At 58.5% G+C, this 57,671-nt stretch carries 47 protein-coding genes (2 of these 47 cut by a window edge); 28 read left to right on the top strand and 19 right to left on the bottom strand.

What is annotated here, in order from left to right:
- The 3 genes from serC to mtnA all read right to left on the bottom strand — a co-directional run.
- Positions 1–822: the 5' portion of a 3-phosphoserine/phosphohydroxythreonine transaminase gene (gene serC / locus GHO32_RS13060; protein WP_371924462.1), read on the bottom strand. 264 nt of this gene lie to the left of the window's left edge; 822 of the gene's 1,086 nt are visible here — the first part of the coding sequence; its start codon is at positions 820–822; its stop codon lies off the left edge, out of view.
- Positions 823–1,008: 186 nt separating this feature from the next.
- Complete coding sequence (gene gyrA / locus GHO32_RS13055; RefSeq protein ID WP_123750435.1) at positions 1,009–3,660, bottom strand: DNA gyrase subunit A; 2,652 nt, start codon at positions 3,658–3,660, stop codon at positions 1,009–1,011.
- 387 nt (positions 3,661–4,047) lie between these two features.
- Positions 4,048–5,124: an S-methyl-5-thioribose-1-phosphate isomerase gene (mtnA, locus tag GHO32_RS13050; RefSeq protein WP_153334755.1), complete on the bottom strand. Its 1,077-nt coding sequence runs from the start codon at positions 5,122–5,124 to the stop codon at positions 4,048–4,050.
- A 108-nt stretch (positions 5,125–5,232) separates the two neighbouring features.
- On the opposite strand from mtnA, the gene GHO32_RS13045 reads away from it, so the two are divergent.
- From GHO32_RS13045 to GHO32_RS13030, 4 genes are all read left to right on the top strand, one after another.
- Positions 5,233–6,564 carry a TRZ/ATZ family hydrolase gene (locus GHO32_RS13045; protein WP_153334754.1) on the top strand — a complete coding sequence of 444 codons (1,332 nt, stop codon included), beginning with the start codon at positions 5,233–5,235 and terminating at the stop codon, positions 6,562–6,564.
- A gap of 63 nt (positions 6,565–6,627) precedes the next feature.
- Complete coding sequence (ubiG, locus tag GHO32_RS13040) at positions 6,628–7,326, top strand: bifunctional 2-polyprenyl-6-hydroxyphenol methylase/3-demethylubiquinol 3-O-methyltransferase UbiG (RefSeq protein WP_048368514.1); 699 nt, start codon at positions 6,628–6,630, stop codon at positions 7,324–7,326.
- A 3-nt stretch (positions 7,327–7,329) separates the two neighbouring features.
- Positions 7,330–8,001: an N-acetylmuramic acid 6-phosphate phosphatase MupP gene (gene mupP, locus GHO32_RS13035; protein ID WP_153334753.1), complete on the top strand. Its 672-nt coding sequence runs from the start codon at positions 7,330–7,332 to the stop codon at positions 7,999–8,001.
- Between the two features lie 45 nt (positions 8,002–8,046).
- Positions 8,047–8,787 carry a YciK family oxidoreductase gene (locus GHO32_RS13030; RefSeq protein WP_123750431.1) on the top strand — a complete coding sequence of 247 codons (741 nt, stop codon included), beginning with the start codon at positions 8,047–8,049 and terminating at the stop codon, positions 8,785–8,787.
- Positions 8,788–8,863: 76 nt separating this feature from the next.
- Here GHO32_RS13030 and GHO32_RS13025 read toward each other — a convergent pair whose 3' ends face one another.
- From GHO32_RS13025 to GHO32_RS12995, 7 genes are all read right to left on the bottom strand, one after another.
- Positions 8,864–9,649, bottom strand: coding sequence for a TenA family transcriptional regulator (locus GHO32_RS13025; protein ID WP_371924461.1), 786 nt, complete (start codon positions 9,647–9,649; stop codon positions 8,864–8,866).
- Between the two features lie 45 nt (positions 9,650–9,694).
- The gene (locus GHO32_RS13020; protein ID WP_153334752.1) at positions 9,695–12,154 is read right to left on the bottom strand and encodes an EAL domain-containing protein; all 2,460 of its coding nucleotides are present in this window, start codon (positions 12,152–12,154) and stop codon (positions 9,695–9,697) included.
- Positions 12,155–12,298: 144 nt separating this feature from the next.
- Entirely contained in the window at positions 12,299–14,116 is a 1,818-nt protein-coding gene (locus GHO32_RS13015) for an ABC transporter ATP-binding protein (RefSeq protein ID WP_371924460.1), read from the bottom strand.
- The gene (locus GHO32_RS13010; protein WP_153334751.1) at positions 14,109–14,744 is read right to left on the bottom strand and encodes a DsbA family protein; all 636 of its coding nucleotides are present in this window, start codon (positions 14,742–14,744) and stop codon (positions 14,109–14,111) included. The genes GHO32_RS13015 and GHO32_RS13010 overlap by 8 nt, the downstream gene beginning before the upstream one ends.
- Before the next feature lies 1 nt (position 14,745).
- Entirely contained in the window at positions 14,746–15,684 is a 939-nt protein-coding gene (locus GHO32_RS13005; RefSeq protein WP_153334750.1) for a rhodanese-related sulfurtransferase, read from the bottom strand.
- A 100-nt stretch (positions 15,685–15,784) separates the two neighbouring features.
- Positions 15,785–16,081, bottom strand: coding sequence for a BolA family transcriptional regulator (locus GHO32_RS13000; protein ID WP_153334749.1), 297 nt, complete (start codon positions 16,079–16,081; stop codon positions 15,785–15,787).
- A gap of 11 nt (positions 16,082–16,092) precedes the next feature.
- The gene (locus GHO32_RS12995) at positions 16,093–16,611 is read right to left on the bottom strand and encodes a DUF2059 domain-containing protein (protein WP_153332993.1); all 519 of its coding nucleotides are present in this window, start codon (positions 16,609–16,611) and stop codon (positions 16,093–16,095) included.
- 194 nt (positions 16,612–16,805) lie between these two features.
- Here GHO32_RS12995 and GHO32_RS12990 point away from each other — a divergent pair, with 194 nt between their 5' ends.
- Positions 16,806–18,197 carry a class II fumarate hydratase gene (locus tag GHO32_RS12990; RefSeq protein ID WP_153334748.1) on the top strand — a complete coding sequence of 464 codons (1,392 nt, stop codon included), beginning with the start codon at positions 16,806–16,808 and terminating at the stop codon, positions 18,195–18,197.
- Between the two features lie 99 nt (positions 18,198–18,296).
- Here GHO32_RS12990 and pap read toward each other — a convergent pair whose 3' ends face one another.
- The gene (pap, locus tag GHO32_RS12985) at positions 18,297–19,823 is read right to left on the bottom strand and encodes a polyphosphate:AMP phosphotransferase (protein WP_123750424.1); all 1,527 of its coding nucleotides are present in this window, start codon (positions 19,821–19,823) and stop codon (positions 18,297–18,299) included.
- Positions 19,824–19,961: 138 nt separating this feature from the next.
- On the opposite strand from pap, the gene mnmC reads away from it, so the two are divergent.
- The 4 genes from mnmC (at position 19,962) to GHO32_RS12965 (ending at position 27,045) form a co-directional block, all read left to right on the top strand.
- Positions 19,962–21,941 carry a bifunctional tRNA (5-methylaminomethyl-2-thiouridine)(34)-methyltransferase MnmD/FAD-dependent 5-carboxymethylaminomethyl-2-thiouridine(34) oxidoreductase MnmC gene (gene mnmC, locus GHO32_RS12980; protein ID WP_153334747.1) on the top strand — a complete coding sequence of 660 codons (1,980 nt, stop codon included), beginning with the start codon at positions 19,962–19,964 and terminating at the stop codon, positions 21,939–21,941.
- Between the two features lie 308 nt (positions 21,942–22,249).
- Complete coding sequence (locus tag GHO32_RS12975) at positions 22,250–24,022, top strand: N-acetylglutaminylglutamine amidotransferase (protein ID WP_153334746.1); 1,773 nt, start codon at positions 22,250–22,252, stop codon at positions 24,020–24,022.
- A 3-nt stretch (positions 24,023–24,025) separates the two neighbouring features.
- Positions 24,026–25,771 (top strand): N-acetylglutaminylglutamine synthetase, encoded by a 1,746-nt coding sequence (gene ngg / locus GHO32_RS12970; RefSeq protein ID WP_153334745.1) that lies wholly within the window; start codon positions 24,026–24,028, stop codon positions 25,769–25,771.
- 86 nt (positions 25,772–25,857) lie between these two features.
- A complete protein-coding gene (locus GHO32_RS12965; RefSeq protein WP_048387757.1) occupies positions 25,858–27,045 on the top strand; it encodes an osmoprotectant NAGGN system M42 family peptidase in 1,188 nt (395 codons plus the stop codon).
- Between the two features lie 92 nt (positions 27,046–27,137).
- Here the strand turns inward: GHO32_RS12965 and cysG are convergent, their stop codons facing one another.
- Genes cysG through GHO32_RS12935 form a run of 6 tightly spaced genes read right to left on the bottom strand, consistent with a single transcriptional unit; the run spans position 27,138 to position 34,674 of the window.
- Complete coding sequence (cysG, locus tag GHO32_RS12960; RefSeq protein WP_153334744.1) at positions 27,138–28,532, bottom strand: siroheme synthase CysG; 1,395 nt, start codon at positions 28,530–28,532, stop codon at positions 27,138–27,140.
- Positions 28,533–29,813, bottom strand: coding sequence for a serine--tRNA ligase (gene serS / locus GHO32_RS12955; protein ID WP_123750419.1), 1,281 nt, complete (start codon positions 29,811–29,813; stop codon positions 28,533–28,535).
- Positions 29,814–29,829: 16 nt separating this feature from the next.
- Complete coding sequence (gene crcB / locus GHO32_RS12950; RefSeq protein WP_048368532.1) at positions 29,830–30,204, bottom strand: fluoride efflux transporter CrcB; 375 nt, start codon at positions 30,202–30,204, stop codon at positions 29,830–29,832.
- On the bottom strand, positions 30,201–31,526 hold the full coding sequence (locus GHO32_RS12945; protein ID WP_153334743.1) for a replication-associated recombination protein A: 1,326 nt from the start codon (positions 31,524–31,526) through the stop codon (positions 30,201–30,203). The genes crcB and GHO32_RS12945 overlap by 4 nt, the downstream gene beginning before the upstream one ends.
- Before the next feature lie 27 nt (positions 31,527–31,553).
- Entirely contained in the window at positions 31,554–32,177 is a 624-nt protein-coding gene (lolA, locus tag GHO32_RS12940) for an outer membrane lipoprotein chaperone LolA (RefSeq protein ID WP_153334742.1), read from the bottom strand.
- A gap of 52 nt (positions 32,178–32,229) precedes the next feature.
- Complete coding sequence (locus tag GHO32_RS12935) at positions 32,230–34,674, bottom strand: DNA translocase FtsK (RefSeq protein WP_371924449.1); 2,445 nt, start codon at positions 34,672–34,674, stop codon at positions 32,230–32,232.
- Between the two features lie 373 nt (positions 34,675–35,047).
- On the opposite strand from GHO32_RS12935, the gene aat reads away from it, so the two are divergent.
- From aat to infA, 3 genes are all read left to right on the top strand, one after another.
- Positions 35,048–35,725, top strand: a complete 678-nt coding sequence (aat, locus tag GHO32_RS12930) for a leucyl/phenylalanyl-tRNA--protein transferase (RefSeq protein WP_153334740.1) — start codon at positions 35,048–35,050, stop codon at positions 35,723–35,725.
- 58 nt (positions 35,726–35,783) lie between these two features.
- Entirely contained in the window at positions 35,784–36,491 is a 708-nt protein-coding gene (locus tag GHO32_RS12925; RefSeq protein WP_153334739.1) for an arginyltransferase, read from the top strand.
- Positions 36,492–36,590: 99 nt separating this feature from the next.
- Positions 36,591–36,809, top strand: coding sequence for a translation initiation factor IF-1 (gene infA / locus GHO32_RS12920; RefSeq protein ID WP_002553999.1), 219 nt, complete (start codon positions 36,591–36,593; stop codon positions 36,807–36,809).
- Positions 36,810–37,093: 284 nt separating this feature from the next.
- Here the strand turns inward: infA and clpA are convergent, their stop codons facing one another.
- Both clpA and clpS read right to left on the bottom strand, forming a co-directional pair.
- Positions 37,094–39,364 (bottom strand): ATP-dependent Clp protease ATP-binding subunit ClpA, encoded by a 2,271-nt coding sequence (gene clpA / locus GHO32_RS12915; RefSeq protein ID WP_153334738.1) that lies wholly within the window; start codon positions 39,362–39,364, stop codon positions 37,094–37,096.
- 29 nt (positions 39,365–39,393) lie between these two features.
- On the bottom strand, positions 39,394–39,756 hold the full coding sequence (clpS, locus tag GHO32_RS12910) for an ATP-dependent Clp protease adapter ClpS (RefSeq protein WP_048368539.1): 363 nt from the start codon (positions 39,754–39,756) through the stop codon (positions 39,394–39,396).
- A 225-nt stretch (positions 39,757–39,981) separates the two neighbouring features.
- Between clpS and GHO32_RS12905 the strand changes: the two genes are divergently transcribed.
- The 16 genes from GHO32_RS12905 to nuoG form a co-directional block, all read left to right on the top strand.
- The gene (locus GHO32_RS12905; RefSeq protein ID WP_123750414.1) at positions 39,982–40,260 is read left to right on the top strand and encodes a cold shock domain-containing protein; all 279 of its coding nucleotides are present in this window, start codon (positions 39,982–39,984) and stop codon (positions 40,258–40,260) included.
- A 462-nt stretch (positions 40,261–40,722) separates the two neighbouring features.
- Complete coding sequence (locus GHO32_RS12900) at positions 40,723–42,948, top strand: NADP-dependent isocitrate dehydrogenase (RefSeq protein WP_123750413.1); 2,226 nt, start codon at positions 40,723–40,725, stop codon at positions 42,946–42,948.
- A gap of 193 nt (positions 42,949–43,141) precedes the next feature.
- Positions 43,142–43,588 (top strand): NUDIX hydrolase, encoded by a 447-nt coding sequence (locus tag GHO32_RS12895; protein ID WP_153334737.1) that lies wholly within the window; start codon positions 43,142–43,144, stop codon positions 43,586–43,588.
- Between the two features lie 59 nt (positions 43,589–43,647).
- Positions 43,648–44,781: a tRNA 2-thiouridine(34) synthase MnmA gene (gene mnmA / locus GHO32_RS12890; RefSeq protein WP_048368543.1), complete on the top strand. Its 1,134-nt coding sequence runs from the start codon at positions 43,648–43,650 to the stop codon at positions 44,779–44,781.
- The gene (gene hflD / locus GHO32_RS12885; protein WP_048368544.1) at positions 44,778–45,401 is read left to right on the top strand and encodes a high frequency lysogenization protein HflD; all 624 of its coding nucleotides are present in this window, start codon (positions 44,778–44,780) and stop codon (positions 45,399–45,401) included. The genes mnmA and hflD overlap by 4 nt, the downstream gene beginning before the upstream one ends.
- Before the next feature lie 128 nt (positions 45,402–45,529).
- Positions 45,530–46,900, top strand: a complete 1,371-nt coding sequence (gene purB, locus GHO32_RS12880; protein ID WP_153334736.1) for an adenylosuccinate lyase — start codon at positions 45,530–45,532, stop codon at positions 46,898–46,900.
- 83 nt (positions 46,901–46,983) lie between these two features.
- Positions 46,984–48,150 carry a cupin domain-containing protein gene (locus GHO32_RS12875; protein ID WP_048368546.1) on the top strand — a complete coding sequence of 389 codons (1,167 nt, stop codon included), beginning with the start codon at positions 46,984–46,986 and terminating at the stop codon, positions 48,148–48,150.
- Positions 48,143–48,565, top strand: coding sequence for a GNAT family N-acetyltransferase (locus GHO32_RS12870; protein ID WP_153334735.1), 423 nt, complete (start codon positions 48,143–48,145; stop codon positions 48,563–48,565). The genes GHO32_RS12875 and GHO32_RS12870 overlap by 8 nt, the downstream gene beginning before the upstream one ends.
- A 201-nt stretch (positions 48,566–48,766) precedes the next feature.
- On the top strand, positions 48,767–49,510 hold the full coding sequence (locus GHO32_RS12865; protein WP_153334734.1) for a secretin N-terminal domain-containing protein: 744 nt from the start codon (positions 48,767–48,769) through the stop codon (positions 49,508–49,510).
- Between the two features lie 233 nt (positions 49,511–49,743).
- Positions 49,744–51,069, top strand: coding sequence for an isocitrate lyase (gene aceA, locus GHO32_RS12860; RefSeq protein WP_153334733.1), 1,326 nt, complete (start codon positions 49,744–49,746; stop codon positions 51,067–51,069).
- 597 nt (positions 51,070–51,666) lie between these two features.
- Positions 51,667–52,080 (top strand): NADH-quinone oxidoreductase subunit A, encoded by a 414-nt coding sequence (locus GHO32_RS12855; RefSeq protein ID WP_003446990.1) that lies wholly within the window; start codon positions 51,667–51,669, stop codon positions 52,078–52,080.
- A gap of 10 nt (positions 52,081–52,090) precedes the next feature.
- On the top strand, positions 52,091–52,765 hold the full coding sequence (locus tag GHO32_RS12850; protein WP_048368550.1) for an NADH-quinone oxidoreductase subunit B family protein: 675 nt from the start codon (positions 52,091–52,093) through the stop codon (positions 52,763–52,765).
- A gap of 73 nt (positions 52,766–52,838) precedes the next feature.
- Complete coding sequence (gene nuoC / locus GHO32_RS12845) at positions 52,839–54,623, top strand: NADH-quinone oxidoreductase subunit C/D (protein WP_048368795.1); 1,785 nt, start codon at positions 52,839–52,841, stop codon at positions 54,621–54,623.
- A 2-nt stretch (positions 54,624–54,625) separates the two neighbouring features.
- Positions 54,626–55,123, top strand: a complete 498-nt coding sequence (gene nuoE / locus GHO32_RS12840; protein ID WP_048368551.1) for an NADH-quinone oxidoreductase subunit NuoE — start codon at positions 54,626–54,628, stop codon at positions 55,121–55,123.
- The gene (gene nuoF, locus GHO32_RS12835) at positions 55,120–56,475 is read left to right on the top strand and encodes an NADH-quinone oxidoreductase subunit NuoF (protein WP_153334732.1); all 1,356 of its coding nucleotides are present in this window, start codon (positions 55,120–55,122) and stop codon (positions 56,473–56,475) included. The genes nuoE and nuoF overlap by 4 nt, the downstream gene beginning before the upstream one ends.
- A gap of 133 nt (positions 56,476–56,608) precedes the next feature.
- Positions 56,609–57,671, top strand: the beginning of a protein-coding gene (gene nuoG / locus GHO32_RS12830) for an NADH-quinone oxidoreductase subunit NuoG (RefSeq protein WP_048368553.1). It continues 1,652 nt past the right edge of the window; 1,063 of the gene's 2,715 nt are visible here — the first part of the coding sequence; it begins with the start codon at positions 56,609–56,611; its stop codon lies off the right edge, out of view.

Genomic DNA, 57,671 nt, shown 5'->3' with positions numbered 1-57,671 from the left:
AGTGCGCTTTTTAACTTCATTGAGCTTGCCGATGGCTTCAACGCCACCCTGCTCTTTCAGCCACTCAAACACCAGGCCAGACAAGTACCAGGCCAGCGTTGGCGGGGTGTTGTACATCGAGCCATTGTCGGCGGCGACCTTGTAATCGAGCATGGTCGGGCAGAACGAGCGTGCACGCCCCAGCAGGTCTTCGCGGATGATGTTCACCACGATACCGCTTGGGCCAATGTTCTTCTGTGCGCCAGCGTAGATCATGCCGAAACGGGAAACGTCGACTGGGCGCGACAGGATGTCCGAGGACATATCGGCAACCAGCGGAACGTCGCCGGTTTGCGGAATCCAGTCAAACTCCAGGCCGCCGATGGTTTCGTTCGGCGCATAGTGAACATAGGCCGCGTCTTTGGAGAGGTTCCACTCGTTCTGGCCAGGAATCGCAAAGTAATCGTAGTTCTTGGCGCTGGCAGCCACGTTGATGTGGCCATAGCGTGCAGCTTCTTCGATGGCTTTTTGCGACCAGATACCGGTGTCGATGTAATCCGCCGAGCCATTTTCAGGCAGCAGATTCAACGGGATCTGGGCAAATTGCTGGCTTGCGCCGCCTTGCAGAAACAGGACTTTATAGTTCGAGGGAATAGACAGCAGGTCGCGCAGATCCTGCTCAGCCTTGGTTGCAATGGACACGAACTCATCGCTGCGATGGCTCATTTCCATAACCGAGAGGCCCTTGCCATGCCAGTCGAGCAACTCAGACTGGGCACGCAACAGGACGGCTTCAGGAAGCGCAGCAGGACCTGCGCAGAAGTTATAGGCTCGTTTGCTCACATCCACTCTCGCTCTGATTTGGTGGGTCATGCAATAAATCAACAAGAGCTGCACCGCATGGCAAAGCGCCAATCTGTTCTGTGCACACCGGCCTGGCGGCTCAAAAAAATCAGTGCTTCGCTACACGTTGCAGCCCCAACACATACAACAAGGGGGCGAATCTTCATCCGCCCCCTGTGTGTCCGCTTATTCCTGCGGTTCTTCTTCGTCAGCGCCAGCCTCTAGCGGCTGCTCGTCGTCAACGCCATCCTGGATGGCCTCGCCCTCGAGTTCAACGTCATCGTCGAGTTCTTCGCCTTCCACTTCCGAAGGCTCCTGTACCCGCTCAAGCCCGACCAGCGTTTCATCGCTGGCCAGTTTGATCAAGGTCACGCCCTGAGTGTTACGACCCAGGCTCGACACTTCGTCAACACGCGTACGCACCAACGTACCCTGGTCAGAAATCAGCATGATTTCTTCGCCATCCTGAACCTGGACAGCGCCAACCAGACGACCGTTACGCTCGTTGCTGACCATGGCAATTACGCCCTGACCGCCACGCTTGTACTCAGGGAACTCGCTGATCGCCGTACGCTTGCCGTAGCCACGCTCGGACGCCGTAAGGATCTGGCTGCCTTCTTCCGGGATCAGCATCGAGATCAGCTTTTGACCTTCTGGCAGACGCATGCCGCGAACACCACGGGCCGTACGGCCCATCGCACGTACGTCGGACTCTTTAAAGCGAGTCACTTTGCCACCGTCGGAGAACAGCATGACTTCGCGCTCGCCATCAGTGATAGCAGCGCTGATCAGTACGTCGCCTTCGTCCAGCTCCAGGGCGATCAGCCCCACGCTGCGTTGACGGCTGAAAGATTCCAGCGGGGTCTTCTTCACGGTGCCGTTAGCGGTAGCCATGAAGATGAAATGACCTTCGGTGTATTCCTCGACCGGCAACATGGTGGTGATGTATTCACCCTCATCCAGCGGCAGCAGGTTGACCAGCGGACGACCGCGCGCGGCACGGGACGCTTCTGGAATTTCGTAAGTCTTGAGCCAGTACACCTTGCCCTTGCTGGAGAACAGCAACAGCGTGGTGTGGCTGTTGGCTACCAGCAGGTGAGCAATGTAGTCCTCATCTTTCACGCCAGTGGCCGACTTGCCTTTACCGCCACGACGCTGAGCCTGGTACGCAGCCAACGGCTGGGTCTTGGCATAGCCACCGTGGGAGATGGTCACAACGCGCTCTTCTTCCGGAATCATGTCGCCCAGTGTCAGGTCGAGACGATGATCCAGAATTTCGGTACGGCGCACGTCGCCGTATTCCGCACGAATGACTTCCAGCTCTTCGCGGATCACTTCCATCAAGCGCACAGCGCTGTTGAGAATGCGGATCAGCTCGCCGATCTGGTTCAGAATCTCTTGGTACTCAGCCAGCAGCTTCTCGTGCTCAAGACCGGTCAAGCGGTGCAGGCGCAATTCAAGAATAGCCTGAGCCTGTTCTGGCGACAGGAAGTACTTGCCGTCGCGCAGACCATATTGCGGGTCAAGGTTTTCAGGGCGGCATGAGTCGGCACCGGCACGTTCAACCATCGCCACTACCGCCGTCGACTCCCAAGGGGTGCTGATCAGCGCTTCCTTGGCTTCAGATGGCGTAGGCGACGCTTTGATCAGCGCAATCACCGGGTCGATGTTGGACAGTGCAACGGCCTGACCTTCAAGGATATGGCCACGCTCACGGGCTTTACGCAGCTCGAAGACGGTACGACGGGTCACCACTTCACGACGGTGACGCACGAACGCTTCAAGCAGGTCCTTGAGGTTCAGGATGCGCGGACGGCCGTCGATCAGGGCAACAATGTTGATCCCGAACACGCTTTGCAGCTGGGTCTGTGCATAGAGGTTATTGAGAATAACCTCAGGCACTTCACCACGACGCAGCTCGATCACAACACGCATGCCGTCTTTGTCGGACTCATCACGCAGCTCGGTGATGCCTTCGAGCTTCTTCTCTTTAACCAGTTCAGCGATCTTCTCGATCAGACGCGCCTTGTTCAACTGGTAAGGCAGCTCAGTGATCACGATCTGCTGACGGCCGCCAACCTTGTCGATGTCTTCGATAACCGAACGGGCGCGCATGTAAATGCGACCACGGCCAGTGCGATAGGCTTCGATGATGCCGGCACGGCCGTTGATGATGGCCGCTGTTGGAAAATCCGGGCCCGGGATGAACTGCATCAGTTCGTCGACGCTCAACTCCGGGTTGTCGATCAATGCCAGGCAGCCATCAATGACTTCACCCAGGTTGTGCGGCGGGATGTTGGTGGCCATGCCCACAGCAATACCGCTGGAGCCGTTGACCAACAAGTTGGGAATACGCGTTGGCATGACCGCCGGGATCAGTTCAGTGCCGTCATAGTTCGGCACCCAATCCACGGTTTCTTTATGCAAGTCGGCCAGCAGTTCGTGAGCCAACTTGGTCATGCGCACTTCGGTGTATCGCATGGCAGCGGCGTTGTCGCCGTCAACCGAACCGAAGTTACCCTGACCGTCTACCAGCAGGTAGCGCAGGGAGAATGGCTGAGCCATTCGAACGATGGTGTCGTAAACGGCCGTATCACCATGCGGGTGATACTTACCGATAACGTCACCGACCACACGGGCAGATTTCTTGTACGGCTTGTTCCAGTCGTTACTCAGTTCGCTCATCGCAAACAGCACACGCCGGTGCACGGGCTTCAAGCCATCGCGCGCATCAGGCAGTGCCCGGCCGACAATTACGCTCATTGCGTAGTCGAGGTAGGACTGTTTCAGCTCGTCTTCGATATTGACCGGGAGGATTTCTTTGGCCAGTTCGCCCATGAGAAGCCTGATTCCTTTTTCGGGTGAAACTTCGCCACATCCATTCGGGACGAACGAAGCTCGCCGCCGCTGGCCACGTGCCACGCAACGACTTACGACAAATCAACGAGTTAACCTACGGATTTGCGCAGTAAGGGCAACCCTTGCAGGGCACCCCGGAAACCGCCGGATGTTATCACAATCGCCGCCACGCACCTATCCCCCAGATGCGCATGGAGCATAGTAATTGGACCGATTGCAGGCTTGAGCGTGTCCAGAGGGACTCTGAGCCCACTTGAGGGGCCCTGCCACCCAGGTTTTTAGTGAGCACCGAAGGCTGCGATAGGCGCCGCAGGCCTTCGTTTGTATCATCTGGCAATAAGGGGGGGAGGAGCCTGCGTCAGCGCATCAATGCAACCGCTTGCGGCACATCAATTGCGCCATTTTGGCAGCGTCCGGGCGCTCAACAATGCCCTTCTCGGTCACGATCACGTCAATCAGGTCTGCCGGGGTCACGTCAAACACCGGATTGAACGCCTGAACGTCCGCGCCGACACGCTTGCCACCCACTTCCAGCAATTCACTGCCGTTACGCTCTTCAATCGGGATGTCTTCGCCGCTGGCCAGATCCATGTCGATGGTTGAACTCGGCGCAACCACCATAAAGCGCACACCGTGGTGCATGGCGTTGACCGCCAACTGATAGGTGCCGATCTTGTTTGCCACGTCACCGTTGGCGGTAATCCGGTCAGCGCCGACAATCACCCAGGTCACGCCCTTGGTTTTCATGATATGGGCTGCGGCCGAGTCCACGTTCAAAATCACCGGGATCCCTTCGTTGGCCAGTTCCCAGGCAGTCAGGCGCGAGCCTTGCAGCCACGGCCGGGTTTCATCGGCATACACCTGCTCGATCATGCCCTCGATCCATGCGCCGCGAATCACCCCCAGTGCCGTGCCAAAGCCGCCGGTTGCCAGCGCTCCGGTGTTGCAATGGGTCAATACGGTCTGAGCATTGCCCTGATGGCGACGAATCACATCGACACCCAACTGCGCCATTGTCAGATTGGCCTCGCGGTCGCTCTCATGGATCGCGACGGCTTCGTCTTCCAGCGCCTGCAGCGCATCGGGGTTGTCTTTGCAGCGCTCCAGACGGTCGCGCATGCGATTGAGCGCCCAAAACAGGTTCACTGCGGTCGGTCGCGAGTTCGCCAGCAGGGAAAAATCCTGTTCCAGCGCCGCTACCCAGTCACCGCCTGCCGCCTTGCGATCACGCGCCGCCAGCACCACGCCATAAGCCGCCGCAATACCTATCGCCGGGGCGCCACGCACCACCATGTCACGAATGGCCTGGGCAACCCCGTCAGCGTCGGTATAGGCCAGCCAGTTCTCTTCAAAAGGCAAAATGCGCTGATCCAGCAGATGCAGGGCTTCACCCTGCCAATCAATGGCCTTTACCTTTTCAGCGGCCAACAGTCGATCGCGCATGACTTCCCCTATCACCCTGATACAAAACCGCCGATTATAGCGAGCCCGCCCCCAAGACGCTCGGGTATACTTCGCGTCCTTTTTATAATGCACCGGAAGTCGTTTTTGATGCCAACCCAGCCCTTGACCTTCGACTTATTGCTGCTCCCCACCTGGCTCGTACCTGTTGAACCCGCCGGGGTCGTACTCAAGGACCACGCTGTGGGCATCCAGGACGGACGCATTATATTCATGGGGCCACGCCACCTCGCCGAAAAACACACCGCCATTGAAACCCGCGAACTCCCCGAAATGCTGCTCAGCCCGGGGTTGATCAACGCTCACGGTCATGCAGCAATGACGTTGTTCCGCGGCATGGCCGATGACCTGCCCCTGATGACCTGGCTGGAAAACCATATCTGGCCGGCCGAAGCCAAGTGGGTCGATGAGGCGTTCGTTCGCGACGGCACCGACCTGGCCATAGCCGAGCAGATCAAAGGCGGCATTACCTGCTTCAGTGACATGTATTTCTTCCCCAAGGTGGCCAGCGAGCGCGTGCACAACAGCGGTATCCGCGCACAAATTGCCTTCCCCATTCTGGACTTCCCGATTCCGGGCGCCAGCACCGCAGACGAATCCCTGCGCCAGGCGGTAGAACTGTTTGGCGACCTGAAATACCACCCGCGCATCAAAATCGCGTTCGGCCCGCACGCGCCGTATACCGTCGGTGACGAAAACCTCGAGAAAGTCCGGGTAATTGCCGACGAACTCGATGCTGCCGTACAGATGCACGTGCATGAGACCGCCTTCGAAGTGCAACAGGCCGTCGAGCACAATGCCGAACGCCCGATGGCCCGCCTTGCCCGCCTGGGCTTGCTGGGCCCGCGCTTTCAGGCCGTGCACATGACTCAAATCAACGATGAAGACCTCAGCCTTCTGGTAGAAAGCAACTCCAGCGTGATCCATTGCCCTGAATCCAACCTCAAATTGGCCAGCGGTTTCTGCCCGGTTGAGCGTTTGTGGCAAGCCGGCGTCAATGTCGCGGTTGGCACCGACGGGGCCGCCAGCAATAATGACCTCGATTTGCTCGGTGAAACCCGCACTGCTGCCCTGCTGGCCAAAGCCGTATCCGGCTCGGCCACGGCACTGGACGCTCACCGCGCACTGCGTATGGCAACGCTCAACGGCGCTCGCGCCCTGGGCCAGGAGAGCGAAATCGGCTCGATCGAAGTCGGCAAAGCGGCTGATATGGTGGCATTCGATCTGAGCGGTCTTGCCCAGCAGCCGGTCTACGACCCCGTCTCGCAGCTGATCTACGCCACTGGCCGCGATTGCGTGAAACATGTATGGGTCGCCGGCAAGCAACTGCTGGATAACGGCCAACTGACGTGCCTGGACGAGCAACAACTGTGCGCTACCGCCAAAGCCTGGGGCGAGCGTATAAACAGCCATACTCATTGATTCCAAGCCTCAGGGCCACGGCCCTGAGTTTTACCCGGTTTTTTAGCTTTAGAGGATTTACCCATGAGCAACGTCGACCACGCCGAGATCGCCAAATTCGAGGCGCTTGCCCATCGCTGGTGGGACCGCGAAAGCGAGTTCAAGCCGCTGCACGACATCAACCCGCTGCGGGTCAACTGGATTGACGAGCGCGTTCACCTGGCCGGCAAAAAGGTCCTCGATGTAGGCTGCGGCGGCGGCATCCTCAGCGAGTCCATGGCTCAGCGCGGGGCGACTGTCACCGGTATCGACATGGGCGAAGCCCCCCTCGCTGTCGCGCAACTGCACCAGCTCGAGTCCGGCGTCAACGTTGAGTACCGTCAAATCACTGCCGAAGAACTGGCGCTCGAAATGCCGGGCCAGTTCGACGTCGTCACCTGCCTAGAAATGCTCGAGCACGTGCCAGATCCAGCGTCAGTCATCCGCGCCTGCTACCAGATGGTCAAACCGGGCGGCCAAGTGTTCTTCTCGACCATCAACCGCAACCCCAAGTCCTACCTGTTCGCGATTATCGGCGCCGAATATGTGCTCAAGCTGATGCCACGCGGGACCCACGACTTCAAGAAGTTCATCCGCCCTTCCGAGCTGGGCGCCTGGAGCCGCCAGGCAGGTCTGAGCGTCAAGGACATCATCGGCCTGACCTACAACCCGCTGACCAAGCACTACAAACTGGCCAACGATGTAGACGTCAACTACATGATCCAGACCCTTCGCGAGGAGTAATACATGCGTTTAAGAGCAGTTCTTTTTGACATGGACGGCACCCTGCTCGACACCGCGCCGGACTTCATCGCCATCTGCCAGGCCATGCGCGCAGACCGTGACCTGCCGCCCGTGGCCGACAAACTGATTCGCGATGAAATTTCCGGCGGTGCCAAGGCGATGGTTGCCGCGACGTTCGGCATCAGCCCTGAAGCAGACAACTTCGAGGCCCTGCGCCTTGAGTTCCTTGAGCGCTATCAACGTGACTGTGCGGTCCACAGCAAGCTGTTTGACGGCATGGCCGAACTGTTGGCCGACATCGAAAAGGCTCATTTGGTATGGGGCGTTGTCACCAACAAGCCCGTACGCTTCGCCGAGCCAATCATGCAACAGCTTGGGCTGGCCGAGCGTTCCGCCCTGCTGATCTGCCCCGATCACGTCACCCGCAGTAAGCCCGACCCTGAGCCGCTTATCCTGGCCTGCAAGATGCTCGACCTGGACCCGGCCAGCGTACTGTTTGTCGGCGACGACCTGCGTGACATCGAGTCTGGCCGCGATGCCGGGACCAAAACAGCCGCCGTGCGTTATGGCTATATCCACCCCAACGACAACCCTGACCATTGGGGCGCTGACGTGGTGGTCGACCATCCGGCCGAATTGCGCAAAGTTCTGGATAACGCGATGTGCAGTTGCTAACACCCAGGCGCTGCACATGCTTCCTGCTTTTTGTTGAGGTGCTTTATGTTTGATTACACCGCCCGCCCCGACCTGCTTCAGGGCCGCATCATCCTGGTCACGGGGGCCGGTCGTGGTATTGGCGCAGCCGCCGCCAAAACCTATGCGGCCCACGGAGCGACCGTGTTGCTGCTCGGCAAGACAGAAGCCAACCTGAGCCAGGTCTACGACGACATTGAAGCCGCCGGGCACGCCAAACCGGCAGTTATCCCGTTCAACCTCGAAACCGCCCTGCCGCATCAGTACGACGAACTGGCGGCCATGATTGAAAGCGAGTTCGGGCGCCTGGACGGGCTCCTGCACAACGCCTCGATCATCGGCCCGCGCACGCCGCTGGAGCAACTGAGTGGCGAGAACTTCATGCGCGTGATGCACATCAACGTAAACGCCATGTTTATGCTGACCAGCACACTGCTTCCGTTGCTCAAACTGTCACAAGACGCCTCGGTGATCTTCACCTCCAGCAGCGTTGGCCGTAAAGGCCGCGCCTACTGGGGCGCTTATGGCGTGTCCAAGTTCGCCACCGAAGGCCTGATGCAAACCCTCGCCGACGAAGTTGAAAACGTCTCGACGGTGCGCTCCAACAGCATCAACCCGGGTGCAACCCGCACCAGCATGCGTGCGCAGGCCTACCCCGCAGAAAACCCGCAGAACAACCCTGAGCCGCAAGCCATCATGCCGGTTTACCTGTACCTGATGGGCCCGGACAGCACCGGGGTCAATGGGCAGGCGTTCAACGCACAGTAAAAACCCATAAAAAAACCGGAGCCTGCCCATGCAGCCTCCGGTTTTTTTAACCCTTCAGGTCGTCATCTCCCGACAATCAGGACTTGACCAGCTCGCGCCGCGCACGCACTACCGGCGCCCCCTCAAACTGCAAGCAGCTCTGCAAAAACAGATACTTGTAGTCATAGCTCTTGCAAATCGCTTTACGCAACTCGGTTTTCAGCTCTTCTGAAGGGTTCAACCCCGCCAGCGTGCAAATGATCTCCAGCGCTTCCCAAGGGTGCTCATCGTCATACTGCGCGTGCATCTTCAGCCATTTCATGGAGCGCTTGCGCCCCTCTTGTGGAAACGACTCTTCATAGATGCTTTTTGAGCACACCACAGCCGCCCATTCACCGACTGCGCCCTCGATGGCGTAGTTGGTGGCGGCCATCGCCACGGCCAACGAGTCGGTTGCACAGCTGTGCCAGCACCAGTCGTTGAGCGCCTGAAACTCTGCCGGTATGTCCTGCGCGTTCATGTCTTCAAGGCTTACACCGTGTGCACGCGCCCAATGCACCCAATAGTCGGCATGGTTAAGCTCGACACGAATGTTGCGGATAAGCCAGCGCCGCGCCATGTCCTCACCCGGATGGCGCCCATAACGGGTTTTGCCCAGGTTATGACCCATGTACAACGAAAACTGCTCGACAACCGGCCAGCCGCCGATCAGGAAAATACGCATGGTCTTTTCGCTGAGGGTGTTGTCGCGCATGCGTCGGTAAATTTCGTGTTCAACAACCCGGCGCTTGCTCTCGCTGCAGTCGCGGATCAATTGCTGAGCCCACTCGGGGTAGCTGGTCGCCTCCATCAGAGGGCCAGTTCGGTTATAGGTCTCGGTCACTATCAGGCTCCTTATGACACGCTGATTTTCCAAATCCGCAAATACTTAACGCAACGTGCCTGGCGACTTCAGGGCCAAAGGCGCGGGACGTTTGGGCCGGCACCACAAACTGTCACACGTCAGCACGTGAGGACGTTCAACTGCATATCCCTGCGCATAATCGACACCGATCTCGACCAAAGCCTGCTCAATGTGCGAAGACTCGACAAACTCTGCAATCGTACGCTTACCCATCACGTGCCCAATGTGATTAATCACTTCTACCATAGCCCGATTAATCGGATCATCCAGCATGTCTCTGACGAAACTGCCATCAATCTTCAAAAAATCCACCGGCAGGTGCTTTAGATAAGCGAACGAAGACATTCCCGCACAGAAGTCATCCAGCGAGAATCGACACCCCAGCGCCTTCAGGTCATTGATAAAACGAATGGCGCTGCCCAGGTTGGCGATGGCGCTGGTTTCGGTGATCTCAAAGCAGATTTGCCCGGGCGAAACCCCATAGCATTCAAACTGTTCGTGCAAGAACGCCAGAAACTCATCATCACCAATGGTCGTGCCCGACAAGTTAATCGCACACATTTCCATTGGGCGCCCAGGGTGCTGAGCCGTGCATTCGGAAATGATCTTGAACACATTCTCGACCACCCAACGGTCAATCAATGGCATCAAGCCATAGCGTTCGGCGGCCGGGATGAAATGGTCAGGCATGATCATGCGTTCATTTTCATCCTGCAGACGTAAAAGAATCTCAATGTGACCGCTGTGCTCCTCCACATGCCCCAATGGAACAATTGCCTGGGAGTAGAGGCAAAAGCGGTTTTCTTCCAGCGCCACGTGCAGGCGCTGCACCCAGTTCATTTCACCAAAGCGCAGGGACAGCTCAGAGTCGTCCTCGTGATACACCTGCACCCGGTTTCGGCCTTTCTCTTTGGCCATATAGCAGGCCATGTCGGCAGCCCGCATGCAGCCTTCCAGCGTGATCGGGACGTCGTGAATATGCACCAGGCCAATACTGATGGTGTTGAGGAACGGGCGGCCCTTCCAGGCAAAATGCAGACTCTGCACGGCATGCCGCAACCCTTCGGCAATTTTCTCGGCCACATCGGCCGGGCAGTTTTCCAGCAAGATGCCGAACTCATCTCCGCCCAGCCGCGCCAAGGTATCGCCTTCACGCAGACCGGATTGCAGCAGCGCACAAATATGGCGCAGAAGCTCGTCACCCGCCGCATGACCGCAGGTGTCGTTCACCAGTTTGAATTGGTCCAGATCCAAAAACATCAGCGCGTGCCGACCCTGTTGTCGCGCCAGGTTTTGCAGCACCAGTTCCAGGCGGTATTCGAACTCACGGCGGTTGGCCAGCCCAGTGAGCGCATCATGGGTGGCCTGCCAGGACAGATTGGCGATGTACTGCCGCTCCTGGGTCATGTCATGCAGTACCAACACCGCGCCGCTGAGTTTGCCCGCGTGCAAGATCGGCGCGCCGGTCAGGGTGACCGCCACGGTGCTGCCATCCATACGCTGGATAAACCTGGAGTTTTCACTGTTGCTGCCCAACTGACCGCTGAGCACATGATCAATCAGCTTGAAGCCTTCATCCGGCCTGTTGTCATCAAGAATTTTGAACAGCGCCCCCAGAGGCACACCCCGGGCCTGTTCGGATTGCCAGTGAGTCAAGTGCTCGGCAGCCGGGTTCATGTACGTGATGGCACCATCAACATCGGTACTGATCACGCCATCTCCAATGGATTCCAGGGTGATTTGCGCCCTCTCTTTTTCGAGTTGCAGCGCTTCGGCAAAGATGCGGCTCTGAACCAGAATCTTGTGGGTGCGCAACAACGCCAGGCAAATCAACCCCAAGGCCACGGCCAAGTTAACTGCCACCAACAGCTTCAAAATAAACCGTGAGGCTTCACCCAAGGCATCGCTAAACGCCTTGGCTGCGGGGGTGACCGCGTCGTTGATGGCATAAATCTGCGCGCGCCATTGTGCGACATCAGCCTCAGACACCTGATTCGTGCTGACCTGGCGGTGTATCTCTTGCGCCAGATTATCGAGTTTGACCAGATATTCGTCGCCCACGCTCCATTTCGCGATGGCTTTTTCCAGGTAGCTGAAATGTCGGAAATTCTGATAGAGCCAAATCAGCCCGTAGACGTCTTCGGGGCGATTGCCGCCTTGCAGAATGCCTTCGCGTGCCGCCTGCATATCCGGCTCAGGCTGGTCCAGAGCCACCCGCAGTTTATGACCGCCCTGGGGCACGAGAATGGCTTGCTGATATTGCGCATACGTCGCGGGGTCGCGATTGTCCGCGTACAAGCTCAAGAAATAGATGGCGTCTTTCTGGCCTTTGGACCACAAGCTCTCGCCTGCGACATAGCCCCTTACGGCCGAAAGCATGTAGAGACTCAAGCAGCCCAATAAAACCTGAAACAGTACAACCGCAATAAAGGGCCAGACAATCCCGAGCAGGTGGGGCGTCCCGAGCGTACGTTTTGGCTTCATGAGTTCCCTTTGCATCAAGCTGTCAGATGAAAACCAGAGGAAAAGCCTCAAAGAACTGAGACTAGGCCAACAACCGACATTAGGGATACCTCAGAGTGCTAACCAGCCCTCAAAAAATACATTAAGGGCAAATACGCTGCGTCCTCAACTTTGCTGCAAGTGGCCATACAACTGCGCGTAAAGGCCACCCTCGGCGATCAACTGATGATGCTCGCCGTCTTCGGCAATGCTGCCACCGTCAAACACCAGCACCCGGTCTGCCTGTTTTACCGCAGACAGCCTGTGCGCGATGATCAGCGTCGTGCGCCCGCTCAAGAAGGCGCCTAACGCGTGGTGCAAGTTGTATTCAGTGGCCGCATCCAGTGCGCTGGTGGCCTCGTCGAGTATCACCACACGAGGCTCAGCCAGAACCATACGCGCTATCGCCAGGCGCTGGCGCTGACCACCCGACAAACGCACCCCGGAACGCCCAACGATACTGTCCAGACCTTGCGGCAAGGTCATGATGGTGCCATCCAGCTGAGCGATTTCCAGTGCGCGCCAGCAGGCTTCATCCGTACGCTCACGGCCCATGGTCAGGTTGGCGCGCACCGTGTCGTTGAACAGCGCCGGATGCTGCAACACCACCGCCACATGCTCGCGAATAGCCTCCAGGCCAATATCCGACTGGCGCACACCGCCGAACGAAATACTCCCGGACTGTGGCGTGTACAACCCCAGCAGCAATTGCACCAAGGTGCTTTTACCGCCGCCGCTGGTGCCGACAATCGCCACTTTCTCGCCGGGGGCAATGCTCAGGTTAAGTGTGTTCAGTACCCGTTCTTCGCCGTAGCTGAAGCTCAGGTCACGGATATCGATGCCGACGGTTTCACGCCCGGCAAACGGATCAACCCCACCCGGATAGTGAGGTTCATCCTCACGCGCCAGCAACTGGTTGATGCGTGTCACCGCGCCGTCCGCCGCGTAAAAAGCGTATTGCAGGTTCAGCAACTGTTCGACCGGGCCGATCATGAACCAGAGGTAACTGAATACCGCCAGCATTTGCCCGATCGACAGGTCAGAGAACAGCACCGTCAACATGGCGGCCGCGCGGAAAATATCGATACCGAACTGGAACAACAGCCCGCTGGCGCGGTTCGAGGCGTCAGTTTTCCACTGCGAGTTGGCGGCAAAATCCCTGACTTCACGGGCACGCTGCTGTAAGCGACCGAGGAAAAAGCCCTGACGGTTGCCCGCTCGCACTTCCTGGATTGAATCCAGGGTTTCGGTCAGCGCCTGGGTGAAACGTCCGGTGCTGTCGTTTTCGAGCTTTTTCAAATGTTTGACGCGTTTGCCCAGTTGCACCGTGGCGTAGATCACCAACGGATTAAACAGCAGGATCAGCAGCGCCAACTGCCAATTCATCCACAGCAAAATCGCCGAGGTACCGACCAAGGTGAGCATGGCCACCAAAAACCGGCTGAGGGTTTCGCCGACAAACTTGTCGAGGGTATCGAGGTCGGTGACCAAGTGCGTGGTCACCGTGCCGCTGCCCAGACTCTCGTACTCCGCCAGCGAGATGCGCTTCAAGCGCTCAATCAAGCGCACCCGGATGCGGAACACGATGTCTTTGGCCAGCCTTGAAAACAGCCGCGATTGCAGGACGTTAAACAGCAATGCGCCCACGCGCAGCAGCAACGTCACTACCAGCATCAGGCCGATGTAGCCCACCGAACTCTGCCAGGCGACTGGCAGCCAGTGGTTCATGACTTTCAGGGCCGCGTCGCCATGCCCCAGCAGCACTTCGTCCACCAACAGCGGCAGCAGCAACGGAATCGGCACACTGCACAGCGTGGCAAGCACAGCCACACCGTTGGCAATCCATAGGGCTTTTTTATGCCGCAGGGCCAGACGGCGAATGTCAGCCCAGCCCAGCCGGTCTGGCGTGCGGGCAGTAGACGGCTTAGCCAGGGGATCAAGCACTCGCTGCACGACCCAGCCAACGGCCCAGCAAATCAGACAACGGTTCAAGCGGTTGATAGCCATTGGTCAACAAGGCCAATTGGCCATTACGCTCGGCCAGCAACGTCGGGAACCCGGCGATGCCCAAGTCCTGTACCCACGTAAAGTCCGCAGCCGTCGCGGCCTGTTGCTCGACGCTGTCGAAGGCCGCCGCAAACTCAGCCCTTGGCAACCCGGCCTGCTCGGCCAACTCAACCAAAACACTGCTTTGCGTGACATCCCGGCCTTCAGCGTAAAACGCGTGCTGGATAAGCTTGAGCAAGGCCCAGGCACACGCCGGTGCCAGGCCGCGTGCTGCCACTATCGCCCGGCAAGCGGGCTCGCAGTCGTAGACAAAACCGTCGGGCAAGGGGCCGTCAAAGTTGAACGGCTGCCCGGTGGCGTCAGCCACGGCCTGCCAATGCTCAAGGATGTAGCGCCGCGTCGAGGGCTCAAGCGCCGCACTGTTGCCGGTGCGCAAACCGCCTACCACCAGGTGCAATTCCACACCTGCGGCTTGCGCCTGCTCGATCAGGGCTTGCGCGACAGGCGCAAAACCCCAGCACCATGAACACATCGGGTCCATCACATAGAGCAGGCGCGCAGACATATCAGGCCTCGGCAGATTTACGGTAGTTGTGACCAATCGGGTGCGGCTGATTGCGGGCCTTGGCCAGTTCAATCTGCTTTTGACGATCAATCGCACTGCGACGGGTTTTCTCGCTCAGCTTGTCCCAGCAATGCGGGCAGCTGATACCCGGCTGGTAGTGCTCGGACTCACGATCGGCGGCGTCGATCGGCGTGCGGCAGGCGTGGCACTGATCGTACTCGCCTTCGCTCAGGTCGTGACGCACGGTCACGCGGTTATCAAATACAAAGCAGTCACCTTCCCACTTGGACTCTTCCTGCGGCACCTCTTCGAGGTACTTCAGAATGCCGCCCTTGAGGTGATACACCTCATCAAACCCTTGGCTGAGCATGTAGCTCGAAGCTTTTTCACAGCGAATGCCACCGGTGCAGAACATCGCGACTTTTTTGTGCACGGCCGGGTCGAAGTTGGCTTTGATGTAGTCAGGGAACTCACGAAAGCTCGTGGTTTTAGGGTCGATGGCGCCTTCAAAGGTGCCAATCGAGACTTCGTAATCGTTACGGGTGTCAATCAGCAACACCTCTGGATCGCTGATCAAGGCGTTCCAGTTCTCGGGGTCGACATAGGTACCGACTTTTTTGTTCGGGTCTACGCCTTCAACGCCGAGGGTGACGATCTCTTTTTTCAGCTTGACCTTGGTCCGGTAGAACGGCTGGTCATCGCAGTAGGATTCTTTGTGGTCAATATCGACCATGCGCGGGTCATTTTTGAGCCATGCCAGCAGGCCGTCGATGCCTTCACGGCTACCGGAAACGGTGCCATTGATGCCTTCTTCGGCAATCAGCAAAGTGCCTTTGATGCCGTTTTCCACCATTGCCCTGAGCAACGGCTCACGCAGTTCAACGTAGTCTTGCAGGGTGACGAATTTATACAGTGCAGCAACAACAATTGGCGCGGTCATCGTGAATCTCTCCAGGTGGCTACCCTCGCAAAGGGTGAACCGGATGCAAAAAAAACGCGCCGACTAAGCGGCGCGTTGCGGATTCTAGCAAAAACGTGTGTTAGTGCCCACCGCCAGCGCAGGTCGGCGAGGCCGGGGCTGCGTCGATTTTCGCCCATTCTTCAGGCGTGTACGTGTGCAGTGCCAACGCATGGAACTCACTCATCAGGTCACCCAGGGTGGCGTAAACCTTTTGGTGACGCTTGACACGGTTGAGCCCGTCGAACTGCTCGCTGACCACCACCGCCTTGAAGTGAGTCTGCAACCCACGGCTGTGCATGTGGCTTTCATCCAGCACGCTCAAATGCTCGGGTTGCAACGCGCTCAGTGTCGTTTCAATACGTTGTTGCATGTTCATTCAGACTCCGCTTACTTCTTTTTGGCCGGAGCCGGTGCGGCCGGTACCAATTGGGCAGTCATGTCTTCCAACAGCTTGTTGACCACAGGCACGGCGCTTTCCAGCTTGGCTTGAGTCATCTGGGCAGACTGTTGAGTCAGTTGCGGCATTTTTTCCAGCACTTTCTTGCCCAATGGCGACTGATAGAACTTCACCAGATCATTAAGCTCGGACTCGCTGAAGTTGGCGGTGTACAGCTTGACCATGTCCGGCTTCAGCTTGTCCCAGCCAATGGCTTGGTCCAGAGCTGTGTTGGCTTTGGCCTGGTAGGTTTCCAGCAAGGCTTTTTTCGAGGCTGGCGCTTTGGTTTGTTCAAAGCGTTGAGCAAACATTTGCTGCACTTGCATGTACACCGGCGTCCCCAGTTTGTCGGCGTGTGCCAGCTTGAGGAACGTTTCAGCACTGGCAGCGTGGCTGGCAGCATCGGCGAATACCTGGCCGCTGGCGCATACCAGAGCAACTGCAGTACAGATGGCGCGAAGACGAGTCATCGAGTTTCCTTTATCTAGCAAGCGAGGTCGTACCCCAGGGGCCACCATTCTGCGCCTAACAAAGTGTGTCACTCAACCCCGAGACTGATAGCGGTTCTCAACAATCCGACAAAAACCACTAAAACTAAAGTTTGAACTCCTGCAGGCGATTGAGCGCCTAAGCTCACTGATCAACCTTTAGGAGAAACGACCTGATGAGCCGCATCGAAACCGACAGCCTGGGTGAAGTGAACGTACCGGATGAGGCCTACTGGGGCGCTCAGACTCAGCGCTCGCTGATCAACTTTGCCATCGGCAACGAAAAAATGCCGTTGGCCGTGCTGCATGCCCTGGTCCTGATCAAAAAAGCCGCAGCCCGGGTCAACGACCGTAATGGCGACTTGCCAGCCGACATCGCGCGCCTGATCGAACAGGCGGCCGACGAAGTGCTCGGCGGCCAGCACGATGATCAATTCCCCTTGGTGGTCTGGCAAACCGGCAGTGGCACCCAGAGCAACATGAACGCCAACGAAGTGATTGCCGGGCGCGCCAACGAACTGGCCGGCAAAGGCCGCGGCGGCAAGTCGCCGGTGCACCCCAACGACCACGTCAATCGCTCGCAAAGTTCAAACGACTGCTTCCCGACGGCCATGCACATTGCGGCGGCCAAGGCGGTGCATGAGCACCTGCTGCCGGCGATCAGTGAATTGTCCGGCGGGCTGGCCGAATTGTCGGCGCGCCATATGAAACTGGTTAAAACCGGTCGTACCCACATGATGGACGCGACCCCCATCACATTCGGCCAAGAGTTGTCGGCTTACATTGCGCAACTGGATTACGCAGAAAAAGCCATTCGTGCAGCCCTGCCGGCCGTTTGCGAACTGGCTCAGGGCGGCACCGCCGTGGGCACCGGGCTGAATGCGCCACATGGCTTTGCCGAAGCCATTGCCGCCGAACTTGCCGCCCTGTCGGGCCTGCCATTTGTCACCGCCCCCAATAAATTTGCCGCGCTGGCCGGGCATGAGCCGCTGACCACCTTGTCGGGCGCCCTGAAAACCTTGGCAGTCACCCTGATGAAACTGGCCAATGACTTCCGCCTGCTGGGTTCCGGCCCTCGCGCCGGGCTGGCTGAAATCAAACTGCCCGCCAACGAACCGGGCAGCTCGATCATGCCAGGCAAGGTCAACCCGACCCAATGCGAAGCGTTGTCGATGCTAGCCTGCCAGGTCCTGGGCAATGACGTGGCGATTGGCTTTGCCGCCAGTCAAGGGCATTTGCAGCTCAACGTGTACAAGCCGGTGATCATTCACAACCTGCTGCAGTCGATCAAACTGCTGGCCGACGGGTGCAGCAACTTCAATGAGCACTGCGTGACCGGGCTTGAGCCGGACGCGGGCAAAATGGCCGAGCACCTGGAGCGCGGCCTGATGCTGGTGACCGCACTCAACCCCCACATCGGCTACGACAAATCGGCGCAAATCGCCAAAAAAGCCTATGCCGAGGGCTTGACCTTGCGTGAAGCGGCGCTGGAGTTGGGTTACCTGACCGACGAAGAATTCAACGAGTGGGTACGCCCGGAAAACATGCTCAGCCCCGGCAAGCATTAAAACTGTAGGAGCGAGCTTGCCTCGCGATCTTTTGATGTTTTAAAAGATCGCGAGGCAAGCTCGCTCCTACAATTACTAAGGCGTAGCGCGACTCAACGCCTAGATACGAATCATGGCCTTGCCCTTCTTGACGTGCTTGTCGCTTTTGGCAAAGGCGGCTTCCAGCGCTTCGTTGATAGTGCGCAACACTTTGACCCGTGCACAGCGTTTGTCATTGGCCGCGACCAGTGTCCAGGGCGAAATTTCCGTGCTGGTGCGGTCAACCATGTCGCACACGGCGGTGCGGTACAGGTCCCATTTCTCGCGATTGCGCCAGTCTTCTTCGGTGATTTTGAAGCGTTTGAACGGGATCGCTTCCCGCTCCTGAAAACGCTCCAGTTGCGTGTCTTTATCGATCGCCAGCCAGAACTTGACGACGATCACCCCCGAATTCTTCAGTTGTTCTTCGAAATCATTGATTTCGCCGTAGGCACGCATCCAGTCGGCCTGGGTGCAAAAATCCTCGACCCGCTCTACCAGCACTCGCCCATACCACGAGCGGTCAAAGATGGTGAATTTGCCGCGCCCCGGAATCTGTCGCCAAAAGCGCCAGAGGTAAGGTTGTGCACGCTCGTCCTGCGACGGCGCAGCAATCGGCACGATGTTGTATTGACGCGGGTCGAGTGCCGCTGCAACGCGGCGAATGGCACCGCCCTTGCCCGCCGCATCGTTGCCCTCGAACACCGTAATCAAGGCATGACGACGCATGCGCTTGTCACGCATCAGGCCCGATAGCCGTGCCTGCTCGGTGACCAGTTGCTCTTTATAGTCATCCTTCTCCAGCACCTGGGTCATGTCCAGGCAGTCGAGCAGGCTTAATCCATCACGGCTTTCAGGCAGCAGCGGCACGTTGATTGAGCGCGGGCGAGCCTTGGGTGCGCTTAGAGCGGCTTGCAGCCCTTCCAGCAAAATTTTGCCCACGGTCAGGCCACGGTAGTGCGGGTCTACACCCTCAACGATGTGCCAGGGCGCGTAATCACGGCTGGTGCGACGCAGTACACGTTCGCCGTAACGCACAAACTTGTCGTAGGTTTTGGATTGCTGCCAGTCCAGCGGGCTGATTCGCCAGCTGTGCAGCGGGTCATCCTTCAAAGCCTTGAGCCGTGCTTTCATTTGTTTTTTGGACAAGTGAAACCAGAATTTGAAAATGACCGCGCCTTCGTCACAGAGCATGCGCTCCAGGCGCTCGGCCCCGGTGATCGCTTGATCCAGCACCGCGTCCTTGATCACCCCGTGCACCCGGGCCTGGAGCATCTGGCTGTACCAATTGCCGAAAAACACGCCCATGCGGCCCTTGGCCGGCAAATGACGCCAGTATCGCCACGCCGGCGGACGCGCCAGTTCTTCGTCCGATTGCTGATCAAAGGTACGCACCTCAATCAGCCGCGGGTCCATCCATTCACTCAGCAGTTTGACTGTTTCACCCTTGCCAGCGCCCTCGATGCCGTTGATCAGCACAATCACCGCTGCGCGCTTTTGCTGGTGCAAGTCGTACTGCGCCTCAAGCAAAGCCTCGCGTAGGGCAGGAACTTCTCTGTCGTAGGTTTCTTTGTCGACGCAATGACCGATTTCTGCAGATTCGAACATGGAAAGCTCCCTGGCAAGATGTCACAAGCCTAGACGATTGATGCCTGCGCGTAACAACAAAACGCATAAAACTGTCATCAATCCGTCGTGCTGTGGCCGATCGGCTAGAATGGCCGCCTTGCCGATGCAGAGCCTCACATGACCATTGAAATGCCCAATGCCCAGCTCGACTGGGATGACCAGGGTCGCCCCCATTCGCGACTGTTTGACGACGTGTATTTTTCAGACAAGTCCGGCCTTGAAGAAACCCGTTACGTCTTTATTGAACAGAATGCCTTGCGCGAGCGCTTCAGCGCCCTGCCCGCCAACGCGCATTTTGTGATTGGTGAAACCGGCTTCGGGACCGGCCTCAACTTTCTCTGTGCGTGGCAACTGTTCGACGAAACGGCGCACCCTGAGGCCCGCCTGCATTTCATCAGTGCCGAAAAATACCCGCTGACCCGCTCTGACCTGCAACGCGCCCTCGCTCTCTGGCCGGAGCTGGCGCACTACAGCGAGCAACTGCTGGCAAGCTATTGGGCCATTCATCCGGGGTTTCAAACCCTCAGTCTGGCCAATGGCCAGGTCACGCTCACGCTGCTGATCGGCGATGCGCTGGAGCAACTGCCACAGCTCGATGCGCAGATCGACGCGTGGTTTCTGGACGGCTTCGCCCCCGCGAAAAACCCGGACATGTGGACGCCCGAACTGTTCGCACAACTGGCCCGTTTGGCCGCTCCCGAGTCCACCCTCAGCACCTTTACCAGCTCCGGCTGGGTACGCCGCGCGCTGAATGAGGCCGGCTTTAAAATGCGCCGCACGCCGGGTATCGGCCACAAGTGGGAGATCCTGCGCGGGGTCTTTCTCGGCTTGCCAGAAACCGCTTTGCCCGGCGCCACGGTCAAACCCTGGTTCGCTCGCCCGCCACAGATCAGCGGCCCTCGTACCGCGCTGGTGATCGGCGGTGGTTTGTCGGGTTGCGCCAGCGCCAACAGCCTGGCCAAGCGCGGCTGGAAGGTGCTGCTGCTGGAGCGTCACGAACGCTTGGCCAAAGAAGCCTCCGGCAACCCGCAAGGGGTGTTGTACCTCAAGCTGTCCGCCCACGGCACGGCACTGTCGCAAATGATCGTCTGTGGCTTTGGCTACACCCGCCGCGTGCTCGAGCACTTGCAGCGCGGGCGCGACTGGGATGATTGCGGCGTGTTGCAACTGGGTTTCAATACCAAGGAGGCCGAGCGTCAAGGGCAACTGGCCGCTGCCTTCCCGCCCGCGCTGGTGCACGTGCTGGATCAACCCCAAGCACAAGCCTTGGCAGGCATAGACCTGGCCCATGGCGGGCTTTTTTACCCGGAAGGCGGCTGGGTGCATCCGCCCGCTTTGTGCCAGTTTCAGACGCTGCACACCAACGTCAGCGTCTTGACCCACCATGACGTGCTGCAACTCAATAAAGTGCAGGGCCAATGGCAGGCCTGCCAGGGCGAACAGGTACTGGCCAGCGCACCTGTGGTGATTCTGGCGGGGGCGGCCGAGGTCAAACGCTTCCCGGCCAGCAGCGGTTTGCCGCTTAAGCGCATTCGCGGGCAAATCACCCAATTGATTGAAACCCCGCAAAGCGCGGTGCTTAGCACCGTGGTCTGCGCCGAAGGTTATGTGGCGCCGGGGCGTTTGGGCGAGCACACGGTGGGGGCCAGCTTCGATTTTCATAACGAAGACCTGACCACCACACCTGAAGGCCATCAGGGCAATCTGGATTTGCTGGAAGAAATTTCGCCTGACCTGGTACAGCGTCTCGGCGAAGCAAACCTCAACCCGCAGACCTTGCAAGGCTGGGCCGCGTTTCGTTGCACCAGCCCCGACTACCTGCCGATTGTCGGGCCGCTGGCCGATGCCGAAGCATTCAACCAAGCCTATGCCGTGCTCAGCAAGGACGCCCGGCAGGTGCCCGATACCCAATGCCCGTGGCTTGACGGTTTGTACGTCAACAGCGGCCATGGCTCACGCGGTTTGATCACTGCACCGCTGTCTGGCGAACTGCTTGCCGCCTGGATCAACGACGAACCCCTGCCTCTGCCCCGCCCCGTCGCCGAAGCCTGCCACCCCAACCGTTTTGCTGTGCGCGCCTTGGTGCGCAGGCTTTAAAACCGGTCTTTACCCCGGCAGTGCGCCCCCGCACTGCCGGGGCCAACCGCCCCTTGCGTAGACCCGATCCGTGCCGCGAACAAGCACCGTTGGTAAATTTTATTGAACGATCCAGACCACGATCACTCGATAAAACACGGTCATTCATCGCGGCGCGCGGCATTTTTACCGCCTGCGCGTCGTTTGGGCTGAAGGCATGGCTAGCCGCTATGCCTTCTCTAAACCGTGCCCGCGCTGCCCACATCCCCTAGGGATGGCGACTGAAGCGGTAGTGACACACATGCCGAAATACCAAGGATTTACACACCATGTGCGGATTAGCTGGCGAGTTACGTTTTGATCATCAACCTGCCGACCTGGCGGCCATCGAACGCATCACCCACCACCTTGCTCCACGTGGCCCCGATGCCTGGGGTTTTCATAGCCAGGGGCCGATAGCCCTCGGCCATCGCCGTCTGAAAATCATGGATTTGTCGGACGGTTCAGCGCAACCCATGATCGACAACCAATTGGGCCTGTCGCTGGCGTTCAACGGGGCGATCTACAACTTCCCGGAGCTGCGCGCCGAACTCGAAGCGCTCGGCTACGCCTTTTACTCCGGCGGCGACACCGAGGTCTTGCTCAAGGGCTACCACGCCTGGGGCGAAGCCTTGCTGCCCAAGCTCAATGGCATGTTCGCTTTTGCCATTTGGGAGCGGGATGCAAAACGCTTGTTCATTGCCCGCGACCGCTTGGGCGTGAAACCGCTGTACCTGTCGCGTACCGGCGAACGCCTGCGTTTTGCCTCCACCCTGCCCGCCCTGCTCAAAGGCGGCGATATCAACCCGATGCTCGACCCGGTCGCGCTGAACCACTACTTGAACTTTCACGCCGTGGTGCCTGCACCGCGCACCCTGATTGCCGGCATTGAAAAACTGCCGCCTGCCACGTGGCTGCGCATCGACGCCGACGGCACCACCGAGCAGAAAACTTGGTGGACACTGCCTTACGGCCCACAGGCTGATGAGAGCAATCTGACGTTTGAAGACTGGCGCGAACGCGTGCTGGACAGCACCCGTGAAGCCGTCGCCATTCGCCAGCGCGCTGCGGTCGATGTCGGGGTGCTGCTGTCAGGCGGTGTCGACTCCAGCCTGCTGGTCGGTTTGCTGCGGGAAGTCGGCGTACAAGACCTGTCGACCTTTTCCATTGGCTTTGCAGACGCAGGCGGCGAGCGCGGGAATGAATTCGAGTATTCGGATCTGATTGCCGAGCATTACGGCACCCGTCATCACCAGTTACGCATTGGCGAAAACGAAATCATCGAGCAATTGCCGGCGGCCTTCCGGGCCATGAGCGAGCCGATGGTCAGTCACGACTGCATCGCTTTTTACCTGCTGTCGCGCGAAGTCGCCAAACATTGCAAGGTGGTACAAAGCGGCCAGGGCGCTGATGAACTGTTTGCCGGTTACCACTGGTACCCGCAAGTAGACGGCGCCAGCGATCCTTACGCGGCCTACCGCGAGGCCTTTTTTGATCGCAGCTATGCCGAGTACCAGGCCACCGTGCAGCCACAATGGCTGACCGCCAACGATGCTGCCGGCGACTTTGTGCGCGAGCATTTTGCCCAACCCGGCGCGGATGCGGGCGTCGACAAGGCGCTGCGTCTCGACAGTACAGTCATGCTGGTGGATGACCCGGTGAAACGCGTCGATAACATGACCATGGCCTGGGGCCTTGAGGCGCGCACACCGTTTCTGGATTACCGCCTGGCTGAACTGTCGGCGCGTATCCCGGCGCGCTTCAAGCTGCCCAACGGCGGCAAACACGTGCTCAAGGAAGCCGCCCGCCTGGTGATCCCCAGCGAAGTCATCGACCGCAAAAAAGGCTACTTCCCGGTACCCGGCCTCAAGCATCTGGAAGGCAACACGCGCAACTGGGTCCGCGATCTATTGCTGGACCCAAGCCAGGATCGCGGGCTGTTTCAGCCGGCCATGCTGGACCGCCTGCTGAGCCATCCGCAAAGCCAACTGACGCCACTGAACGGTTCCAAACTGTGGCAATTGGCAGCCCTGAATCTGTGGCTGAGCGAACAAGGAATTTGATCAATGAAACCCCTTGCCACCGCCTATAGCCAACGTTTACTGCGCGGGCAAACGCCCTCCTACGAGCGACTCCAGGCGCGCTTTGCCGAAGATGGCAGCGCGCTGGATACGCAACCGGTCGCCGTGCACTGCGGCTGGGGCCGCTTGCTGATCGGGCACACCTTCCCCGACCCGGCCCGCCTGGCCAACGAACTGCTGAACGAACAAGCCGGTGAACGCGATATCGCCCTGTATGTGGCCGCGCCGCAACAGGTCTTGGCGCAGTCACCACAACAACTGTTTCTCGACCCTTCGGACACCTTGCGCCTGTGGTTCACCGATTACCGCCCGGCAACTCGGGTGTTTCGCGGTTTCCGCATTCGTCGTGTGCGCAGCGAAGCCGACTGGAACGCCGTCAATGCCTTGTATCAGGCGCGCAACATGCTGCCGGTAGACCCGGACTTGCTGACTGCGCGCCATAACGGTGGCCCGGTGTACTGGCTGGCCGAAGACGAGGACAGCGGCGCGGTGATTGGCAGCGTCATGGGCCTGAACCACCACACGGCATTCCATGACCCGGAAAACGGCAGCAGCCTGTGGTGCCTGGCGGTTGACCCACAGTGTTCGCGCCCCGGTGTCGGCGAAGTGCTGGTGCGGCATCTGGTCGAACACTTTATGAGCCGCGGCCTGAGTTATCTCGACCTGTCGGTGCTGCACAACAACCAGCAAGCCAAGAACCTCTACCGAAAATTGGGTTTTCGTACCCTGTCGACATTTGCCATCAAACGTAAAAACGGTATCAACCAACCGCTGTTTCTTGGCCCCGGCCCGGAGGCAGGGCTTAACCCGTATGCGCAGATTTTGGTTGAGCAAGCCTACAAACGCGGCATTGATGTGCACATTGATGACGCCAACGCCGGGCTGTTTACCCTCAGCCATGGTGGACGGCGCATTCGCTGTCGCGAGTCGCTGACCGATCTGACCAGCTCCATCAGCATGAGCCTGTGTCAGGACAAGAGCCTGACACACAAAGTGCTGAGCGCCGCAGGTTTGAACGTGCCCACGCAACAACGCGCAGGCAATGCCGATGACAACCTCGCGTTTCTCGAAGAACACCTGCGGGTGGTGGTCAAGCCGCTGGATGGCGAACAAGGCAATGGGGTGGCGGTTGATCTGCAAACCATTGAACACGTCCAGGATGCGATCAAGGCGGCGCAGGCTTTTGACAGCCGGGTGTTGCTCGAAAGCTTCCACGAAGGTCATGACCTGCGCATCGTAGTGATCGGTTATGAAGTGATCGCGGCCGCCATTCGGCGCCCGGCGCAGGTCATCGGCGATGGTCAGCACAACGTCCGGCAATTGATCGAAGCGCAAAGCCGTCGCCGCCAGGCCGCCACCCAAGGCGAAAGCCGCATCCCGCTGGACGCCGAAACCCTGCGTGCTGTGCAAGCGGCAGGTTACGACTACGACAGCATCCTGCCTGCTGGCCAGTTGCTGGCGGTGCGCCGCACGGCCAACTTGCATACCGGCGGCTGCCTGGAAGACGTCACGGCCATCCTTCACCCGGTGCTCGCCGATGCGGCCGTGCGGGCCGCCCGGGCGCTGGATATCCCGGTGGTTGGGCTGGACATGATGGTGCCCGGCGCCGACCAGCCCGAGTACGTGTTTATCGAAGCGAACGAGCGCGCCGGGCTGGCCAACCATGAACCGCAGCCCACCGCCGAACGCTTTATCGACTTGCTGTTTCCGCACAGCCAGCCCGCCCCCTGAACGTTGGGGTCTGTTGATGTTTCATCGCCTGTGCATTGAAACGTCAACAGCCCCTATGTGCCGCCTCTCCCGCAAAAGGAGCTTTTATGAGTCATGCCCTGCCAGAACCGGACCTTGAGTACCTGCAACGGGTTCTCCTGGAAATGCTTGCCATCCCCAGCCCGACCGGGTTTACCGACACCATCGTGCGTTACGTCGCTGAGCGGCTTGAAGAATTGGGCATCCCCTTTGAACTGACCCGGCGCGGCACCTTGCGCGCCACGATTAAAGGCCAGCAGAGCGGCCCGGACCGCGCCGTGTCAGCTCACCTGGACACCATTGGCGCCAGCGTTCGGGCCATTAAAGACAATGGCCGCCTGGTGCTGGCCCCGGTCGGTTGCTGGTCCAGCCGCTTTGCCGAAGGCAGCCGGGTCAGCCTGTTTACCGACAACGGCGTGATTCGCGGCAGCGTGTTGCCGTTAATGGCGTCCGGCCATGCGTTTAATACCGCCGTGGATGAATTGCCAGTGAGCTGGGACCACATTGAGTTGCGCCTGGACGCCTACTGCGTGACGCGTGCCGACTGCGATTCACTGGGGGTCAATATTGGGGATTTTGTCGCCTTTGACCCGCTGCCCGAGTTCACCGAAAGCGGCCATATCAGCGCCCGGCACCTAGACGACAAAGCCGGTGTTGCGGCCTTGTTGGCCGCACTCAAGGCCATCGTCGAGAGTGGCGAGCAACCACTGATCGACTGCCACCCGCTGTTCACCATCACCGAAGAAACCGGCAGTGGTGCGGCGGCAGCCTTGCCGTGGGACGTGAGTGAATTTGTCGGCATTGATATTGCGCCCGTCGCCGAGGGCCAACATTCCAGTGAACATGCGGTCAGCGTGGCCATGCAGGATTCGGGCGGCCCGTATGACTACCATTTGTCGCGGCACCTGTTGGGGTTGGCCACCCACAACGACATACCGGTACGCCGCGATATGTTCCGTTACTACTTCAGTGATGCGCATTCAGCCGTCACGGCGGGGCACGACATTCGCTGTGCCTTGCTGGCATTTGGTTGCGACGCGACCCACGGCTATGAGCGCACGCACATTGATAGTCTGGCGGGGTTGAGCCGTTTGTTGAGTGCTTACCTGCTGAGCCCGCCGGTCTTTGCCAGCGACGCCCAACCGGCGCAAGGCTCACTGGACCGTTTTAGTCACCAGTTGGAGCACGATGCCCAGATGGAAAGCGATACCCGCGTGCCGTCGGTCGACAGCTTGGTGGGAGAAAACAGGAGCTGAAAATAATTTGCAGGAGCTAACTTGCCTCGTGATCTTTTAAAGGATCAAAAGATCGCGAGACGAGCTCGCTCCTACAGTGTTTTGCACCGCAGTTAAACCTGCGACTGGGCGCCTTCGAACCACGCCAGCTTCTCACGCAGCAACACCACTTCGCCGACGATCACCAAGGTCGGGGCATGCACTTCGTGCTCTGCGACCAAGGTCGGCAGGTCTTTCAACGTGCCGGTAAACACTCGCTGATTAGACGTGGTGCCTTGCTGGATCAATGCAGCCGGGGTGTCTGCCGAGCGACCATGGGCAATCAGTTGCTCGCAGATAATCGGCAAGCCAATCAGGCCCATGTAGAACACCAAAGTTTGCGCCGGAGCGACCAGGTCGTTCCAAGGCAAGTTGCTGGTGCCGTCTTTAAGGTGGCCTGTCACGAAACGCACGGATTGCGCGTAGTCACGATGGGTCAATGGAATACCGGCATAGGCCGCGCACCCGCTGGCGGCGGTAATGCCCGGCACCACCTGGAAGGGAATCCCGTGGGCTGCCAGCTCTTCGATTTCTTCGCCACCACGGCCAAAGATAAACGGATCACCGCCTTTGAGCCGCACCACGCGCTTGCCTTGCTTGGCCAAGTCCACCAGTTGCTGGTTGATCTGGTCTTGCGGCACCGCGTGATCTGCACGTCGCTTGCCTACGTAGATACGCTCGGCATCGCGACGGCAGAGTTCCAGAATCGCCGGCGCCACCAGACGGTCGTAGAGCACCACGTCAGCCTGTTGCATGAGGCGCAGGGCGCGGAAGGTCAGCAGATCCGGGTCACCCGGCCCGGCGCCCACGAGGTAAACCTCACCCGTGGTCAGCGTCGCTTCGCCATTGATCTTGGCTTGTAGCAGACGTTCTGCCTCAGCGCCCTGCCCGGCCAGTTGACGGTCGGCAATCGGGCCCTGAAACACGTCTTCCCAGAAGCCGCGACGCTGTTGCACATCCGGGAACAGGTTTTTTACCTGACTGCGAAAACGCGCAGCCAGGCCCGCCAGTTGCCCGTAGGTCGAGGGGATCCAGGTTTCAATCTTGGCCCGAATCAACCGCGCCAGCACCGGCGCATCGCCGCCACTGGAAATGGCAACGATCAACGGCGAGCGATCAACGATGGCAGGGAAAATCACGCTGCACAGCGCAGGCGCGTCGACCACGTTGACCGGCACGCAACGTCGATGGGCATCAGCGGATACTTGAGCGTTGAGCGGCTCATCGTCGGTGGCGGCGATGACCAGCCCGCACCCGTCAAGGTCGGCTTCGACATAACCGCGCAATACCTGCTCACCGCCGCTACTGTTTACCAACTCGCACAACTGTGGCTCTATCGCGGGCGCAACGACCCGCAACACCGCACCGGCATCGGCCAGCAGGCGAGATTTGCGCAAAGCAATCTCGCCACCGCCGACCACCAGTACACGGCGGCCACGCAGGTTATGAAACAGCGGCAGAAACTCCATTTAGCCGATGACCTCAATACCGCCCATGTAAGGCTTGAGCACTTCTGGCACACGGATCGAGCCGTCGGCCTGCTGGTAGTTTTCCAGCACGGCCACCAGCGTACGACCGACCGCCAGACCGGAACCGTTGAGGGTGTGAACCAGCTCAGGCTTGCCGGTTTCGGTGTTACGGAAACGCGCCTGCATACGACGGGCCTGGAAATCGCCGCAGTTAGAGCACGACGAGATTTCGCGGTACTTGTCCTGGCTCGGGATCCACACTTCCAGATCGTAGGTTTTGCTTGCGCTGAAGCCCATGTCGCCGGTGCACAGCGCCAAGGTGCGGTATGGCAGCTCGAGCAGTTGCAGAACCTTTTCGGCGTTACCGACCAGGCCTTCCAGCGCGTCCATCGAGGTCGAAGGCTCGACGATCTGCACCATCTCAACTTTGTCGAACTGGTGCTGGCGAATCATGCCGCGCGTGTCGCGACCCGAAGCACCGGCCTCACTGCGAAAGCATGGCGTGTGCGCCACAAACTTGATCGGCAGTGATTTGTGATCGACGATCTCGCCCGCAACGATGTTGGTCAGCGACACTTCAGCGGTCGGGATCAAGTACAGATCGGCTTCGCCTTCACGGCTGATCTTGAACAGGTCTTCTTCGAACTTGGGCAACTGGCCAGTGCCCTGCAGCGCAGGCGCTTGAACCAGGTACGGCGTGTATGCCTCTTCGTAGCCGTGTTCGTTGATGTGCAGGTTGATCATGAACTGCGCCAGGGCGCGGTGCAGGCGAGCGATCGGCCCACGCAGCAAGGCAAAACGGGCGCCGGACAATTTGGCGGCAGTTTCAAAATCCAGCCAGCCGTGTTGCTCGCCCAGGGCGACGTGGTCCTTGATCTCGAAATCAAAGGCTTTTGGCGTGCCCCAGCGGCGAACTTCGACGTTGTCGTCTTCGTCCGCACCCACCGGCACCGATTCATCCGGCAAGTTCGGCAGGCTCAACAGAATCGAGTCCAGTTCGGTCTGGATGGCATCCAGCTCAACCTTGCCGCTGGCCAGATCGCTGCCCATGGTTTCAACACTGGCCATCAGTGGCGCGATGTCTTCGCCGCGCGCCTTGGCCTGGCCAATGCTCTTGGAGATGGCATTGCGCTCAGCCTGCAGACGCTCGGTCAGGGTTTGAACTTCTTTACGCTTGGCTTCCAGCGCGTCGATGCGCGCCACGTCCAGCTTAAAGCCACGGGATGCCAGGCGATCCGCTACGTCCTGCAGGTTCGTACGTAACAGTTTGGAATCGAGCATGTCGGTTTCTCGTTTATCAAAGTTTGGTCAGGGACAGGCCAGCCCAGGTTGCAAGCAGCCCGCCGAATACGCTGATGGCTGCATAGCCCAGTGCCAAAGGCACTTGCCCGCTTTCCAGCAGGCGCACCGTATCCAGTGAAAAGGATGAAAAAGTGGTCAAACCACCCAGGAAACCGACCATTAATCCGGCGCGGACTTCAATCGGTACTTCCGGGCGGATTAAAAAAAGTCCGTAAAGGATGCCAATCAGCAGGCAGCCCACGATATTAACGGCCAATGTCGCGGTATAGAAGTGCTTTGGCCAATTGGCGTTCACCCAATTGCCCGTGGCGAAACGCAACAATGTACCTGCAATACCGCCCACCGTTACCGCAGCGATCAAAGGAATCAAGGTTTTCTCCGCTGTAGAGGGCTGGCCCGATCAAGTGCAGCCAGGTGTTTAAGCTTCTCGCCAATCTTCAATTCGAGCCCGCGCGGGACGGGCTGATACAACGGTAACGGCTCCAGCTCTTCCGGGAAGTAGTCTTCACCGGCAGCATAGGCATCAGGCTCGTCGTGGGCGTAACGGTATTCGTCGCCATAACCCAATTGCTTCATGAGCTTGGTCGGCGCATTGCGCAAATGCAGCGGGACTTCGAGCGAACCGTATTCGGCGGCGCTGCGCAGCGCGGCCTTGAAGCCCATGTACACCGCGTTGCTTTTCGGCGCACAGGCCAGGTAAGTAATGGCCTGGGCCACGGCCAACTCGCCTTCGGGGCTGCCGAGGCGCTCTTGCACGTCCCAGGCCGAGAGGCACAGGCTCAAGGCCCGCGGGTCAGCGTTGCCGATGTCTTCACTGGCCATGCGCACCACCCGGCGGGCGATGTACAGCGGGTCGCAACCGCCGTCGATCATGCGCGCAAACCAGTACAGCGCACCGTCCGGGTTTGAGCCACGCACTGATTTGTGCAAGGCCGAGATCTGGTCGTAAAACGCCTCACCGCCTTTATCGAAGCGCCGCTGGGTATCGCCCAGCAAGTCATGCAGCAGGTCGACGCTGATTTCACTGTGGTCTTCGGCCAGGTCAGAAGCGTTTTCCAGCAGGTTGAGCAAACGTCGGCCATCGCCATCAGCGGCCCTGAGCAACGTCTGGAAACCCTCATCGCCCAAGGTCAGGCCGCGTTTGCCCAGGCCTTTGTCTTCGGTCAACGCCCGGTTTACCAACTTGCGTAACGCCGCCTCGTCGAGGCTTTTGAGCACGTAGACCCGCGCCCGCGACAACAGGGCGTTGTTGAGCTCAAAGGAGGGGTTTTCGGTGGTCGCACCGATAAAAATCAGAGTGCCGTCTTCAACGTAGGGCAAGAACGCATCTTGCTGCGACTTGTTGAAGCGGTGCACTTCGTCGACAAACAGAATAGTCCGCCGCCCGTACTGGCCGGCTTGCTGCTTGGCGATTTCCACCGCCTGGCGGATCTCTTTGACCCCGGCCAGGACGGCCGAGACCGTTTCAAAATGAGCGTCCGAGACTTCAGCCAGCAGCCGCGCCAGTGTGGTTTTACCCACACCGGGCGGCCCCCAGAAGATCATCGAGTGCAGCGCGCCCTGCTCCAGCGCTTCACGCAGGGGCTTGCCCCGGGCGAGCAGGTGTTGTTGACCGACATACTCATCCAGATTGGTCGCCCGTAGACGGGCGGCCAAGGGCTGGGCAATCGGTGCACTTCGAAACAGATCCATAGCAGCGTTTGAAACCTCGTCCAGGGCTTATTCCTGGATGACATCAGCCCCTTTCGGGATATCGAACTTGAATTTGGACGCCGGGATCGGCTCGTTGGCCTTGACCCCGGTGAACAGCAGGTCAGTGCGCTGACCCACGCTATCAACCAGACGCATGTTATTGATCAGGCCATTGCGAAACGACAGGTTCAGCGAGTCAAACAAGGTGTCTTTGGTTTTTGGCTTGAGCGTGAAGTCGATCACCTCACCCGACTGCTTGGAGGTGATGTCAAAACTTTCGCTGATTTTTGAGACATCACCCGAGAGCAACAAGGCCGGGGTCTGGGTCAGACGCTGATCAAGCTTCTTGATGGTGACTTGCTCGAGGTCCGGGTCCCACAAGGTGACTTTCTGGCCATCGGAAACCATGGTCTGCTCATTCGGCGCATCAGTGTGCCAGTAGAACAGCCCCGGACGCTGTAAGGCCATTTGCCCTTTAGTGTCCTGGAGCTGTGTCCCGCCACCATCCAGGGTCAACTGAGAAAAATTGGCCGTCAACGTTTTCGACCGTTCCAGAAGGTTGGTCAGGCTCTGTACATCCGCCGGAGCGGCACTGGCGGAAAAGGCAGTCAACGCCAAAACCGGTAGCAACAACATGCTGACAAAACGCATGGAAATCCTCATTGATTAGTTAAACCCTGCTTGCAGATTACCTGCGAGCAGATCAGTCGCGCATTGGAGCCGGCGCTATCACTTCGCGCGAGCCGTTGGTATTCATTGCGGTCACGACCCCGGCCATTTCCATGGACTCGATCATGCGTGCCGCGCGGTTGTAGCCGATCTTCAGTTTGCGTTGAACCGCAGAGATCGAAGCGCGACGGCTTTCGAGCACGAACTGCACAGCCTCGTCGTACAGCGCGTCGGTTTCAGCGTCATCGCCGCCTTCACTGCTGCCGCCATCAAAGCCGCTGCCCGGCTCTTCGACACCCGCCAGGATGTCATCGTTGTAGTCCGGTGTACCACGCTGTTTCCAGGCTTCAACCACACGGTGTACTTCTTCGTCAGACACGAACGCACCGTGCACCCGAATCGGCAAGCTGGTGCCTGGCGGCATGTAGAGCATGTCACCGTGACCCAGCAGTTGTTCGGCGCCGCCCTGATCGATGATGGTCCGCGAGTCAATTTTGCTCGATACCTGGAACGCCATACGGGTCGGGATGTTGGCCTTGATCAGACCGGTGATCACGTCCACCGATGGACGCTGGGTCGCGAGGATCAAGTGGATCCCGGCAGCCCGCGCTTTCTGGGCAATACGGGCAATCAGTTCTTCGACCTTTTTGCCGACGATCATCATCATGTCGGCAAATTCGTCGACCACCACCACGATGGTCGGCAGTTTGGTCAGCAGCGGCGCTTCGTCATGGATGCTTTCGCGCTTGTACAGCGGGTCGCTGATTGGCTCACCCGCCGCTTCGGCATCTTTGATCTTCTGGTTGAAACCGGCCAGGTTACGCACGCCCATCTTGGCCATCAGCTTGTAGCGGCGCTCCATCTCGGCAACGCTCCAGCGCAGGGCGTTGGCCGCGTCTTTCATGTCGGTTACAACCGGGCAGAGCAAATGCGGAATGCCTTCGTAGATCGACAGCTCAAGCATTTTCGGGTCGATCATGATCAGCTTGGCGTCTTCCGGGCCCGACTTGAACAGGATCGACAGGATCATCGCGTTCACGCCCACCGATTTACCGGAACCGGTGGTACCGGCCACCAACAAGTGCGGCATTTTTGCCAGGTCGGTGATCACCGCCTTGCCGCCGATGTCATGACCCAAGGCCAAGGTAACCGGCGATTTGGCGTCATCGAACTCAGGGGTCGACAGCACTTCGGAGAAGCGCACGATCTGGCGATCTTCGTTGGGGATCTCGATGCCCACCGTGGTTTTACCCGGAATCACCTCAACCACCCGCACGCTGGTCACGGCCAGCGAACGTGCCAGGTCTTTGGCCAGGTTGGCGATACGGCTGACCTTGACCCCGGCCGCTGGCTGGATTTCGTAACGGGTAATGACCGGGCCCGGGTGAATCGAGTCCACCGTCACCTCGACGCCGAATTCCTTGAGTTTGATCTCAAGCAAATGGCCTACAGCCGCCAGGGATTCAGGGGAATAGTTGAGCTGCTTCTTCTCGGCCGGGTCCAAAATCGAGATCGGAGGCAAAGTGCCTTCAACTGCGCTGTCGACAAACAGCGGCACTTGTTTCTCTTTTTGCACACGCTTGCTCGGCTCCGGCGCTTTGGCCGGTGCCGGGGTAATCACGGCCGGCACGTGTTTTTCACGCTCGGTCATGTGCTTGGTCAGCGCTTGCTCACGCTCAATCAGACGTTCTTTGGCCTTGGCCTGTTCACGCTTGTCGGGAACGCTTGGGGCGACCACTTCGTTAACCCGGGTGTCGACTTCACGCAATTGTGCAACCAGTTGCTTGCGTTCGTTACGGTCAGACCACCAGCGATTCGCGGCGCCCTGAATCAACTCAAATAAGTCGAGGGTGATTTTGCCGGTCACGTCCATAACCTTGAACCACGACAAATCGGTAAAAACAGTCAAACCGAACAGGAACAAGGCGATCAGCAGCAAGGTGCTGCCTTGGATGTTAAGCGCGTTCTTCGCCAGGTCACCCAGGCTTTCGCCCAGCGCACCGCCAGCACCGGCGGGCAAACCAATGGCCGAGTGGAAGTGAATGTGCGCCAGCGCGGCACCCGAGAGCACCAGGAAGATCAGGCCGACCAGCCGCCACGAAAACAGCAGGCCGCTCCACTGCCACGGCTGGTGCCGCTCGCGGAAGATCTGATACGCCTTGATCGCCAGCAGCAGCGGAAAGATGTAGGCAAAATAGCCGAGCACCATGAACAGGATGTCCGCACTGTAGGCGCCCGCAGGCCCGCCAAAGTTCTGCACATCTACCACGCGGCTGTTGTGGCTCCAACCGGGATCGTCCTTACCGTAGGTGAGCAAGGCCATCATCATGAACAGGCATAGAGCGCCAATAGCGAGCAGTGCACCTTCCTTGAGCCGGTAGTGCAATTGCTGACGCCAGAGTGGAACTGTTTTAGGTGCTGCTGTGGATTTCTTCAAAACGCGTCTTTTCCTGCGCCTGTGGCGCGCCCAACAATTGATTGACTGCAAAATACTGCTCAATTCGAGCAGGTGACAAGTTCAGACATGAAACTGGACTAGCCTTGCACACAGCCTTGTAATATGACTCGTCACCCCAAGACCAGCCCGCCAGGGAGTGAGGCGAATGTTGTGCAGTTTAGAACAGCTCAAACAGGCGGGCCATTGTACGGGTTTAAGCCGTGGATGCCACGCTGACGCCAGCGCCGGGCGCAATCACCATGCGCCTGCACGAGAGCCGCCAATTTGAGCATGCATTGCCTTTTGTGACAAAGACTTATAGCACTGCCACGACAGCCACGGACCTGCTCGACTCAGACCGCGGCAACGCGACAGAGTTGCAGCCCCCCTCCCCTCTTCTGTAAGACCGATTGCCATGCTGACCTGGTTAAAACGCGACACCCTGACATTCCCGCCACTGACAACGGCCATGCGCGAACCCAATGGCTTGCTCGCCGCCGGCGGCGATCTGTCCCCTGACCGGCTGATCCAGGCCTATCGCCATGGCTGCTTCCCGTGGTTTTCCGAAGGCCAGCCGATACTCTGGTGGTCGCCAGACCCGCGCACGGTGTTATTCCCGCATGAGCTGCATGTCTCACGCAGCCTGGCAAAACTATTGCGCCAGCAACGTTACCACGTGACGTTCGACCGCGACTTCGAAGGGGTTATTCGAGCCTGCGCCGAACCGCGAAGCTATGCCGACGGCACGTGGATTACCGAAAAAATGCAAGATGCCTACATCGAGCTTCACGCACGCGGCCACGCGCACTCGGTAGAAGTCTGGGACAACGACACACTGGTCGGCGGCTTGTACGGCTTGGCGATGGGTCAATTGTTTTTTGGCGAGTCCATGTTCAGCCGCGCAGACAACGCCTCAAAAGTGGGCTTTGCGACGCTGGTCAGTCATTTGAAGGCCTGGGGCTTTGTGCTGATTGACTGCCAGATGCCAACCAATCACCTCGAAAGCCTGGGCGCCCGCTCAATTCCACGGCAACAATTCGCCGACTACCTACACAAACATCTCGATCTACCTACAAACGCAGAGTGGGTTTGATAGGCGAGTTTTGCTGGCTGGCTTACACTTAATTCAAAGATTTCCCTGAGGGCCCATCATGACCGAGCTGGCGCGCTTGAAGTTTTATGCCACTCAACCTCACGTTTGCAGCTACCTGCCCGATGAACAGGCGACCACGCTGTTCCTCGATCCCAGCCAGCCGATGGATGTGCAGGTCTATGCCGACTTGTCCGAAATGGGCTTTCGTCGCAGTGGCGACCACCTTTATCGACCCCATTGCGTGAAATGCGATGCGTGTACGCCTGCGCGCATCCCGGTACAGACGTTTATCCCCAACCGCCAGCAAAAGCGTATTCTCAAACGCAATGCCGACCTCCAGGTCAAAGCCGCCAAGCCCGGCTTTAGCGATGAGTACTTCGCCCTCTACAAGCGCTACATTGAGCAACGGCACGCGGACGGCGACATGTACCCGCCAAGCCGTGAGCAATTTTCGACGTTTCTGGTGCGCGACTTGCCGTTCTCGACGTTCTACGAGTTTCGCCTCGACGGACGGTTACTGGCCGTGGCGGTCACTGACGTGCTGCCTAATGGCTTGTCGGCGGTGTATACGTTCTACGAGCCTGACGAAGAGCGCCGCAGCCTGGGCCGCTACGGAATTCTCTGGCAAATTGCCGAAACCCGCCGCCTGGGGCTGAATGCGCTGTACCTCGGGTACTGGATCAAGAACTGCAAAAAGATGAATTACAAGACTGAATATCGGCCCATTGAGCTGCTGATTAATCAGAGATGGAGCACTCTTTACTGAACCCCTTGGCTTAAACCCTACTTTTCGGGCACAATGCACGCCGCTTTTGCCTGGCGCAGTTGCACCGGGCCATTCACTGGACACCGAGGGCTTTACTGCATGTCGAAAGAAGACAGCTTCGAAATGGAAGGCACTGTCGTCGACACCCTGCCCAACACCATGTTTCGTGTGGAGTTGGAAAATGGGCACGTCGTAACCGCGCATATTTCCGGCAAGATGCGCAAGAACTACATTCGTATTCTTACCGGTGACAAAGTGCGCGTCGAACTGACGCCCTATGACTTGAGCAAAGGGCGCATCACTTACCGCGCTCGTTAATCAAGTCAATACAAGACGCCCGGCTCTGCCGGGCGTTTTTGTTTGCCTGCGATATGCCCAACGCCAGCCCTGACTGTAGGAGCGAGCTTGCCTCGCGATCTCTTGATCTAAGCCCCCCTCACCCTAGCCCTCTCCCGCAGGAGAGGGAACCGATTGGGGGATGCTGAAGATACTCGCCGGCCTGCTTGCTACGCGACAGCGCGGCGTCGAAGACGAGGCGGCAGCCCTACAGGGTTTACCTATAAAAAAAGCGCCTTTCGGCGCTTTTTTATTTCACGGTCACATCAAGCCATTTCAACGTCTGTTTCAAACTCGAAGATCAGCTCGCCGTCTTTGAGGTCGATGTTAACCACGCCGCCATGATCGGCCAGCTCACCAAAGAGAATCTCTTCAGCCAGTGGGCGCTTGATTTTGTCCTGAATCAGACGCGCCATCGGGCGGGCGCCCATTGTCACGTCGTAACCGCCAGCCGCCAACCAGCCGCGCGCGGCATCGGTCACCACCAGTTGCACGTGCTTGTCTTCCAACTGCACTTGCAACTCGGTGAGGAACTTGTCCACCACGTGTTTGATCACTTCATGGCTGAGGCGACCAAATTGAATGATGGTGTCCAGACGGTTGCGGAACTCAGGGGTGAAGCTCTTCTTGATCACTTCCATTGCATCGGTGGCGTGATCCTGCAAGGTAAAGCCGATCGATGCCCGCGAAGCCGTCTCTGCACCCGCGTTGGTGGTCATGATGATGATCACGTTACGGAAGTCAGCCTTGCGCCCGTTGTTGTCGGTCAGCGTGCCGTGGTCCATGACCTGCAGCAGCAAGTTGAAGACCTCAGGGTGCGCCTTCTCGATTTCATCCAGCAGCAGAACGCAGTGCGGTTGCTTGGTGATGGCTTCGGTGAGCAGGCCGCCCTGATCAAACCCGACATAGCCTGGAGGCGCACCGATCAGACGCGATACGGTGTGGCGCTCCATGTACTCGGACATATCAAAGCGAATCAGCTCAACACCCAGCGCCTTGGACAACTGGCGCGCAGCTTCGGTTTTACCCACACCGGTCGGGCCTGCGAACAGGAACGAACCGACAGGCTTGTCTGGCGACTTGAGGCCGGCACGCGACAGCTTGATGGCCGTCGACAAGGAGTCAATCGCCGCATCCTGGCCAAACACCGTCAACTTAAGGTCGCGCTCAAGGTTACGCAGCAGCTCTTTATCGGAGCTGGAGACGCTCTTAGGCGGAATACGGGCGATTTTCGCCACGATGTCTTCGACCTGCTGCACATCGATGCGCTGGGCGCGTTTTTCAACCGGCTGCAGGCGCTGATACGCCCCCGCCTCGTCGATCACGTCAATGGCTTTGTCCGGCATGTGCCGGTCATTGATGTAGCGTGACGCCAGCTCGGCCGCCGCACGCAGGGCCTCATCAGTGTATTCAATACCGTGATGCTGCTCGAAACGCCCTTTAAGGCCGCGCAGAATACCGATGGTGTCTTCAACCGAAGGTTCGGACACGTCGACTTTCTGGAAGCGTCGCGCCAGGGCACGGTCTTTTTCAAAGATCCCGCGAAATTCCTGGAACGTGGTCGAACCAATGCAACGGATCTCACCCGAGGACAGCAGGGGCTTGAGCAGGTTGGAAGCGTCCATTACGCCACCGGACGCCGCGCCCGCACCAATAATGGTGTGGATCTCGTCGATGAACAAAATGGCCTGCGGACGTTTTTTCAGCTCGCCGAGCAACGCCTTGAAGCGCTTCTCGAAATCGCCGCGGTACTTGGTGCCGGCCAGCAAGGCACCCAGGTCCAGCGAATAAACGATGCTGTTGGCCAGCAGGTCCGGCACCTGGTTATCAACGATGCGCTTGGCCAGGCCTTCGGCAATCGCGGTTTTACCCACGCCTGCCTCGCCTACCAGCAGCGGGTTGTTTTTACGGCGACGCGCCAGAATCTGCGCAACGCGCTCAACTTCGTTTTCACGCCCCACCAGCGGATCAATCCGGCCCTGGCGGGCCAGCTCATTCAGGTTGCTGGCGTAAGCATCCAGAGGATTGCTTGAAGACGACGACTCACCGCCCTCTTCATCCTGCATTTCGTTCTCGTTTTCAGCGTGATCGCCATGGCCCGGCACTTTGGAAATCCCGTGCGCGATGAAGTTGACCACATCGATGCGGGCAACACTCTGTTGCTTGAGAAAGAACACCGCCTGGCTTTCTTGCTCACTGAAAATCGCTACCAGCACATTGGCGCCGGTGACTTCACGTTTGCCGGAGCTTTGTACGTGGAACACAGCGCGCTGCAAGACCCGTTGAAAACCCAGGGTTGGCTGAGTTTCACGGTCTTCGTCGTGGACAGGGATCAGGGGGGTGGTGGAATCAATAAACTCTTGCAGGTCATGCTTGAGTTTGTCGAGGTTTGCGCCACAGGCGCGTAGAACGGTTGCGGCCGCCTCATTATCCAGAAGCGCTAGAAGGAGGTGCTCGACCGTCATGAACTCATGACGCTTTGAGCGTGCTTCCTTGAAGGCCAGATTGAGGGTGACTTCGAGCTCGCGATTTAACATGGCTTCACCTCATACCCAAGTGGTCGGCGTTAACCGTCCTTCTCGATTTCACAGAGTAGCGGATGCTGGCTTTCGCGTGCGTACTGGTTTACCTGCGCCGCCTTGGTCTCGGCGATGTCGCGGGTAAAGATGCCGCACACTGCCCGTCCTTCTGTATGAACGGCCAGCATGACCTTGGTCGCCAATTCGCGATTCAAGTTAAAAAACACCTCAAGCACTTCGACAACGAAATCCATGGGTGTGTAGTCATCGTTGAACAAAACCACCTTGTACATCGGCGGCGCCTGAAGCGCAGGCTTAGCCTCTTGCACAGCCAAGCCAGCGGAATCTTCGTCATCATAATCGGGCTGATCATGATTGGATGTTAGTCGAATCTGGCTGATTGCATGCATGGAAAGAAAGGTTCGTCTTTGATCGATTACAGTGATGGAGGCAGACGTAGCAAATTTCAACTGCGCCGCCGCGTGACCTTGACTATCGGTAAAACGGTGTTACAACCAATAGAACCCACAGTGGGTAATAAAGGTCCGTGCAGTCAACCATATTTCGTGGTTTCTGCGCGAGTGAACTGGATGATACTCCAGTGATGGAGTTGTTTGCAGCAGAGGGAGATGAGTATGCAAGGCAAGGTCAAGTGGTTTAACAACGCCAAAGGCTTCGGCTTTATCAATACGGAAGCCAAGGAAGGCATCGACGAGCATGGACATCCAATCGACTTCTTCGCCCATTTTTCCGCCATTCAGATGGACGGCTACAAAACGCTAAAAGCAGGCCAGCCTGTCAGCTTTGAAATCATTCAAGGGCCAAAAGGCCTGCACGCTGTGGCAATCACCGACGCCAAGGTGCTGACGCCACCACCCGTGACTGCATCAGGGGCCACCCGCCTGTCGGTCTGAGCCCGCGAGCACAGCCCGTCATGAAGAACGGCCGATTCTCACACACGAATCGGCCGTTTTTTTATTGCACTTACCGCCATGCACGTGCGCATCCCACCTTCAAAACCCCAGAAAAACCCCGTAACCACGGGCGCATCAGGCCAAAACCAAGGGCATTTTGCCGCAGGTTCTTAGACCAATTGATGATTTGTGTTAGGCCACCCCCCTCGCAGCAACCTTAGTGACCTATGTATACTGCGCCGGTGACCACGGAGTCACTCAGCAACACCTACTGGAATGAGTCTTTCAGGCCTAGAAAGGCTGAGCCGTTACCCCGGCTCGACCGCTTGACGCTCTACTGATGCATTCACATCACAGCGAAGAACCTCGACTTTCGGCTCATTGTTCACTGTGTACGAAAGCGCCTACCCTGCGCATCTCGAGTATCTGAGCACGCTCAGCAAAGAAGAGAGTTAATCCGAAATGCCCAACCGTTCGAAGATCATCTACACCTTCACCGACGAAGCTCCGGCGCTCGCCACCTATTCACTGCTGCCTATCATCGAGGCTTTCACCGCCAGCGCTGATATTGACGTTGAGACGCGCGACATCTCTTTGGCAGGCCGCATCCTCGCCAGCTTCCCCGAGCAATTGGGTGACAAGGCCGTAGCAGACCACCTCGCCGAACTGGGCGCCCTGGCTGTTACCCCTGAAGCCAACATCATCAAGCTGCCTAACATCAGCGCCTCGGTTCCTCAGCTGCAAGCTGCCATCAAGGAACTGCAAGCACAGGGCTTCAACATCCCTGACTACCCGGACACCGCGACCACTGACGCCGAGAAAGACATCAAGGCGCGTTACAGCAAAGTCATGGGCAGCGCCGTAAACCCGGTATTGCGCGAAGGCAACTCAGACCGCCGCGCCCCGCTGTCGGTTAAAAACTACGCTCGCAAGCACCCGCACAAAATGGGCGCCTGGGCTGCAGACTCCAAGTCTCACGTGGCTCACATGAGCGAAGGCGACTTCTACGGCAGCGAAAAAGCGGCCCTGATCGAAGCCCCGGACAGCGTTAAAATCGAACTGATCGCTCAAGACGGCACCACCACCGTCCTGAAGGAAAAAACCGCCGTACAAGCCGGCGAGATCATCGATTGCTCCGTCATGAGCAAAAATGCCCTGCGCAAGTTCGTAGCGGCCGAAATCGAAGACGCCAAAAAACAAGGCGTACTGTTCTCGGTTCACTTGAAAGCCACCATGATGAAGGTTTCCGACCCGATCATGTTTGGCCAGATCGTGGCTGAGTTCTACAAGGACGCGCTGGCCAAACACGCTGACGTCCTGAAAGAAATCGGTTTCAACCTGAACAACGGTATTGGCGACCTGTACGCCCGTATCAAGGCACTGCCAGCCGAGAAGCAAGCTGAAATCGAAGCTGACATCCAGGCTGTCTACGCCAACCGCCCTGCTCTGGCGATGGTCAACTCTGACAAAGGCATCACCAACCTGCACGTACCAAGCGACGTGATTGTTGACGCCTCGATGCCAGCGATGATTCGTGATTCCGGCAAGATGTGGAACACCGAAGGCCAACTGCAAGACACCAAGGCCATCATCCCGGATCGCTGCTACGCAACCATCTACCAGGCCACGATCGAAGACTGCAAAAAGCACGGCGCTTTCGATCCAACCACCATGGGCAGCGTGCCAAACGTTGGCCTGATGGCGCAAAAAGCCGAAGAGTACGGCTCGCACGACAAAACCTTCCAGATCAAAACCCCTGGCGTTGTTCGGGTAACCGACAGCAACGGCAACGTGCTGATGGAACAAAAGGTTGAGGAAGGCGACATCTGGCGCATGTGCCAGGCCAAAGACGCGCCAATCCGCGACTGGGTCAAACTGGCCGTTAACCGCTCCCGCGCCAGCAACACCCCGGCTGTATTCTGGCTGGACCCTAAGCGTGCCCACGACGCACAGATGATCAAGAAGGTTGAAACCTACCTGAAAGATCACGACACCAGCGGTCTGGACATTCGCATCATGTCGCCTGTAGACGCCATGAAGTTCACCCTGGAACGCACCCGTGCCGGCCTGGACACCATCTCGGTAACCGGTAACGTACTGCGCGACTACCTGACTGACCTGTTCCCGATCATGGAACTGGGCACCAGCGCCAAAATGCTCTCGATCGTCCCGCTGATGAATGGCGGCGGCCTGTTCGAAACGGGCGCAGGCGGTTCGGCACCCAAGCACGTGCAACAACTGCTGGAAGAAAACTTCCTGCGCTGGGACTCGCTGGGTGAGTTCCTGGCACTGGCTGCTTCCCTGGAGCACCTGGGCACCACCTACAACAACGCAAAAGCGTTGGTGTTGGCCAAAACCCTGGACCAGGCCACTGGCCAGTTCCTCGACAACAACAAATCGCCATCGCGTAAAGTCGGCAACATCGACAACCGCGGCAGCCACTTCTACCTGGCGCTGTACTGGGCTCAAGCCCTGGCGGCGCAAACTGAAGACAAAGAGCTGCAAGCCCTGTTTGCCCCAGTGGCAAAAGCCATGACCGAGAACGAGGCAAAAATCGTTGCAGAACTCAACGCCGTGCAGGGCAAGCCTGTCGACATCGGTGGTTACTACCACGCCGACGCCGACAAGGTGAGCACCGTCATGCGCCCTAGCGCCACGCTGAACGCGATCATCGCTTCCCTGGTGTAAGAGCAACAGGCAACAGCACAGACCCCGGCCCACGACGCCGGGGTTTGTGTTTTTACGGGCCATACAAACCCTGTGGGAGCGGGCTTGCTCGCGATAGCATCAGCGCGTAAAAAGCACAGACTGAAGCGCCTGCATCGCGAGCAAGCCCGCTCCCACAGGGGATATGCATCCACCAATAAACCGAGACCCTCACATGGAATGGAAACCCCACATCACCGTCGCCACGGTCATCGAAGACAATGGCCGTTTTTTGATGGTTGAGGAATACAGCGGCGAGCGCGCCGTGCTCAACCAGCCCGCCGGGCACCTGGACCCGAACGAAACCCTGATTGAAGCAGCGATCCGCGAAACCCTCGAAGAAACCGGCTACGACGTCGAACTGACCGGGGTCATCGGCATTTACCTTTACACCGCCCCGAGCAACGGCGTGACGTATCAGCGCGTATGCTTTGCCGGCAAAGCCGTCAAACATCACCCCGAATACACCCTGGACACCGGCATCATCGGCCCGCAATGGCTGACCCGCGATGAGCTAATAGCGCAACGCCAGCGCTGGCGCAGCGAGCTGAGCCTGCAGTGCATCGACGATTATCTGAGCGGTCAACTGTTCGACCTTACGTTAATCCGCCCTTCGGTTTAGCCTTGAGCGCTCGGGCCTGATAGAATCGCGTCCTTTTTCAAGGCACTCATTGAAACCCTATGCGTGATCCAGCCTTAGTCGCCCCCGAACAACAGCGCGTCATCGTCGGCATGTCCGGCGGTGTAGACTCTTCCGTTTCCGCCGTTCTGCTCATGGAGCAGGGCTATCAGGTGGAAGGCCTGTTCATGAAGAACTGGGAGGAAGACGACGGAACGGATTACTGCACCGCCATGGATGACCTGGCTGACGCCCAGGCCGTGTGCGACAAAATTGGCATAAAGCTACACACTGCCAACTTTGCCGCCGAGTACTGGGACAACGTCTTTGAGCACTTCCTGGCCGAATACAAGGCCGGGCGCACGCCCAACCCGGACATCCTGTGCAACCGCGAAATCAAGTTCAAGGCGTTCCTCGACTACGCCCTGATGCTCGGCGCAGATCTGATCGCTACCGGCCACTACGTGCGCCGTCGCGACATTGACGGCCGCACAGAGCTGCTCAAGGGCCTCGACCCGAACAAGGATCAAAGCTACTTCCTGCATGCCGTCGGTGGCGAGCAGATTGCCAAGACCTTGTTCCCGGTGGGCGAACTGGAAAAACCGGAAGTGCGCCGCATCGCCGAAAAACACGGCCTGGCCACCGCCAAAAAGAAAGACTCCACGGGTATCTGCTTTATTGGCGAGCGCCGCTTCAGCGACTTCCTCAAGCAGTACCTGCCCGCGCAGCCGGGTGAAATCAAAACCACCGAAGGTGAAGTGATCGGCCGCCACCACGGCCTGATGTACCACACCATCGGCCAGCGCCAGGGCCTGGGCATCGGCGGCCTCAAAGACGCCAGTGACGAGCCGTGGTACGTGCTGATCAAAGACCTTGAGCACAACGAACTGATCGTTGGCCAGGGCAATGACCACCCGTGGCTGTTCTCCCGCGCCCTGCTCGCCTCAGAGATCTATTGGGTCAACCCGATCGACCTGAGCAGCCCGCTGCGCCTGACCGCCAAGGTCCGCTATCGCCAGAGTGACCAGCCGTGCACCCTTGAAAAAACCGCTACTGGCTATCGCGCCACCTTCGACGACCCGCAACGCGCGGTCACCCCCGGCCAGTCCGTGGTGTTTTACGACGGTGAAGTGTGCCTGGGCGGCGGCGTGATCGAAGTGGCCGAGCCGTGGACCAGCAAGGGCCACCGCGCATGAACCCGATTCAGGAGCAACTGGTAGCCCTGGGCGGCGTGTTTTTTGCCGCGGTGCTGGTCGACAAGATCGCCAAGACCGGCCAGATCAGCGAAGCCGACCTGGCCTGCATGCTGGGCAGCCTGCTGGTACGCGACCCCAAGGACACCCTTGAGGTCTATGGCGGTGACGACAGCAACCTGCGCGAAGGCTATCGGGCACTGATTGGCGCCCTTGAGCGCGACCCGAACACCTTGCAGCGCGAACCGCTGCGCTACGCCCTGTCGATGCTGGGGCTTGAGCGTCAACTGGCCAAGCGCGATGACATGCTTGAGCTGATTGGCAAGCGCCTGCCGCAAATCCAGTCCCAGGTTGAGCATTTCGGCCCCGCCCACGAAAACGTGGTGGCGGCCTGCGGCGGACTGTATCAGGACACCCTGAGTACCCTGCGCCAGCGCATCCAGGTTCACGGTGACATGCGCAACCTGCAGCAACCGAACAATGCAGCAAAGATTCGCGCACTACTGCTGGCCGGCATTCGTTCTGCGCGGCTGTGGCGCCAATTGGGCGGTCATCGCTGGCAGCTGGTTTTTAGCCGCCGCAAGCTGCTCAAAGAGCTTTATCCGATGCTGCGCGGCAACTGAAACACGCCAGTACCAACACGTTGCAACCTCGTTACGCGTAAGACGCCGGTCAGTTGGCAGCGGACCGGCTGTTTTTTTCATGTATGATACGCGCCCCATTTCGTTGCCCGACTGTCCGAGAACACCCCATGCAGCTCTCTTCGCTCACTGCGGTTTCCCCTGTTGACGGCCGCTACGCCGGCAAAACCCAGGCCCTGCGCCCAATTTTCAGCGAGTACGGCCTGATCCGTGCTCGCGTTCTGGTTGAAGTTCGCTGGCTCCAGCGCCTGGCTGCTCACGCTGCCATCCCTGAAGTCCCGGCCTTCTCCGCCGAAGCCAACGCCGTTCTGAATGAACTGGCCGAAAACTTCTCTCTGGAGCACGCCGAGCGTGTCAAAGAGATCGAGCGCACCACCAACCACGACGTTAAAGCCATTGAGTACCTGCTCAAGGAACAGGCCGCCAAGCTGCCTGAGCTGGCCAACGTCAGTGAGTTCATCCACTTTGCCTGCACCAGCGAGGACATCAACAACCTGTCCCACGCCCTGATGCTGCGTGAAGGCCGTGATGACGTGATGCTGCCGCTGATGCGCCAGACCGCCCAAGCCATCCGCGAACTGGCCATCCGTTTCGCTGACGTGCCAATGCTGTCGCGCACCCACGGCCAACCGGCTTCGCCTACTACCCTGGGCAAAGAACTGGCCAACGTGGTGTACCGTCTGGAGCGTCAAATCGCTCAAGTCGCTGCGGTACCGCTGCTGGGCAAAATCAACGGCGCTGTCGGCAACTACAACGCCCACCTGTCGGCCTACCCGCAGATCGACTGGGAAGCCAACGCCCGCGCCTTCATCGAAGACGAGTTGGGCCTGGGCTTCAACCCGTACACCACGCAAATCGAACCGCACGACTACATTGCTGAGCTGTTTGACGCCATTGCGCGCTTCAACACCATCCTGATCGACTTCGACCGCGATATCTGGGGCTATATCTCCCTGGGCTACTTCAAGCAGCGCACCATCGCAGGCGAAATCGGTTCGTCGACCATGCCGCACAAGGTCAACCCGATCGACTTCGAAAACTCCGAAGGCAACCTGGGTATCGCTAACGCCTTGTTCCAGCATCTGGCCAGCAAATTGCCAATCTCCCGCTGGCAGCGCGACCTGACCGACTCCACCGTACTGCGCAACCTCGGTGTCGGCTTCGCCCACAGCGTGATCGCGTACGAAGCCAGCCTCAAAGGCATCAGCAAGCTTGAGCTGAACGCTCAAAAAATCGCTGCTGACCTGGACGCGTGCTGGGAAGTATTGGCTGAGCCGATCCAGACCGTGATGCGTCGCTACAACATTGAAAACCCGTACGAGAAGCTCAAAGAGCTGACGCGCGGCAAGGGCATCAGCCCTGAAGCACTGCAAACGTTCATCGACGGCCTTGAAATGCCGGAAGCGGCCAAGGCCGAGCTGAAGCTGCTGACGCCTGCCAACTACATTGGCAACGCGATCGAGCAAGCCAAGCGTATCTGATCGCTGCAACGACCTATTAACGCCCGGCCGTGCCGGGCGTTTTTATTCCTGATTACAAAGCGCATTTTTTCAATAGGTTACACATGAATCCTGATACTCCTCTTCAACTTCTGGGCGGCATCACGGCGCGCGAGTTCATGCGCGACTACTGGCAGAAAAAACCACTGCTGATCCGCCAGGCAATTCCTGACTTCGAAAGCCCGATCGATGCCGACGAACTGGCCGGTCTGGCATTGGAAGAAGAAGTCGAATCGCGCCTGATCATCGAGCACGGCGAGCGCCCATGGGAACTGCGCCGCGGCCCGTTCGCAGAAGACGAATTCGGCAAACTGCCAGAACGCGAGTGGACCCTGCTGGTTCAAGCCGTTGACCAGTTCGTCCCGGAAGTCGGTGAATTGCTGGAAAACTTCCGCTTCCTGCCAAGCTGGCGCATCGACGACGTGATGATCAGCTATGCAGCCCCGGGCGGCAGCGTCGGTCCGCACTTCGATAACTACGACGTATTCCTGCTGCAAGGCCACGGCAAGCGCCACTGGCAGATCGGCCAGATGTGCGACGCCGACAGCAAGCTGCTGGAACATGCCGACCTGCGAATTCTGGCTGAGTTCGAGGCCACCGATGAGTGGACCCTGGAACCCGGCGACATGCTCTACCTGCCGCCACGCCTGGCCCACTGCGGCGTTGCCGTGGATGACTGCCTGACCTACTCGGTCGGTTTCCGTGCCCCAAGCGCAGCCGAAGTACTGACCCACTTCACGGACTTCCTGAGCCAGTACCTGCCGGACGAAGACCGCTACACCGATGCCGACGCGCAGCCTGTAAGCGATCCGCACCAGATCCAGCACGACGCTCTGGGCCGCCTTAAAAACCTGCTGACCGAGCACATGAGCGACGAGCGCATGCTGCTGACCTGGTTCGGCCAGTTCATGACCGAGCCACGCTACCCGGAACTCGTGGTCGGCCCGGAACTCGAAGAGCCAGAGCTGATCGACAGCCTGGAACAGGGCGCTATTCTGATCCGTAACCCGAGCGCCCGCCTGGCCTGGTCCGAAGTGGACGAAGACCTGCTGTTGTTCGCCAGCGGCCAAAGCCGTCTGTTGCCGGGTAAACTGCGCGAGTTGTTGAAAATGATTTGCGCGGCCGACGCCCTGCACAGTGATAACCTCGGCCCATGGCTGGCCGATGAAGACGCAAGCAACCTGCTCTTCGAGCTGGTTAAACAAGGAAGCCTGGGGTTTGCTGATGAATAAGACTCACGTAAGTGTCGCCGACTGGAAAAAGGACAACTCCGATATTCGACGCATTCGTGAGACGGTGTTTATTGCCGAACAACAAGTCCCGCCCGAACTGGAATGGGACGCAGACGACGCAGATGCCGTGCATTTTCTGGCTTATGAGGACGATTTCCCGATTGGTACTGCCCGGCTGCTGCCGGACGGCCACATTGGACGAGTGTCTGTCCTCAAAGACTGGCGCGGCCTCAAAGTGGGCGACGCCTTGATGCAGGCCGCGATCAGCGAAGCTGAAAAACGCGGCCTCAAAAAGCAGCAGCTCAGCGCGCAAGTGCACGCAACGCCGTTCTATGAGCGCCTGGGTTTCAAAATCGTCAGCGACGAATTCCTCGAAGCAGGCATTCCGCACGTTGATATGGAACGCGTTAGCTAACCACTACGCCCACCCTTGTGGGAGCGGGCTTGCTCGCGATACGGATAACGCTGCTTTGCAGAAAGAATGAGTCGTCTGCATCGCGAGCAAGCCCGCTCCCACATGCGTTACAACAAAACGCCCTGCCATCTTCGGATCGCAGGGCGTTTTGCTATCTGCCACACTCCGCAGATACTTTTACGTATTGCGGAGATAACGGACATGTCCCTACGCCCCTTCATCGCCAGCCTGCTCATGGTCTTCAGCATGAGCGCACTGGCCGATACCAAAGTCATTACCTTACAAAACCGCACAAGCGCCGATCTACTGCCGATTGCGCAGAACTTTATCGGTAAAAACGGGAAAGTCAGCGCCTATGGCAACCAACTGATTGTCGAAGCAGCCCCCTCGAAAATTCAAAACCTGGAAAACCTGCTGGCGCAACTCGACACCCCCGCCAAGCGCTTGCTGATTACGGTCGATACCCGCGACAACAGCCTGCCCGAATCCAGTTCAGACACCCGCGTGATCAGCACCGCCAGCCGTGAAGGCGGCATTCAGCAAATCGAGGCCACTGAAGGTGTCCCCGCACAAATTCAGATCGGCCAGAGCGTGCCCCTCACCAGCACCCAGACAGACGCCTATGGCCGACTGCTCACTCAGACCGAATACCGCGATGTCACCCAAGGATTTTTCGTCACCGCCACCGTCACAGGTGAAACGGTACACCTCGCGATTAGCACGCACCTGGACACCATGAGTCAGGAACGCCCCGATGTAGTGAACATGCAAAATGCCAACACACAGATCAGCGGCCCCCTCGGTCAGTGGATCACCGTGGCAGGCAGCAGCAACCAGAGCCAGACCGAAAATAACGCTACAACCCTTACCTACTCTACTCAAGGGCGCAACGACATGACGGTACGGGTCAAAGTCAACACTCTCGACCAAAGGACCCAAAACTGACTGATGGGTCGTATTAGACTAAATATGTAGTGCTGCAAAAAAAGCACTACAAAGTGTTTGACGACACAAAAATGCAAAGGCATGATGGCCCCGCTCCCGCCAATCAGAGCCCCGGAAAAGGGCCCTGGATGCCTCTTGGCGAGCAGCCATTCACGCACTTACACAAACACAATTGCTGTGTGCTGGTGGAGCAAAATTTTTCAACCCAGACCTATGCGACGAGGTTTATCTCCATGGCACTGACACGCGAACAGCAAATTGCAGCCCTTGAAAAAGACTGGGCCGAAAACCCACGCTGGAAAGGCGTGAAACGCGATTATTCCGCTGCTGACGTGGTCCGCCTGCGTGGTTCGGTTCAACCCGAGCACACCTTTGCAAAATTGGGCGCTGACAAGCTGTGGAAACTGGTGACACAGGGCGCACACCCGTCCTTCCGTCCTGAGAAAGATTTCGTCAACTGCATGGGCGCCCTGACCGGGGGCCAGGCAGTTCAACAGGTTAAAGCCGGCATCCAGGCTATCTACCTGTCGGGTTGGCAAGTGGCAGCAGACAACAACTCTGCTGAATCCATGTACCCCGATCAGTCGCTGTACCCGGTGGACTCGGTTCCAACCGTGGTCAAGCGCATCAACAACTCGTTCCGTCGTGCCGACCAGATCCAGTGGAAAGCCGGCAAAAACCCGGGCGACGCAGGCTACATCGACTACTTCGCCCCTATCGTGGCGGACGCTGAAGCCGGTTTCGGCGGCGTACTGAACGCTTACGAACTGATGAAGAACATGATCGAAGCTGGCGCCGCCGGCGTTCACTTCGAAGACCAACTGGCCTCGGTAAAAAAATGCGGCCACATGGGCGGCAAAGTACTGGTGCCTACCCAGGAAGCCGTACAAAAGCTGACCGCTGCGCGCCTGGCTGCTGATGTGGCTGGCGTACCGAGCATCATCCTGGCCCGTACCGACGCTAACGCCGCAGACCTGCTGACGTCTGACTGCGACCCGTACGACCAGCCGTTCGTGTCTGGCGAGCGCACCAAAGAAGGCTTCTACAAAGTCCGTGCAGGCCTGGACCAAGCGATTGCCCGCGGCCTGGCCTACGCTCCTTACGCCGATCTGATCTGGTGTGAAACCGCCAAACCAGACCTGGATGAAGCACGCCGCTTTGCCGAAGCGATCAAAAAGGAATATCCGGACCAACTGCTGTCGTACAACTGCTCGCCTTCCTTCAACTGGAAGAAAAACCTGGACGACGCGACCATCGCCAAGTTCCAGCGCGAACTCTCGGCAATGGGCTACAAGCACCAGTTCATCACCTTGGCCGGTATTCACAACATGTGGCACAGCATGTTCAACCTGGCGCACGACTACGCCCGCAACGACATGACTGCCTACGTGAAACTGCAAGAGCAGGAATTCGCTGACGCAGAAAAAGGCTACACCTTCGTGGCGCACCAACAAGAAGTGGGCACCGGCTACTTCGACGACATGACCACCGTTATTCAAGGTGGCTCTTCATCGGTAACCGCCCTGACCGGCTCGACCGAAGAAGAACAGTTCCACTGATAGCTGTTCCTCAGTGATTGGCGCCCCGACTGGTTCGGGGCGTTTTTTTGTGTGGATATCGCTCATCTTTGTAGTCGCTGCCGAGGCACGAAGGCTGCGAGCTGTTTATAAGCAGCCATGACGATCAAGAGTTCGCAGCCTTCGTGCCTCGGCAGCGACTACGGGATCAGAGGGGATCAGGCCGATCCACCAAAACCATGACCCAGATCCATAAACTGAAACGTGAAGCAGGTTACAAAGCCAAGTTCAAAACTTGCCAAGTGCGTCTATATAAGCCAAGTTCAATGGGTTAACCGTACTGCGTCACAACATCGCAGCACTTAAACGATATTAATTATCATTTAGAGTTGCTTTTGTTGATTACCTGCGCCGTAAAACATAATCATTGAAACACGCTGTAATCCACGGAACACAAGGCCTGCGCAGACTTTGAGGAGTGCTATACCACTAAAGGATTGAATTAATTCATCTTAGAAAATTTACTTGCTGGGTGTTTAGCCATAAAATCCCGGCAATCAATAGCGCTGCGACATATCGTCACTGCTTTATTACCTTTTTAAGCTCAGAGACCTTTGCTCTCTGTTAAGGATTTCCAGCATGCCCGAAGCGACAGGACTCATAGCCCACAACTGGGGCTTTGCCATTTTCCTTCTCGGCGTTGTCGGCCTCTGTGCCTTCATGCTCGGCGTCTCCAGCCTCCTTGGGTCAAAAGCCTGGGGCCGCAGCAAAAACGAACCGTTCGAGTCCGGCATGCTGCCTACCGGTGGCGCCCGCTTGCGGCTCTCTGCAAAATTCTATCTGGTCGCGATGCTGTTCGTGATCTTCGATATCGAAGCCCTCTTTCTCTTTGCATGGTCTGTGTCTGTTCGCGAAAGCGGCTGGACCGGATTCGTCGAAGCTCTCGTTTTCATAGCAATTCTGTTGGCAGGCCTTGTCTACCTATTTCGGGTGGGTGCTCTTGATTGGGCACCGGAAGCTCGTCGTAAGCGGCAGGCCAAGCTGAAACAATGAGGCTTTGGCAATGCAATACGAACTCACCAGGATCGACCCGGATGCTCCTAACGAGCAATACCCGATCGGCAATCGGGAAACCGTTGCCGATCCGTTAGAAGATCAAGTCCACAAAAACATTTTCATGGGCAAGCTGGAAGACGTGCTGAACGGCACGGTCAACTGGGGGCGTAAAAACTCCTTGTGGCCGTACAACTTCGGCTTGTCGTGCTGCTACGTGGAAATGACCACCGCCTTCACGGCGCCCCACGACATCGCGCGCTTTGGCGCCGAAGTGATCCGGGCATCGCCGCGTCAGGCGGATTTCATGGTTATTGCCGGTACCTGCTTCATCAAGATGGCGCCGATCATTCAGCGTCTCTATGAGCAAATGCTTGAGCCTAAGTGGGTTATCTCCATGGGTTCTTGCGCCAACTCCGGTGGCATGTACGACATCTACTCCGTGGTTCAAGGGGTCGACAAGTTCCTGCCCGTGGACGTTTACGTGCCAGGCTGCCCACCCCGCCCAGAAGCTTTCCTGCAAGGCTTGATGCTCTTGCAAGAGTCGATTGGCCAGGAGCGTCGCCCACTTTCCTGGGTTGTCGGTGAACAAGGCGTGTACCGCGCCGAGATGCCGTCCCAAAAGGAACAGCGCCGCGAACAGCGTATTCAGGTCACTAACCTGCGCAGCCCCGACGAAGTCTGATCCAGCGCCGCTTCTATAAATAGAACGAAACACTGGCTTCATTCTTTACGTTGAACGAAAGCGATAAAAAACCATGACTACAGGCTCCGCTCTGTACATCCCGCCTTACAAGGCTGACGACCAGGATGTGGTTGTCGAACTCAATACCCGTTTTGGCCCTGAAGCGTTCACCGCACAGGCCACACGCACCGGCATGCCGGTGCTTTGGGTTACCCGCGCAAAACTGGTTGAAGTACTGACCTTCCTGCGCAACCTGCCAAAACCTTACGTCATGCTCTATGACTTGCACGGTGTGGACGAACGTCTGCGCACCAAGCGTCAGGGCTTGCCATCGGGTGCAGACTTCACGGTCTTCTACCACCTGATGTCGCTTGAGCGTAATAGTGACGTAATGATCAAGGTTGCCTTGTCCGAGAGCGACCTCAGCCTGCCGACCATCACCGGTATCTGGCCAAACGCCAACTGGTATGAGCGTGAAGTCTGGGACATGTTCGGTATCGACTTCAAAGGCCACCCGCACCTGTCGCGCATCATGATGCCGCCGACCTGGGAAGGTCACCCGCTGCGCAAGGACTTCCCGGCGCGTGCGACCGAGTTCGATCCGTACAGCCTGACCCTGGCCAAAGTGCAGCTGGAAGAAGAAGCCGCACGCTTCCGCCCCGAAGACTGGGGCATGAAGCGTTCCGGCGAAAACGAGGACTATATGTTCCTCAACTTGGGCCCGAACCACCCTTCGGCTCACGGTGCCTTCCGTATCATCTTGCAACTGGACGGCGAAGAGATCGTCGACTGCGTGCCAGACATTGGCTACCACCACCGTGGTGCCGAGAAAATGGCCGAGCGCCAGTCCTGGCACAGTTTCATCCCGTACACCGACCGTATCGACTACCTCGGCGGCGTGATGAACAACCTGCCGTACGTGCTCTCGGTCGAGAAGCTCGCCGGGATCAAGGTGCCGGACCGGGTCGACACCATCCGCATCATGATGGCCGAGTTCTTCCGTATCACCAGCCACCTGCTGTTCCTGGGTACCTACATCCAGGACGTGGGCGCCATGACCCCGGTGTTCTTTACCTTCACCGACCGTCAGCGCGCTTACAAAGTGATCGAAGCCATCACCGGTTTCCGTCTGCACCCGGCCTGGTACCGCATCGGTGGCGTTGCCCACGACCTGCCAAATGGCTGGGAGCGTCTGGTCAAGGAATTCGTCGAGTGGATGCCCAAGCGTCTGGACGAGTACCAAAAAGCCGCGCTGGACAACAGCATTCTGCGTGGTCGTACCATCGGCGTCGCCCAGTACAACACCAAAGAGGCCCTGGAATGGGGCGTCACCGGTGCTGGCCTGCGGTCCACCGGTTGCGACTTCGACGTGCGTAAAGCGCGCCCGTACTCCGGCTACGAGAACTTCGAATTCGAAGTCCCGTTGGCAGCCAATGGCGATGCCTACGACCGCTGCATCGTGCGCGTCGAAGAAATGCGTCAGAGCCTGAAAATCATCGAGCAGTGCATGCGCAACATGCCAGCCGGCCCGTACAAGGCGGATCACCCGCTGACCACGCCGCCGCCTAAAGAGCGCACGCTGCAGCACATCGAGACCTTGATCACGCACTTCCTGCAAGTTTCGTGGGGCCCGGTCATGCCGGCCAACGAATCCTTCCAGATGATCGAAGCGACCAAGGGCATCAACAGTTACTACCTGACGAGCGATGGCGGCACCATGAGCTACCGCACCCGGATTCGCACCCCAAGCTTCGCCCATTTGCAGCAGATCCCTTCGGTGATCAAAGGCGAAATGGTCGCGGACTTGATTGCGTACCTGGGGAGTATCGATTTCGTTATGGCCGACGTGGACCGCTAAGCATGAACAGCACGCTTATCCAGACAGACCGTTTCGCCCTGAGCGAAACCGAGCGCTCGGCCATCGAGCACGAGATGCATCACTACGAAGATCCGCGCGCAGCGTCGATCGAAGCCCTGAAGATCGTTCAGAAGGAACGCGGCTGGGTGCCGGATGGCGCGGTATACGCCATCGGCGAACTGCTGGGCATCCCTGCCAGCGACGTTGAAGGCGTGGCCACGTTCTACAGCCAGATCTTCCGTCAGCCGGTCGGCCGCCACATCATTCGCGTGTGCGACAGCATGGTGTGCTACATCGGTGGCCACGAGTCCGTGGTCGGCGAAATCCAGAGCAAACTGGGCATCGGCCTGGGCCAGACCACTCCGGACGGCCGCTTCACGCTGCTGCCGGTGTGCTGCTTGGGCAACTGCGACAAGGCGCCGGCGTTGATGATCGACGACGACACATTCGGTGACGTGCAGCCTGCTGGCGTCGCTACGTTGTTGGAGGGCTACCCATGACCCTGACTTCTTTCGGCCCTGCCAACCGCATTGCGCGCTCGGCAGAAACCCACCCGCTGACCTGGCGCCTGCGTGACGACGGCGAGCCGGTATGGCTCGACGAGTACCAGGCCAAAGACGGCTACGCGGCGGCGCGCAAGGCGTTCGCGGACATGGCGCAGGACGATATCGTCCAGACCGTGAAAGACGCGGGCCTCAAGGGTCGTGGTGGTGCGGGCTTCCCCACGGGCGTGAAGTGGGGTCTGATGCCTAAAGACGAATCCATGAACATCCGTTACCTGTTGTGTAACGCCGATGAAATGGAACCCAACACCTGGAAAGACCGCATGCTGATGGAGCAACTGCCCCATCTCCTGATCGAAGGCATGCTGATCAGTGCCCGCGCGCTTAAAACCTACCGTGGCTACATCTTCCTGCGTGGTGAATACACCACCGCCGCCGTGCACCTGCGTCGTGCGGTCGAAGAAGCCAAGGCAGCCGGCCTGCTGGGCAAGAACATCCTCGGTTCGGGCTTTGACTTCGAACTGTTCGTGCACACCGGCGCCGGGCGTTACATCTGCGGCGAAGAAACCGCACTGATCAACTCCCTCGAAGGCCGTCGCGCCAACCCGCGTTCCAAGCCGCCCTTCCCGGCCGCTGTGGGCGTATGGGGCAAGCCGACCTGCGTGAACAACGTAGAAACCCTGTGCAACGTACCGGCCATTATTGGCAACGGCGTTGACTGGTACAAATCCCTCGCCCGCGAAGGCAGCGAAGACCACGGCACCAAGCTGATGGGCTTCTCCGGCAAAGTGAAGAACCCTGGCCTGTGGGAACTGCCGTTCGGCATCACCGCACGCGAGCTGTTCGAAGACTACGCCGGTGGCATGCGCGACGGCTTCAAGCTCAAGTGCTGGCAGCCAGGCGGCGCCGGTACCGGCTTCCTGCTGCCAGAGCACCTGGACGCACAAATGTACGCCGGCGGCATCGGCAAAGTCGGTACCCGTATGGGTACGGGCCTGGCGATGGCGGTCGACGACAGCGTCAACATGGTCTCCCTGCTGCGCAACATGGAACAGTTCTTTGCCCGTGAATCGTGCGGTTTCTGCACCCCTTGCCGTGATGGTTTGCCATGGAGCGTCAAGCTCTTGATGGCCCTGGAGAAAGGCGAAGGTCACCCCGGCGATATCGAGACCCTGCTGGGTCTGGTCGGTTTCCTCGGCCCAGGCAAAACCTTCTGTGCTCACGCACCGGGCGCCGTGGAGCCATTGGGCAGCGCGATCAAGTACTTCCGTCCAGAGTTCGAAGCCGGTATTGCGCAAGCAAAACCTGGCGCCGTACCGCTGGCTCGCCCGATTGTAATCGGCGCGTAACGCTTTGACTGAGGGTGGTCCGTACCACCCTTTGATCGTTCGATGACGCCGTAAAGGCTGTGTTGATTCGAACGCATAACAAGATTCCATTAGCCACGCCCGCTGACACCGGGCCAACGAAGAACTTTGAACCATGGCCACTATCCACGTAGACGGCAAAGAGCTCGAAGTCGATGGGGCAGACAACCTGTTACAGGCCTGTTTGTCGCTAGGACTCGATATTCCGTATTTCTGCTGGCACCCTGCCCTGGGCAGCGTCGGCGCCTGCCGCCAGTGCGCAGTCAAGCAGTACACCGACGAGAACGACACCCGTGGTCGTATCGTCATGTCCTGCATGACCCCGGCCACTGACGGAAGCTGGATTTCCATCGAAGACGAAGAAGCGAAAGTGTTTCGCGCCAGCGTCGTCGAATGGCTGATGACCAACCACCCGCACGACTGCCCTGTGTGCGAAGAAGGCGGTCACTGCCACCTGCAAGACATGACGGTGATGACCGGCCACAACGAGCGCCGTTATCGCTTCACCAAGCGCACCCACCAGAACCAGGAACTCGGCCCGTTCATCGCTCACGAGATGAACCGCTGCATCGCCTGCTATCGCTGCGTGCGCTACTACAAAGACTACGCAGGCGGTACCGACCTGGGTGTGTTCGGCGCTCACGACAACGTGTACTTCGGTCGCGTTGAAGACGGCGTGCTTGAAAGCGAGTTCTCCGGCAACCTTACCGAGGTCTGCCCGACCGGTGTGTTCACCGACAAGACTCACTCCGAGCGCTACAACCGTAAGTGGGACATGCAATTCGCGCCAAGCATCTGCCACGGTTGCTCCAGCGGCTGCAACATCAGCCCGGGCGAACGTTATGGCGAGCTGCGCCGCATCGAAAACCGTTTCAACGGTTCGGTGAACCAGTACTTCCTGTGTGACCGTGGCCGTTTCGGCTATGGCTACGTCAACCGCACCGACCGCCCACGTCAGCCGCTGCTGGCCGACGGCACCAAGCTGGGCCTGGACGCGGCGCTGGACAAAGCGGCCGAACTGCTGCGCGGTCGCAACATCGTCGGGATCGGTTCGCCACGTGCCAGCCTCGAAAGCAACTACGCGTTGCTTGAACTGGTCGGCGCCGAGCACTTCTACTCCGGCATCGAAGCCGCTGAGCTGGAGCGCATCCGTCTGGTGCTGCAAGTCTTGAAAGACA

It is taken from the genome of Pseudomonas sp. FSL R10-2189 (assembly GCF_009600325.1).
Lineage (GTDB): Bacteria > Pseudomonadota > Gammaproteobacteria > Pseudomonadales > Pseudomonadaceae > Aquipseudomonas > Aquipseudomonas helleri.
The sequence above is the reverse complement of the archived record's forward strand: the minus strand, read 5'-3'. Positions and strand labels throughout refer to the sequence as shown.

Bases quoted from the DNA above. Each gene is read 5' to 3' on its own strand.
- gyrA (WP_123750435.1), bottom strand. From the start codon at position 3,660: ATGGGCGAACTGGCCAAAGAAATCCTCCCGGTCAATATCGAAGACGAG.
- mtnA (WP_153334755.1), bottom strand. From the start codon at position 5,124: ATGCGCGATCGACTGTTGGCCGCTGAAAAGGTAAAGGCCATTGATTGG.
- GHO32_RS13045 (WP_153334754.1), top strand. From the start codon at position 5,233: ATGCCAACCCAGCCCTTGACCTTCGACTTATTGCTGCTCCCCACCTGG.
- ubiG (WP_048368514.1), top strand. From the start codon at position 6,628: ATGAGCAACGTCGACCACGCCGAGATCGCCAAATTCGAGGCGCTTGCC.
- mupP (WP_153334753.1), top strand. From the start codon at position 7,330: ATGCGTTTAAGAGCAGTTCTTTTTGACATGGACGGCACCCTGCTCGAC.
- GHO32_RS13030 (WP_123750431.1), top strand. From the start codon at position 8,047: ATGTTTGATTACACCGCCCGCCCCGACCTGCTTCAGGGCCGCATCATC.
- GHO32_RS13020 (WP_153334752.1), bottom strand. From the start codon at position 12,154: ATGAAGCCAAAACGTACGCTCGGGACGCCCCACCTGCTCGGGATTGTC.
- GHO32_RS13010 (WP_153334751.1), bottom strand. From the start codon at position 14,744: ATGTCTGCGCGCCTGCTCTATGTGATGGACCCGATGTGTTCATGGTGC.
- GHO32_RS13005 (WP_153334750.1), bottom strand. From the start codon at position 15,684: ATGACCGCGCCAATTGTTGTTGCTGCACTGTATAAATTCGTCACCCTG.
- GHO32_RS13000 (WP_153334749.1), bottom strand. From the start codon at position 16,081: ATGAACATGCAACAACGTATTGAAACGACACTGAGCGCGTTGCAACCC.
- GHO32_RS12995 (WP_153332993.1), bottom strand. From the start codon at position 16,611: ATGACTCGTCTTCGCGCCATCTGTACTGCAGTTGCTCTGGTATGCGCC.
- GHO32_RS12990 (WP_153334748.1), top strand. From the start codon at position 16,806: ATGAGCCGCATCGAAACCGACAGCCTGGGTGAAGTGAACGTACCGGAT.
- pap (WP_123750424.1), bottom strand. From the start codon at position 19,823: ATGTTCGAATCTGCAGAAATCGGTCATTGCGTCGACAAAGAAACCTAC.
- mnmC (WP_153334747.1), top strand. From the start codon at position 19,962: ATGACCATTGAAATGCCCAATGCCCAGCTCGACTGGGATGACCAGGGT.
- GHO32_RS12975 (WP_153334746.1), top strand. From the start codon at position 22,250: ATGTGCGGATTAGCTGGCGAGTTACGTTTTGATCATCAACCTGCCGAC.
- ngg (WP_153334745.1), top strand. From the start codon at position 24,026: ATGAAACCCCTTGCCACCGCCTATAGCCAACGTTTACTGCGCGGGCAA.
- GHO32_RS12965 (WP_048387757.1), top strand. From the start codon at position 25,858: ATGAGTCATGCCCTGCCAGAACCGGACCTTGAGTACCTGCAACGGGTT.
- cysG (WP_153334744.1), bottom strand. From the start codon at position 28,532: ATGGAGTTTCTGCCGCTGTTTCATAACCTGCGTGGCCGCCGTGTACTG.
- serS (WP_123750419.1), bottom strand. From the start codon at position 29,813: ATGCTCGATTCCAAACTGTTACGTACGAACCTGCAGGACGTAGCGGAT.
- GHO32_RS12945 (WP_153334743.1), bottom strand. From the start codon at position 31,526: ATGGATCTGTTTCGAAGTGCACCGATTGCCCAGCCCTTGGCCGCCCGT.
- lolA (WP_153334742.1), bottom strand. From the start codon at position 32,177: ATGCGTTTTGTCAGCATGTTGTTGCTACCGGTTTTGGCGTTGACTGCC.
- aat (WP_153334740.1), top strand. From the start codon at position 35,048: ATGCTGACCTGGTTAAAACGCGACACCCTGACATTCCCGCCACTGACA.
- GHO32_RS12925 (WP_153334739.1), top strand. From the start codon at position 35,784: ATGACCGAGCTGGCGCGCTTGAAGTTTTATGCCACTCAACCTCACGTT.
- infA (WP_002553999.1), top strand. From the start codon at position 36,591: ATGTCGAAAGAAGACAGCTTCGAAATGGAAGGCACTGTCGTCGACACC.
- clpA (WP_153334738.1), bottom strand. From the start codon at position 39,364: ATGTTAAATCGCGAGCTCGAAGTCACCCTCAATCTGGCCTTCAAGGAA.
- clpS (WP_048368539.1), bottom strand. From the start codon at position 39,756: ATGCATGCAATCAGCCAGATTCGACTAACATCCAATCATGATCAGCCC.
- GHO32_RS12905 (WP_123750414.1), top strand. From the start codon at position 39,982: ATGCAAGGCAAGGTCAAGTGGTTTAACAACGCCAAAGGCTTCGGCTTT.
- GHO32_RS12900 (WP_123750413.1), top strand. From the start codon at position 40,723: ATGCCCAACCGTTCGAAGATCATCTACACCTTCACCGACGAAGCTCCG.
- GHO32_RS12895 (WP_153334737.1), top strand. From the start codon at position 43,142: ATGGAATGGAAACCCCACATCACCGTCGCCACGGTCATCGAAGACAAT.
- mnmA (WP_048368543.1), top strand. From the start codon at position 43,648: ATGCGTGATCCAGCCTTAGTCGCCCCCGAACAACAGCGCGTCATCGTC.
- hflD (WP_048368544.1), top strand. From the start codon at position 44,778: ATGAACCCGATTCAGGAGCAACTGGTAGCCCTGGGCGGCGTGTTTTTT.
- purB (WP_153334736.1), top strand. From the start codon at position 45,530: ATGCAGCTCTCTTCGCTCACTGCGGTTTCCCCTGTTGACGGCCGCTAC.
- GHO32_RS12875 (WP_048368546.1), top strand. From the start codon at position 46,984: ATGAATCCTGATACTCCTCTTCAACTTCTGGGCGGCATCACGGCGCGC.
- GHO32_RS12870 (WP_153334735.1), top strand. From the start codon at position 48,143: ATGAATAAGACTCACGTAAGTGTCGCCGACTGGAAAAAGGACAACTCC.
- GHO32_RS12865 (WP_153334734.1), top strand. From the start codon at position 48,767: ATGTCCCTACGCCCCTTCATCGCCAGCCTGCTCATGGTCTTCAGCATG.
- aceA (WP_153334733.1), top strand. From the start codon at position 49,744: ATGGCACTGACACGCGAACAGCAAATTGCAGCCCTTGAAAAAGACTGG.
- GHO32_RS12855 (WP_003446990.1), top strand. From the start codon at position 51,667: ATGCCCGAAGCGACAGGACTCATAGCCCACAACTGGGGCTTTGCCATT.
- GHO32_RS12850 (WP_048368550.1), top strand. From the start codon at position 52,091: ATGCAATACGAACTCACCAGGATCGACCCGGATGCTCCTAACGAGCAA.
- nuoC (WP_048368795.1), top strand. From the start codon at position 52,839: ATGACTACAGGCTCCGCTCTGTACATCCCGCCTTACAAGGCTGACGAC.
- nuoE (WP_048368551.1), top strand. From the start codon at position 54,626: ATGAACAGCACGCTTATCCAGACAGACCGTTTCGCCCTGAGCGAAACC.
- nuoF (WP_153334732.1), top strand. From the start codon at position 55,120: ATGACCCTGACTTCTTTCGGCCCTGCCAACCGCATTGCGCGCTCGGCA.